This window comes from Bordetella sp. 15P40C-2, from assembly GCF_009763235.1.
In the GTDB taxonomy this organism is placed as follows: domain Bacteria; phylum Pseudomonadota; class Gammaproteobacteria; order Burkholderiales; family Burkholderiaceae_B; genus Bordetella_A.
On sequence record NZ_WSJA01000062.1, the window covers coordinates 1 to 56,217 of the forward strand.

Here is a 56,217-nt window from a genome sequence, read left to right on the forward strand (position 1 = left end):
GAAACGCCTTAGCGCCGATGATAGTGAACATTCGTTTGTGAAAGTAGGTCATCGTCAGGCTCTTATCCTCAAAACCCCATCGGAGATCTCCGGTGGGGTTTTGTTTTTGCGGCGACACTTAGACTCGCCCCGAGACACGGCATCTCCATGCCATAGAACACGCTCCAACACCATATAAAAAGCCCGACGAAACGACTCGTCGGGCTTTTTGTTTGCGGGCCGCGCCAAAACGCTGGGATCGGATGCTGACCATAGGCGCCCTCACGCACGGTCACGCACAGCAGATCCAACAAAGCCCCAAAAATCAGACAAGTCTTAGTGGCCGATCGCGTTTGGCCGGATACGCTGTTCCCAATGCAAATCTTTGCGCGGGTCGAGCGCACCGCGCCCCATCATGAAACGAACCCTGATTTCTCTTTGTTTAGCTGCCGCGTCTCTGGCGCCCGTGCTGGCCACGGCCGATTCGTCAGCGCAACTTCAAGTGACTGGAACCATCAAGCCGGAGGCGTGCAACATCAGCTCGTCGCTCACCCTGGTTGACTTGGGGGAAATCCCGTTTAGTAAATTAAAGCCCAGCGCGAAAACTCGGTTGGACAAAAGCTACCAATTCACCCTCACCCTGACATGCTCAGAAAAAACGCTGGTCGGTTTTAGACCGATCGATAATCGGGCGGGAACGGCTTCGTATCTGGGTTGGCACGCCGTTTCTTACAAGTGGCTATTCGGCTTGGGCAGCGTGGCCGGGGTTCCTTTAGGCTCCTACAGGTACTTCATCTACGCTAATCCCGTGGCCGACGGTGCGAAGGTCTCAATTGGCACCTATGATGAGGAGACCGGCCACAGTTGGCCATCGTTTACTGAGGTTGAGGTTAACAAAGTACATATCCTTATGAAAGATTGGGACAACACAACGCCGCTCTCGTTCAAATCGGCTACGCTAGTTATTCAGCCTGCAGCATACGTAGGCAATTCGGATCTCCTCCCAAAGGGCCGCAGACTAAAACTGGACGGTTCGACGACCTTCGAGCTTGTTTACTTGTAATCGCCCTGTCGACCGCAATTGAAATATGAGCCACTTGCTTCAGCCCAGCGGTTGCATTCGCGGATGGGATTTGAACAGCACGGCTGTCGCTAGCCCGGTCACCACTACAAACGTGCAGAACGTGCTCACGGCCACATTCATCCCCCAATGGTCGGCAATCCAGCCCACGCCTATCATGGGGATCATGCTGCCGATGTAGCCGATCACCAGATACGTCGACAACAAACCAGCACGATTCTCCGACGTTGCGATGCGGTTGATCATGCTCATGCCCGCCAGCATGCACCAGCCGTGGCCAATCGCCGTAAAGAGCACGCCCAGCCCGAACAACACGCTGGATGAGGTCCACAGATTGACCATCAGCAAGGCGTTACTAACAACCAGACTCGTCAAGCCCAGACAGCCGCAGATGTCAGTTCTGATGCGTCGAGACAGAATTTGGGTGGTGGCCGAGGCCAACAAAATGGATGCGATGGCGGTGCCGCTCACGACGGGGCCGTGCCAGGGCACGAGCTCGTTCAGAAACAACGGGGACATCGACGCGTACAGACCGAAGACGCCAAAGGCCAAGAACGGCAGGCAGGTGGTGAGGATGAACGCTTTGACATCCGCTGCCTCGGGCAGTGTTAACTTCGGTAAGACGTCACGCAGCCGCAGCGGCATGCGTTGTTGGGTTTGGGCCGCAGCGGGTAACCGCAGTCGAATGAGTGCAACGACGGCAATCGCGCCCAAGATCAGTGTGGGAATATAAGTCGTCACCAGCGGCGATGGCGCCCATTGCCCCATGATGCCACCGACAAAGGGTCCCAGACCGAAGCCCAGCGCGAGGAGGAAACTGCTCATCACCGCGGCGCGCTGCGTTTGCCCGGGAGGCGCCAGACGCGTCATGCCCGCGTTGGCGCTGGTGGTAACCATGCTCGAAGCCACGCCGACGATGACACGGCCCACGCACAGGCTGCCCAGGTCCCAGGCAAAGAGGCTGATCGCCGTACCTATCAGCGTGAGGATGAGCCCGAGCGTCATCATCGGCCGAAAGCCTACCCGGTCGGACAAACGGCCCAAAAACAATAGCCCGCACATGGCGCCCGCCATGTAGACCACGTATATCAGCGAGATATCGCTGGTCTGCAGTTGCCACGTCTCTTTATACAACGCGTATAGCGGGCTGATGAGCGCCGTGCCCATCACACCGACAATCATGGCGAAACTCAGCCACAGAACAGGGGATAAGCGCAGCTTCATTTCAATGTTGCAAAAAGGGTCAATAAGGTGTGAATAACGAAAAACACAAAAACGTATCCACGCAGCGACTGCAAGAGCGTCGTCGCTGCGGGTAATCAATCATTGCTAACTGCCCAGCGCATCGAAGCGGCGGGCGATCTTTTGCAAACTACGCCGGGTGGTTTCGAGCTCGTCTGGCGTTAAGTCCGCAAGAATCGTATGCTCGATCTCCAGGCTGCGTGACAGAATCAGGGCCGCGGTGTGACGGCCCGAGGTGGTCAACGCAATGCGTTTACTGCGTCGATCTGTCGCATCGACGGTCCAATCAATCAGGTCGGCATCGCGTAGATAAGCGAGCACGCGCACCAATGAGGACGTGTCCAGCAACAAGGCATCCGCGAGATCCTTCTGACGCAAGGGCTCGCCGCGGACATAAAGTTCGATCAGCGGCATACGGGTCGCATCGGATAAACCCAGAGATTTGAAACTCAGATCGACTTGTCGCCGCCATTGCCGATAAACGCGACCCACGAGACTGCCGAATCGGGCACTGGCCCGTCGGGCGTCGGGAGGGGGCGGACTGTCATGGTCCGCAGCAGGGCGCTTTGTTGGCATGCAAAGTATTCTACTACGGGTTTTCCCTGATATCTATGGTTTTCGCAGGGAGATCGGGGGAATGCAGGCAAACGTGGGACGCTCGCCACGTTTTTGCGGGGCTTAACGGTGTTCGCCGTCCAGATATAGCCAGCGCGTATCCACACGCACAAAGCGGCTGACTTCATGTAATCGTGTGGCCCGGCCGGCTTGGCGGTAGCGCGCGACGAATTCGACGGTGGCGTGATCGGGATCTTGCTGGGCGTGCTGTTTGACCTGCAGGCCCAGCCATTTCAGATCGGGTGGGTTTGGCTCTAGCGCAGCAGGGCGCGTCTCGGGGTGCCAAGTGTCCAACAGGTAGTCCAGCTCATCGAGTACGAAGGCGCTATAGCGCGATCGCATCAGTTTTTCCGCGGTGGGCGCTTGCAGGTGCTGCGGCCCGCGATGCCAGGGTGCGCAACATTGGGCGTAGACTAAGCCGCTGCCACACGGACACTTCGATGACATGATTTACGCGACCAGATCCTGGTAGTCGGAGTGACGCGCGATATAGGCGACTGCGTATGAGCACAGCGGTAATACACGCCAGCCACGGGCGCGGGCCGTGTCCAACGCGTAGCGGGTGAGCTGCGCCGCGATGCCGCGACCGCCCACCGCGCCTGGCACGCCGGTGTGCTGAATGATCATGGTGCTATCGCGCAACTGGTAATCCAGCACGCAGGCATGGCCGTCCACTCGGGTTTCAAAACGGCCGTTCGGTTCGTCGTGTTCGATGGAAAGCGTGGTGTCGGTCATGGCGCGATAGTGTCAGGATTCGGGGCGGCCGGCCCTGGCGGTGACTCAACGATACATGAACAGGATAACCCATACGGCGATCATGGCGACCAAGCCTACCCAGCACGAGGCCCAGAATCCTACGATAGGAATCTTGATGCCTAGCGGCACGTCGCGCGGCTCGATATGTTTGAGCTGCTCGTTGGCGTACCGGAATACGCCGAAGTGAAAGCCGGGAAATGCCAACCGGAAAAAATAGTCCTGCAGAATCGACGTCTTGATGACAAGAGGAAACTGCCGGAACGAGCCATGCTTGAGCAAGGGATGCTTCAGCGTGTCGTTGACCTTGTCGGTATAGACAAAGAAGAGCAGCACACCACAGACACAGCAGACCAAAAAGCACAGCGTGACGAGACTAAATGCGTAAGCGAGAACTTGCGACGGCATGGGGTTCCAGAGTGCGATAACGTACTGACAACAGATGACAAACGGGGCTTAGCCGCGGGTTTGGCCTTCGCCCGTCAAGATCCATTTCAGGGTGGTGAGGCCTTCCAAGCCAACGGGGCCGCGTGCGTGCAAGCGATTGGTCGAGATGCCGATTTCAGCGCCCAGGCCATATTCGAATCCGTCCGCGAAGCAGGTCGGCAGATTCACATAGACCGAGCTGGAATCGACTTCGCGCTGGAACCGTTGGGCCACCGAGAAGTTCTCGGTGACGATGGAATCGGTATGGCCCGAGCCCCAGCGGGCGATGTGCTCGACGGCTTGGTCGTAGGTGTCCACGATACGTATGGCCAGGATGGGCGCCAGATATTCTTCGGCCCAGTCGTCCTCGGTGGCGGGTTTCGCGGCGGGGACGAGTTCGCGTGTGCGCTCGCAGCCGCGCAACTCTACTCCATGGGTGATGAGCGCGTCGGCGAGCTTGGGCAGGATGGTGGGGGCGACGCTGGCATCGACCAACAGGGTTTCCATCGCGCCGCAGATACCGTAGCGGTAGGTCTTGGCGTTAAAGGCGATGGTATGCGCTTTTTCCGGATCGGCGTCGGCGTGGATGTACACGTGGCAATTGCCGTCCAGGTGCTTGATCAGCGGGACGCGCGCTTCGCGCGACAGGCGGGCGATCAAACCCTTGCCGCCTCGCGGCACGATGACGTCGATATGCTCGGTCATGGTGATGAGCTTGCCGACGGCGGCGCGATCGGTCGTGCCCACGACTTGGACGGCCTCGGCGGGCAGGCCGGCCGCTTGCAGGCCGATTTGCACGATTTTGCCCAACGCGACATTCGAATGGAATGCCTCGCTGCCGCCACGCAAAATGGTGGCGTTGCCGGACTTCAGGCAAAGCGCGGCCGCATCGATCGTGACGTTAGGGCGCGATTCGTAAATGATACCGATGACGCCGAGCGGGACGCGCATCTGCGCGACGCGCATGCCATTGGGGCGTAGCGTGCTGGCGGTGGTGCTACCGATGGGGTCTGGCAGATTGGCGATCTGGCGCAGGCCTTCGGCCATTTTCGCCAGGGCCTTATCGGATAGGGTCAGTCGGTCGAGCAGTGCCGGTTCCAAACCGTTGGCGCGTGCCGCCTCCAGGTCGCGCGCATTGGCGGCCTGCAAGGTCTCGCGGTGTTCCAGCAAGGCGTCGGCCATGGCGAGCAGGGCCTGATTTTTGGCCGTGCCCGTGGCTTGCATCATGACTCGGGAGGCGCGCCGGGCGTTTTCGCCCAGGGCCAGCATGGCGTCGTCGATATCGGTATGGGACATGATGGTGTATGACATGATTCGGTGGAAGGGCGCTGGTGCGCCCCTCGTAAAGTCTAAGTGTATCGTGCCGCGGGGGATCAGGCGCGGCCGCCAGCGGCAATGCGTAAGGCCAGACGGATCATTTCTTCCCACGGATCCGACAGGCGGCCGGCGACGGGCAGGCCTTTGATCAATCGGTCGACCTCGTGGGCATGCTGCACGGCCATCGGCCAGCTGTTGGCGGGAACGCGCGCCAAGGCCTGCAGCGCGAGCTTTTCATGGGCGCCGAATATACGCAGGCGCCGCATCAGCGCGCCGCTGTCCTGACCAGCGGCGCGGGCTTCGGCCACGCGGGCAAGCAGGCGGATTTCGTCGCCGACTGCCCACAGAACTAGGGGCAAGGCTTCGCCTTCGGCGCGTAAGCCTTCCAGCATGCGCACGGTACGGGCCGCATCGCCCGCGAGCATGGCATCGCGCAAGCCGAATACATCATAGCGGGCGACATTGAGCACGGCGCGTTCGACGTCTTCGGCCGAGAGCTGCCCCTCGGGATAGAGCAGGGCGAGCTTTTGGATTTCCTGATGTGCCGCTAACAGGTTGCCTTCGACTTTGTCGGCCATCCATTGCAGCGTCGCGGAATCCGTGCGCTGCTGCTGGCGGGCCAGACGCGCGCCGATCCACGCGGGCAGCCGCGTGCGGTCGATGGAGGCGATGTCGACCATGATGCCGCCTTGCGCCAGGGCCTGCACCCATTTCGATTCGCGCGTGGCCTTGTCCAGCCGCGGCAGCGAGACGACGATCAGCGTATTCGGGTCTGCTTGTGCGGCGGCTTGGGTGGCGAGTTTGCCGAGCGTCTCGGCACCAGTCTTGCCGGGCTTTCCCGTCGGAAGTTTGATTTCAAGCAGACGTTTGTCGCCAAAAAGCGAGACGCTTTGGGTGGCCGCGAACACCGCGCTCCAGTCGCTGCGCGCATCCATTACCAGGGATGTGCGCTCGGTGTAGCCGGCTTGCCGCGCCGCGTGACGCAGGGCGTCGCCAGCTTCGACCACCAGCAAGGGCTCATCGCCAGACATCGTGTACAACGGTGCCAAGTGTTGTCCGGCTCGTTGCAGATGATCGATCAGTCGGTCAGCGTCTAGCGACTGCCCCATGTCTCACCACGAGCCCGTGCCGGGCGAACCGGGCGTGCGCCAGCTGTCGGGCCGATCGTCTTTGATCTCGACGTTGGGGTCGTAGACGGGCGCGTCGGGGTTGTCTTCGCCGCGTTGAATGGCTTCGTAGCTGGCTTTGACTTCGGGGGCGGTGATGCGTCGGACCACGCGGCCCACCAGCGATTGCTGCATGGACTGGTAGAGGGTCTCCATTTGCACTTCCTTGGCCTGGACGAATTGATCGTCATAGGGCATGTCGCGGTACACAGACAGCGTGGTGTCGGGCAGGATGGTCGCACCCTTGTTGGTGATCAGGCGGAAGGAAAAGTCGATGCCCAGCTCGTATTCCTCCACGCGTCCTTGCGCGGTGAGCGACACTTCGCGCAGAGAACGCTCATTGCCGATCACCTGCAGAATGGCTTCGCCATCGGTCGGTTTGTCGACCAGGCGCGTATCGGGCGAGGCGGCACGGATAGCGCGCCGCAACTCCGCGCCGAAGCGCGTATTGTCTGGCGCGCCGACATACAACGTGTTGAACGGGAGTGGCGTGACGCCACGCAGGGCAAAGCCGCAAGCCGCCAGCAGCATGACGGCCGCCAGGGCGGTGGCGCGCAGCCACCAGCGGGAGCGGAGATGGTGCAGGCGGAATGCGGCGTTTTGCATGCGTGGCCTCTTAACCGACGACGTTGACGAGTTTGCCCGGAACCACGATCACGCGCTTGGGCGGACGGCCTTCCAGGAAGCGAGCGACTTCCTCTTGCGCGGCAGCGATCTGTTCAATCTCTGCCTTGGAGGCCTGGGCGGCGACGCGGATGGAGCCGCGCAGTTTGCCGTTGACCTGCAGCATGAGTTCGACTTCATCGGCGACCAGCGCGGCCTCGTCCACCGTAGGCCATGGAGCGTCCAGCAGGTCACCGAAAGTGCCGGCGTAACCAAGATCGCGCCACAGCAACCAGGTGATGTGCGGGACGACCGGGTATAGCACGCGCAGCAGGATGCTGATCGCTTCGGCGCGGGCGGCGTCGGCGTGATCGCCATCGGGCAGCTCGGCGCCGTCGATCGCGTTCAGCATCTTCATGCTGGCGGACACCACGGTGTTGTACTGGATGCGTTGATAGTCGTAGTCGGCTTGCTTGAGCAGGCCATAGACTTCGCGGCGCAGATCCTTGACGGGAGCGGGGGCGCCGCTCCAGTCGATTTTGAGCGACTGCGCGCGGGCGATGGTTTCGCGTTGCCCATGGCAGAGCGCCCAGAGGCGACGCAGGAAGCGGTTCGCGCCGTCTACGCCGGAATCCGACCATTCGAGCGTTTGCTCGGGGGGGCTGGCGAACATGACAAACAAGCGCGCGGTGTCCGCGCCCAGCGTGTCGATCAGGGCCTGTGGGTCCACGCCGTTGTTCTTCGACTTGGACATGGTGCCCACGCCGCCGTACTGGACGTCGGAACCGTCGGACTTGAGTTTCGCCCCGATGATCGCGCCCTTGGCGTCGTATTGGTTCTCGACTTCTTCGGGCCAGAAATACTCGATGCCGCCCTTGGCGTTCTTGCGCGAGTAGATATGGTTGAGCACCATGCCCTGGCAGAGCAGCTTCGTGAACGGCTCGTCGAATTTAAGCAGGCCCAGATCTCGCATGACACGCGTCCAGAAGCGGGCGTACAACAGGTGCAGGACTGCGTGTTCGATGCCGCCGATGTATTGATCCATCGGCATCCAATAGTCGTTGCGGGCATCGACCATGGCTTGATCGTTGTCCGGCGACGTGTAGCGCATGAAATACCACGAGGAATCCACGAAGGTATCCATCGTGTCGGTTTCGCGACGCGCGGGCTTGCCGCAGCTGGGGCAGTGGCAGGACAGGAAGCCCTCGTGTTTGGCCAGCGGGTTGCCGCTGCCATCCGGGATGAGGTCTTCGGGCAGCACGACCGGCAGGTCTTTCTCGGGCACCGGCACCGGGCCGCAATCGGCGCAGTGGATGATGGGGATCGGGGTGCCCCAGTAACGTTGGCGAGAAATACCCCAGTCGCGCAGGCGCCACGTGGTCTGTTTTTCGCCCAGGCCCTTGGCCGACAGATCGGCGGCGATGGCGTCCACGGCGTCTTTGAAGGACAGGCCGTCGTATTTGCCGGAATTGATGGTGCGGCCGCTTTGCTTGTCCGCGTACCATTCTTGCCAGGCGTCGGTCGAATAGGTCTTGCCTTCGACGGCGACGACCTGCTTGATCGGCAATTGGTATTTCTGGGCGAATGCAAAGTCGCGTTCGTCGTGGGCGGGCACCCCCATCACGGCGCCGTCGCCATAGCTCATCAACACGTAGTTACCGACCCAGATGGCGATTTGTTCGCCGGTCAGGGGGTGTGTGACGGACAGGCCAGTGGGCATGCCCGCTTTTTCGCGAGTGGCGATCTCGGCTTCGGTGGTGCCGCCGAGCTTGCATTGTTCGATGAACGCGGCGAGCTCCGGATTGGTCTTCGCGGCGTGCGCGGCCAGGGGATGCTCGGGAGCGACCGCGCAGAAGGTCACGCCCATGATGGTGTCGCCGCGCGTGGTGAAGACGTAGAGCTTGCCATCCTGGATGAGATTGCCGTCTTCGCCCTTGATCTCGTGCGGGAAGGCAAAGCGCAGGCCCTCGGATTTACCGATCCAGTTGTCCTGCATGAGGCGTACGCGTTCCGGCCAGCCGGGCAAGCCATCACGGACGTGTTCCAGCAGTTCCTCGGCGTAATCGGTGATGCGCAGGTAGTAGCCGGGGATCTCGCGTTTCTCGACGAGCGCGCCCGAACGCCAGCCGCGGCCGTCGATAACTTGTTCGTTGGCCAGTACGGTCTGATCGACCGGGTCCCAGTTCACGACCTGCGTCTTGCGATAGGCGATGCCTTTTTCCAGCATCTTCAGGAACAGCCATTGGTTCCACTTGTAGTATTTCGGATCGCAGGCGCACATTTCGCGCGACCAGTCGATTGCCAGCCCCATCGCCTTCATCTGCTTTTTCATGTAGGCGATGTTGTCGTAGGTCCACTTCGCGGGCGGCACCTTGGACTTGATGGCGGCGTTTTCGGCGGGCATGCCGAAGGCGTCCCAGCCCATGGGCATCAGCACGTTATAGCCGCGCATGCGCAGCTGGCGCGCCATCATGTCGTTGATGGTGTAGTTGCGGACATGGCCCATGTGCAGTTTGCCGCTGGGGTAAGGCAGCATGGAACACGCGTAGAACTTCGGCTTTTCGGAGCCATCGGCATTCACGGCGTGCTCGGTGACACGGTAAGCGTCGCGCGCCTGCCAGTCTTGTTGGGCGGCGGCTTCGACGGCGGTGGGGCTGTAACGTTCCTGCATGGGCTCGTGCACGTATCTCGAAAGAAAAGGGGCCGCGCTGCGATCTACAGCGTCGGTCAAACCGTTGATTATAAAGAGTCCCTAGCGCTCGGGGGCGGTGGGGTGGTTTTCGGGCAGGCGCGCCGATGGTGAGCAAAGGGCGTACACCAGGCCGATGACGCAAACGAGCGCGCCGCCGGCACACACGGCCAGCCAGCCCGCCGCTGCATAAAGCGCGGATGCGGCCATCGACCCGGCGGCGCCACCGAGAAAATACGAAGTCATATAACCGGCGGTCAGACGGCCTCGGGCCTCGGGCTGCAGGCGGTACAGGCTGGTTTGATTGGTGATGTGTACACCCTGAATCATCATGTCGAGCACGACCACGCCGATGGTCAGCGCGGCGAGGTAATGCGCGCCGAGCGCGAGCAGCAGCCAGGAGGCGGCCATTAGCGCCAGACCGAGTCGCGTCGCCAGATTGCCATGGCCCTGATCGCTGAGCCGTCCGAAGCGATTCGCCGCCAGGGCACCCGCCGCGCCCGCGAGGCCGAACAAGCCGATGGTGCCGTCGGAATAGGAATAGGGCGGCGAAGCCAGCAGAAACGTCAACGGTGTCCAGAACATGCTGAACGCGGCGAACGTCAGCGCACCCAGCAGTGAGCGCGCGCGGAACTGAGGCTCGCGCGCGTAGAGCTGAAAAATCGAGGCGAGCAGCCCGGTGTAGCTGAGATGGTTTTGCGGCTTATGTCGCGGCAGAACACGCCATAAGGCGCCCGCGGTGATCACCAATAAGACAAATGCTACCCAATAAACGATCCGCCAGCTGCCCAGATTGCCCAACCCGCCCGCGACCGTGCGAGCGAGCAATATGCCTAGCAGCAGGCCGCTCATGACGGTGCCCACGGCTTTGCCGCGCTGTTCTGGCGCGGCCAGCGTCGCGGCAAAGGGAACGAGTACCTGTGCGACAACCGACAAAATGGCCGTCAATGCTGTGCCGATCAGCAGCATGGGAAAGCTGTTGGCAAAGCCCGAAATCAACAACCCGCACGCGCTCAACAGCGTCATGACGACGATCAGCGAGCGCCGTTCGACCATGTCGCCCAACGGCACCAGCAGCATCAGACCTAGCGCATAGCCGAGTTGCGCGGTCATGACGATGGCGCCGGCTGCGGTCTCGCTCAAGCCGAATTGCTGGCTGATCGTATGAAGCAAGGGCTGCGCGTAGTAATTGCTGGCCACAACGAGTCCCGTCGCGGTGGCCATGAGCAAGACGATGGGCGTGGTCAGTGCCGGCGTGGGCGTTTTTCTCGGTGTGGAAGCAGACATCGGTGGGCCAACTGTCAGAAAAAGAATAGCGCGCGTTGTCCCGCGCGCAAAAGCGGCAAGGCCCGTCGCTTGCGAGACGGGCCTTGCGGTGTAGCGTCAGAACGGCGACAGTTTACTGTGCAGCGTCTTTCAGTTTCTTCAGCGGGCGAACCTTAACCTTGACCGAAGCGGGCTTGGCCGGGAACCAGCGCTCTTCGCCGGTGAAGGGGTCTTTGCCGAAGCGCTTGGCCTTGGCGGGGACCTTTTGCACGGTCACTTTCATCAGGCCGGGCAGCGCGAACTCGCCAGCGCCTTTCTTGTTGACGGAACCCAGGACGGTTTCTTCCAGGCTTGCCAGAACGGCCTTGACCGCCTTGGCTTCGACGCCCGATTGCGCAACCAGGTGAGCAACCAACTGAGACTTGTTCAGCGCTTCTTTGACGACGGGGGTCTTCTTCACTGCAGCGGTCTTAGCGACGGTTGCCTTCTTTGCGGGTGCTTTCTTGGCCGCAGCCTTGGTGGCGGGGGCTTTGGCAGTAGTCTTGCTGACTTTCTTGGCGGGAGCTTTTGCTTTGGTAGCCATGGTCGAAATCCGTATGTTGAGAACACGAGATAGCCGGGTACCGACGGCCGGCACGGGACATCTCGCGGCCGATGATAGCGGAACTTCAGGCCTGTGCGCGCATTTCTTTGCGAAAACCCCTTAAAACATGTTGTTTTCGTGACATAGGTGCCGTTCTATGCCGTGTTTTCAGTACGTTTGATGCGCCGTGATACGATAGTTTTCAGCAGTCGACTCGCGTTACGCTGACGCGTAGGTCATGAGGAGTCGGCCAATACCAATAGGGCCGATCATGGCTATCGATATACCGGGGTATTCGTCACCCGCCGCAGGGCTGGATGCGCCATTGGCGCTGCTGTCAGCCTGTCACGAACGTATGACGCGCCAGTGCGAAACGCTGCTGCGATTGGCGGCGCATGTCGCGCAACACGGATCCGACGAGGTGGCCGAAACGGCCGCGGCGAGCGTGATGCGCTATTTCGATACAGCGGCGCGGCTGCATCATCGGGATGAAGAAGAAGACCTTTTTCCTGCATTGATCGAATCCATGTCGGGCAGCGATGCCCGCTGCATTCACGAGATCGTGGATGCCCTGACACAGGATCATCGCCGGCTGGAACGGCTATGGGACGGCTTACATCCCGCGTTGGAGGCGATCAGCGCCGGCCGTCACGCACAAATCGATAAAGCTCATGCCGAATGCTTCTGCGCGGAATACGCCGCGCATTTACGCCGTGAGGACGAAGAGCTGTTGCCCATGGCGTCGCGTTTGCTGGACGATGTGGCGCTGTCGGATATGAGCGACGCAATGCGCGCACGGCGCGGTGGCGATGCGAGTTGATCGAAGGGATGTGGCAGGTGTGAATAAGATCGCGAGTCGCTTGTTTGGCACGTGGGTTCAGGACGTAACGCCCGCCACATTGCGTGCCGACGTATTGGCGGGATTGTTGGGCGCGTTGCTGGTGCTGCCGCAAGGGGTGGCGTTCGCCACGCTTGCGGGTTTGCCGCCCGAATATGGTTTGTATTCGGCCATCGTGCCCTGTGTGATTGCAGCGTTGTTCGGCTCCAGCCGTCACGTGATGTCGGGGCCTACAAATGCGAATTCGCTGGCTTTGTATGCGGTGTTGGCGCCGCTGGCGATTGCTGGCAGTCCTCAATATATCCAGATGGCGTTGGCCGTCACGATCTTGGTTGGCGTGCTGCAGTGGCTGGTGGGCGCGCTGCGTCTAGGGGCGCTGGCGAACTTTATTTCGCCTTCCGCGTTGTTCGGCTTTACCAGTGGTGCGGCGGTGTTGATCGCGGTGCACGCATTGAAAGATGCGGTGGGGCTGCGCGATGTTCATACACACGGTGCTTTTGGCGTGCTGCGTAGCGTGTTGGGCGGCTGGGCGCAATGGCAGGCGGGTGCGGTGCTGGTGGTGATCGTGACGATGGCGGTGGCGTTGTGGGCGCGGCGCTGGGATCCGCGCAAGCCGCATATGTTGATCGGACTCGTGGCGGGTACGGGCGTGGCCGCGATGCTCAATGCCTGGATCTACGTTGATGCGGAGCAGGGAATCAGCACGCTTGGGGTTTTACCGTCGCCGATACCGCCTTTTCATGTGCCGCGCATCGAGTGGGGCATGTTGCCGGATCTGCTTGGCCTCGCGTTTGCGCTATCGATCGTGGCGCTCGCGCAGTCGATTTCGATTGCCAAAGTCGTGGCGGCGCGATCGGGGCAGATCATCGATGCAAATCGTGAATTTCGGGGTCAAGGTCTGTCGAATATCGTGGGAGGATTTTTTTCTTCCTATCTGTCTTGCGGTTCGTTGAATCGTTCGATTCCGAATTTTGAAGCGGGGGCGCGCACGCCCCTGGCATCGGTGTTTTCGGCGGTGTTGTTGTTGGTGCTGGTCATGGTCAGTGCGCCGCTACTGGCGCGCATTCCGTATGCCGCGATCGCGGGTCTGCTGTTGTTAGTGGCCTGGAATTTGTTTGCGTGGCCACAATGGCGGCGGTTGCTGCGGGTGCAGCGCAACGAGTTTTATATCGCGCTGGCGACCTTGATTGCGACCGTGACGATACGCATGGAAATCGCGATCTTGCTGGGCACCTTGCTGTCGCTGATGGCGTACCTGCATCGAACGTCGCACCCCGCGATGCGCGTCATGGGGTTTCGCGCCAGTGATCCGGATCGGCATTTTGTGGTGTTGGAAGGGCATCCGGACGAGTTGCCCGAGTGTCCGCAATTGAAGTTGCTGCGTATGGAAGGGTCTGTCTATTTCGGCGCCGTGGCGCACGTGGCGGATCGTTTGCAGGCGCTGCGCGCCGAGCCGGATGCGCCCAAGCATTTGCTCGTCATGGCGAAAAGCATGAACTTCATCGATCACGCCGGCGCCATGGTGTGGGAGGTCGAACTGCGCAAGCGGCGTGAAATGGGCGGCGATCTGTATTTCCATCGTCCGCGACCGGCGGTACTGGAGATGTGGCAGCGTACCGGTTTTATCGAGGAATTGGGTGAGGACCATATTTTTCCCGACAAGGCGACGGCCATCGCGAGCATCTACGAACGGTTGGATCCGGGTATCTGCGCGGGCTGTACGGCGCGCACCTTTCGCGAATGTTCGCGCCGCGCTGCGCAGGCCCAGTCAGGGGTTTCGGTGTTGCTGGATCCCGCGCGGTTATCCTCACAATCCCATCGCTGAGCAGAGAGCGGCAATAGGCAAAAAAAACGGCCTCGCAATAGCGAGGCCGCGGTGACTACGGACCACCGGCTGAATTACTTCAGCTTGGTTTCCTTGTAGTCCACATGCTTGCGAGCGACGGGATCAAATTTCTTGATCAGCATCTTCTCAGGCATGTTGCGCTTGTTTTTGGTGGTCGTGTAAAAGTGGCCCGTGCCGGCAGTCGACTCGAGCTTGATCTTTTCGCGGATACCTTTGGCCATGTCTTGCTCCTAGAATGTGATGGGCCGGATCAGGCCACTTCGCCGCGAGCGCGCAGATCGGCCAGGACGGCGTCGATGCCGTTCTTGTCGATGATGCGGATAGCCTTGGCGGAAACACGCAGACGAACCCAGCGGTTCTCGCTTTCAACCCAGAACCGGCGCGATTGCAGGTTGGGCAGGAAGCGACGCTTGGTCTTGTTGTTCGCGTGCGAAACGTTGTTGCCCGTCATCGGGCCTTTGCCAGTTACTTGGCATACGCGTGCCATGGTGTTTACCTCTGTTCTGGCCGCGTATGGCGAAGCTGGGGAAGGAAAGTCAGGTAGATGGGCTAGGTGCCCGTGCTTATACCCGCTACCCGCCGCCCGCTGTACCTATACACGGGGTGCTGGTCGAAAGTGGTAGCTACAAAGCATAGTAGGCTACTCACGGGAAAAACTTCTTGCGAAGCTCGCCATTCTAGTATGAAAAGGGGAAAACAAGCAAGCGTTCCGGCGCGGAGTGTCTCGGGAAAGCCGCTGTGACGTTTCCCTGTGACAGGCGCGTGGGTCTGCTGTAGCACCCGCCTGTCTCTGTTTACACCGGTGTTGGCTCTTATCGCCGGGCAATGCGGCCCGACAACCAGGATAGCGTGGCGCAGAAGGCGAGCACCGTGGTCAGCGGCAACGGCCCGTCGGTCTGCCAGACGCTGACCGCGGCGCCGGCGAGGGCGCCGCAGCTCATCTGCAATGTTCCCAATAACGCGGACGCCGCACCCAGTCGCATGCCTTGTTCGGCCAAGGCGAGGGCGGCCGAATTAGGGTTGACGAAGCCCTGGCTGAACATATACCCGATCAAACACACCATGAGAACAGGCAAAGTCATGGCGCCGGTCAGCGTCCACGCCAAAGCGATCAGACCGGTGCCTGCCAGCGCGTACTGAGCCGCGCGTTGCAGTTCTGCGGGCTTGCGGTTGCGCAGCATGCGCGCGCTGACCTGCGAGCCGACAATCAGGCCGGCGGCGTTGGCTCCAAAGAGAAAGCCATAGTACTGAGGCGCCACACCATAGTGGTCGATGAATACGCGCGGCGAACAAATGATGTAGGCGAACATGCCCGCCGATCCCAGGCCACCCGCGAAGCTATGCGCCATGAATCGCCGGTGCCGTAATAAGGCCAGATAATTGCGCGCGATCGATCGCGCGCTCAATGGCTGCACGCGTGCGGGAGCAAGCGATTCATGCATGATGAAATGTGCCGCGATCAGCATGGCGAGTGATACGGCCGCCATCAGCCAGAACAAGCTGCGCCAGCCCATGAAAGCCAGCAACTGGCCGCCGGCGAGCGGCGCCAGGATTGGCGCCACGCCCATGATCAGCATCAGCATGGACAAGGCGCGCGCGGCGTCTTGGGTTTCGTAATGGTCGCGGATCACCGCACGGGGAATGACGATGCCGGCCGCGCTGCCCATCGCCTGCAGCACGCGGCAAAGGGTGAGCATGTGAATGCTATCGGCCATCGCGCAGCCCACGGACGCGGCGGTATAAACCGCGAGGCCTCCGAGCATGGGCAGCTTGCGGCCATAGCGATCTGCCAGCGGGCCATAAAACACTTGCGCCAGCGCCAACCCGACCAGATAGGATGCGAGGGTTCGTTCGACATCGCCACGAGAGACTTGCAGGCCCTCGGCGATGGCGGGAAAACCGGGCAGATACATGTCCACCGAGAACGGGCCGATGGCCGTGAGCACGCCCATCAATATGAGCCAACCTGGCAGGCGACGCGACAAGGACTGCGATGGCATGAACGAGTAGGGGCGACCAGTGAACGGGGACTGCACGGCACGCGCTGACCTGCATACAGGGGCCGCGCAGCGTGACCAGTCCGAAAACGAGTCAGGGATACTAGCACGCGTCAAGGGCTGGCCGATTGCGATCGTTTTCGGCTAGAGTTGCTGGGTTCGTTTACACAGGGGAGAAGCTGTGAATCCGTTGCTGTCCGTAGTTGAACGCAAGTTGAATGCCTTGCCCGTGACTGTGCAGTTGCAGATGCCCGATGGCGCTATCGTCGGGCCGAACGATGCTCAAGTGCGCTTTGTCGCGCGCGAAAAGTCCGCGCTGGCGCATCTGGCCGAAGGGTCGGTTGGTGTGTTGGGGCAGGACTATGTCGAAGGCCGCATCGACATACAGGGCAATATGCGCGATGTTATGGCCGCCGCGGCGGCGTTATTGCCGGGCTCGCCCGTCGAGGCGGCAAAAGGGGGATGGCTCACCGAACTAGTACGAAAAGTCGCATCGGTGTGGCGTCACTCCATCGAGCGTGATGCCAAGCAGATCGAGTTTCACTACGATCTGTCGGACGATTTCTATGCATTGTGGCTGGACCCGCGCCGGGTCTATTCCTGCGCGTATTATCGGACGCCCGAAATGACGCTGGCGCAGGCGCAGGAAGCCAAACTGGACCACATTTGCCGCAAGCTACGTCTGCAACCCGGCGAGCGCTTCCTGGATGTGGGCGCGGGCTGGGGTGGGCTGCTGCTGTGGGCCGCGGAAAACTACGGTGTGGACGCTACGGGTATCACCTTGTCGCGCAATCAACACGCCTATGTCAACAAGCTCATCCAAGAAAAAGGCTTGTCGGGCCGTGTGCGGATGGAGCTGCTCGATTACCGCAAGCTCGACGAGTCGCAGCCTTTCGACAAGCTGGCGTCGGTGGGTATGTTCGAGCACGTGGGTCGCGCACAATTGCCGGGCTATTTCGCCAAGCTGCGTCGCCTGGTCAAGCCTGGCGGGCTTATCATGAACCACGGGATCACCGCGGCCGGCGTCTATAACAGCGAGCTGGGCAGCGGGATGGGCGAGTTCATCGAAAAATATATCTTTCCCGGCGGCGAGCTGACGCATATCAGCTGCGTGATGGAGGCGATGACCCACGGGGGTCTGGAAGGCGTGGACGTGGAAAACCTGCGTCCCCATTACGCGCGCACCTTGTGGGCCTGGAGCGATGCCTTGGAGGCGCGTCTGGACAAGGCCGCGCAGGTTCTCAAGGGTGAGCAAGGGCAGCGCTCGTTGCGTGCCTATCGCCTGTACCTCGCCGGGTGCGCGATGGCCTTCGAGCATGGCTGGATCGCGCTACATCAGGTGCTGGGCACAAGCCCGGCATTTGGCCGTGCGGACGAACTGGATAATCCGCCGGATCTGGCGTATCCGTGGCGGCGGGCGTACATGTACACGGGCCAGTAAACCGTAACCACGACGTAACTCGTCAGCCCGCCCTCAAGCGCCCGATGCTCGGTTGTTCTTCCGATAGCCGGTCGCCTGAAAGGCGGGCTTTTTGCTGCCAGTACAGTAATGACTACGGTCAAAACGTAACTTTGTGTGTTTGTGACTTATTGCAATGCAGCATAGGTATGCCGGGGCGTTGTCGCTTGGGCGAAGCCGGCGTTGCGCCGAGATCTCATCCTATTTATGACTAAATGTGTCGATCTGGGCTTGGGTGTTTCGGGAAAATCCGTTAAGATGCTGTCTTCTTCATTTAGTTGTGCTCAATTTCTGTCAGCCTGCGCGTGAGATTTTTCACGCACGGGCTCGCTGTCCACAGGGTCGACGTCCGCTTTGACGCACGACCCTGCTGCTAGTGTCGGTTTGTATTGGCGGTTCTGCCCGTCTTCCGCACAACCCCCTTAGCTCCACGGCACCCACGGGCGCTTTGTCCGGCGTGGTGTCCCTGAACCTATGGAGGCAAAAGCCATGCAATTCAATGTTGTGAAAACCCTCTCCGCCGCGGCGGTGTTTCTTGCTTTCGCGGGCTCGGCTCAGGCCGCCGATGCGACTTGCGAGGTGAACCGGCCGGTGAAGTTCGGCGGTATGAACTGGGAGTCCAACCTCGTCTTAGTCGATGTCGAGCGTTTTATCCTGGAAAAAGGCTATGGTTGCGAGACCGAGACGCTGCCCACCGAAACGCTGCCCGCTTTGGCCGCGCTCGAGCGCGGTGATCTCGATGTGAACACGGAGATCTGGCTCAATAGCGTCGCCGAACCGTGGGAGAAGGCCGAGAAGACCGGTAAGGTCAAACGCGTTGGCGAACTCTATCTGGGTGGCGAGTCCTGGTTTATCCCGCGCTATACGGCCGAACGCCTGCCGGAGCTGAAGTCCGCGGCCGATCTGCCGAAGTTCAAGGACGAATTCAAAGATCCGGAAGAGCCCTCGAAAGGCCGTTTTTACGGCTGCCCGGCGGGTTGGGGCTGTGAGGTCACCAGCACGAACCTGTTCCATGCGTTAGGGCTGGACGATACGTATACCTTGTATTCGCCCGGCACGGGTGCAGCGCAGAAAGCGGCGCTGACCTCGGCGTATAAGCGCAAACAGAACGTGGTGTTTTACTACTGGTACCCCACGCCGCTGGTGGGCTCGATGGATCTGGTCAAGCTGGACCTGCCGGCCTATGACGCCGAAACGCACAAGTGCCTGACTTCGCCGGATTGCAAGGATCCCAAGCCTAGCGCCTATCCGGAGAACCCGGTGTTTACAGGCGTGAACACGAAGTTCGCCCAAGAGGCGCCCAAGCTGACCGAGTTCTTCTCCAAGGTGGCCGTGCCGTTGCCCGAGATGGACGCGACGCTGGCGCACATGGAAGAGTCCGGCGATGACGCCGCCGATGTGGCCCAATGGTTCCTCAAGAATAAGGCGGATGTGTGGACCAAGTGGGTGCCTGCCGAGGTGGCAGAGCGGGTGCAGGCCGCGCTGTAAGCGGCATTGATAAGAATGCGGCCGGGCACGCACTGGCCGCGTTGGAAAGCGTTGTCGGGCACCGCGCCGAAAGCGCCGTACGTGGCGATTCGTCTTCATTTGCGGGTATCGCCCCAGCGCTTTCCCTGAATCGTTTTTCGCTGCAGCACACTTTGCATAGCGCCGGAATGCCCGGAACGTTCTGTAGATGTTCGCAGTCGGGCGTGACTAGGGTCATGCGGCTGAATGCTTGTTTCTCGGCCGCATCGCTCTACGGCATGCCGTAAGGAGGTTTTTATGTTTCCAGAGATTATTCCACCACGCGCCGTGCGTGGTGCGATCGACGGGTTTGTCGATCATCTCGTCACGCAGTACGCCGATACCTTGGAGGCGTTATCCAAGCCGTTTCTAAGCGCGTTGGTCTGGCTCGAACAGGTATTGCGTGGCGCGCCTTGGTGGCTGGTCGTGCTGGCTACCATCGCGATTGCGTGGGGCGTAAGCCGGCGCATCGGGCTGAGCATCGCCATGGGGGCGCTGCTGTGTGTGATCGGTGTGTTGGGTCTGTGGGATGCTGGCATGCAGACCTTGGCGCTCATGATCATGGCGGCGGGCCTGTCGGTGATTATCGGCATCCCGGTCGGTATTCTGATGGCGCGGGTGAACTGGCTGCGCGCGGTCATGCTGCCGGTGTTGGACGTCATGCAGACGATGCCGAGTTTTGTGTATCTGATTCCGGTCGTGATGCTGTTTGGGCTGGGCAAGATTCCGGCCATCATCGCGACGGTGATTTACGCGGTGCCGCCGCTGATTCGTTTGACGGATCTGGGCATACGGTTGGTCGATCGCGAGGTGCTGGAAGCCTCGCGCGCCTTTGGCGCGAATGCCCGTCAGCAGTTGTTTGGCGTGCAGCTGCCGCTGGCACTGCCCAACATCATGGCGGGCATTAACCAGACGACGATGATGGCGTTGTCGATGGTGGTGATCGCTTCGATGATTGGCGCACGCGGCCTCGGTTATGAAGTACTGTTAGGTATCAATCGTCTGGAAGTCGGCCGAGGGCTCTTGGCCGGCCTGGGCATCGTGGTGTTGGCGGTGCTGTTTGACCGAATCACGCAATCTTACGGACATCGCGTCCGCCAAGGAGGCCAACGATGAGCAAGATTGAAGTCAAGAATATTTATAAAGTCTTTGGTCCGCATCCGGCAAAATGGCTGTCGGCCGCGCAAGGCGGCATGAGCAAAGAAGAATTGCTCGCCAAGAGCGGTCACACGCTAGGCTTGCGCGACATCAGCCTGTCGATTGAAGAGGGCAGTATCTACGTCATCATGGGCTTGTCGGGCTCGGGGAAATCGACCTTGATCCGGCACTTTAATCGTCTCATCGAGCCCAGCGCCGGGCAGATTCTGGTCGATGGCGTGGACGTGGTGAGTCTGGGCAAGCGCGAACTCGAGACCTTCCGTCAGAAAAAGATGAGCATGGTGTTCCAGCGCTTTGGGCTGTTCCCGCATCGCACGGTGCTTGAAAACGCGGCGTATGGGTTGACCGTGCAGGGCGTGCCTAAAGCGCAACGCGAGGAGCGCGCGCGTCACTGGTTGGATCAGGTGGGGCTCAATGGTTTCGAGGCGCAGTATCCGCATCAACTCTCCGGTGGGATGCAGCAGCGCGTTGGATTGGCGCGAGCGCTGGCCACGGATGCAGAGATTCTATTGATGGACGAGGCGTTTTCCGCGCTGGATCCGCTTATCCGTCGGGAGATGCAGGATCATCTGTTGCAGTTGCAGGCCAAGCTGAACAAAACCATTGTGTTCATCACGCACGATCTGGATGAGGCGCTGCGACTTGGCAACCGGATCGCGATCTTGAAAGATGGCGAGCTGGTGCAGGAGGGCACGCCCGAAGATATCCTGTTGAATCCGTCGAATGACTACGTTCAAGCGTTTTTGCAGGATGTGAACCGCACCAAGGTGCTCAACGCGGCGCATGCCGTGAACCCGACTCGCTTGACGCTGACGATGCGCTCGCGCCCGGCGCATGCGTTGGACCGCCTGCACGCATTGAACTACGAGTATGCGCCTGTTCTGGACGGCAAGCGATTGGCGGGGGTGCTGACGGAAGCCGCGGCGCAGCGCGCCGTGCAGGCTGGCGCGCGCGACGTGTCCGCCTATGTCGAGGACTTGGCATCGATTCCCGCGACTGCCGGGCTGGACGAAGTCCTGGCCCGACTCGTCCATAGCGATCAGCCGGTTGCCGTGACGGGCGAGGACGACGAGTTTCTGGGTATGCTTTCCCGGAAAAAAGTGGTCGATCTCGTCACCCCGGCCTTGCAGGAAGGCAGTACCGAGACGCCCGCGGCGGCGTCAACGCCATCGCCTGAGGCGGGCGCCGCTACAGAGTCTGCCGAGCCGATTTCCCGGCACGCTGCCTGAGCGATTTGATCGATCGCTGCACAGCGCTAACCTGCATCGATCGCGCGCTTTTTTCGCTATGATGACTGATGTTTTTCACCTAAACGCGGAAGTCGTATGCCTATCTTGAAAGTGCAAATCGTGCAGGGCCGCTCGGCCCAGCAGAAGCAAGCGTTGTTGACGAAGGTGTCGCAGGCGGTGGTCGATAGCATTGGCGCGCCCTTGCCGAGCGTGCGTGTGATGTTGACCGAGATCCCGGCCGAAAATGTGATCGTGGCCGGCGAGCTTGGCAAGGATGCGGCGCTGGTCATGGCGATGCTGATCTCTGGCCGCACGGAAGAGAAAAAGGCCGCGCTGATTGCGGCGGTAAGCCGTGCAGTGCATGAAAGCATCGACATTTCCGAGCAAGATGTGCGCGTGATCGTGCGCGATGTACCCAACACGGATATGGGTATGGCGGGCGGCGTCACCGCGAAGTCCGCGGGCCGCTAGCGCCCAGGGCGTAGGCGCGGGTCGCGGACTACGCGCCGCGCGTCGCCCGGCATGGAATACAAAACTGGAGGAACAACATGAATGAAGTCGTCGTTGTCGCGGGCGCCCGTACCGCCATCGGAGATTTTGGAGGCGCGTTAAAGGACGTGCCGCCGGCCGAGCTGGGGGCCACTGTTATCAAGGAAGCGCTGGCCCGCGCCAATGTGGGCGGCGGCGAAGTCGGCCATGTCGCGGTCGGACATGTCATCAATACCGAACCACGCGATATGTACCTGTCGCGCGTGGTCTCCATGAATGCCGGTATCGGCAAGGAAACGCCCGCGTTTAACGTCAACCGCTTATGCGGTTCGGGCTTGCAGGCCATTGTGTCGGCCGCGCAGACCATTATGCTGGGCGATGCGGAGATCGCGATAGGCGCGGGCGTGGAAAGCATGAGCCGCGCCCCGTATATTTCGCCGACCCACCGCTGGGGCGCCCGCATGGGGGACGCGCAGCTCGTGGACATGATGACCGGTGCGTTGTCGGATCCGTTCGAGCGTATCCACATGGGCGTGACGGCGGAGAACGTGGCCGCGAAGTTCGGTATCAGCCGCGAGGACCAAGACGCTCTGGCGGTCGAGTCGCACCGGCGCGCCGCGGCGGCGATCGATGCGGGACACTTCCGGGACCAGATTGTGCCCATCGTGCGCAAGACCCGTAAGGGCGAGGTGGTGTTCGATACGGACGAACATGTGCGCCGCGATGTGACGGCCGATGGGCTGGCGGCGCTGAAGACCGTCTTCAAGAAAGAAAACGGCACCGTGACCGCCGGCAATGCTTCCGGTTTGAACGATGGCGCGGCGGCGGTTGTGTTGATGAACGCCAGCGTCGCGCGCGAACGTGGCGTCAAGCCGCTGGCGCGATTGGTGGCCTATGCCCATGCCGGCGTGGAGCCCTCCATCATGGGGATCGGACCGGTGCCGGCCACGCAAGCCGCCCTAAAGCGTGCCGGCCTGACCGTGGATCAACTGGACGTGATCGAAGCCAACGAGGCCTTCGCCGCCCAGGCGTGTGCGGTGTCACGCGAGCTGGGCTTGGACCCGGCCAAGGTAAACGCCAACGGCAGCGGCATCAGTCTGGGCCACCCCATTGGCGCCACGGGCACGATCATCACGATCAAGGCTTTGTACGAGTTGCAGCGCGTTCAAGGCCGTTACGCGCTGGTGACGATGTGCATTGGTGGCGGTCAGGGCATTGCGGCAGTGTTCGAACGCGTGTGATCTTTGTGCGGCGGCGGTCGCGGCGTTGGACGCCGCTCACTGTCGTGTTGCAGACGTGGCCGGCGGTATCAACCTGCCGCTGCGGGTTTGAGACCCACTTCTCGGGCGACACCTTCCCAAATTGGCCCTTCCTTTTGTAGGAAGTTGCCTAGCTCGACCGTCCCAAATGCTTGCATCGGTACACTGCCGCCCTGAACCAGCATCGACTGAATTGACGGGTCGCGCAAGGCCGTGGCCACTTCCCGAGAAAGACGCGCGACCGCGGCAGGTGACGTCCCGGGCGGTGCGAACAATGCTGTCCATGGCGTCAAAACGTCGTCTACGACGCCGGTTTGCTTGATGGTCGGAACATTGGGTGCGATGGCCAACCGCTGATTTGAACCGACCGCCAGCGCACGGAGACGTCCTTCCCGTACGAAGGGATCCACCGCCACCATGTAATCCGGCATCACATCCACGACCCCGCCCACAAGATCGTTGATTGCGGCAGCGCTGCCTTTGTAATGGACAGGGGTGGTCTTAATACCTGCTTCGGATTGCAACTGCATAAAGGACAAGAAAGCGCCGGTGCCAGCCCCGGGAGACGCGACGTTGACCTTCCCAGGATTCAGGCGGGCGAACTCGATGAGCTCTGCTAGAGTGGAGTACGGCCTGTCTGGATTTGCGACTAATGTGATCGGATTGAGTGATACACCATGCACGGGAAGGAGTGAGGCGACTCCCTGCGTTTGTTCGGGATAAATGATGCGATTGAGGAAAATGGTACCTTGCGTTCCCAAGATCAATGTATGGCCATCACTCGGCAAGCGCGACGCGTACTCCGTTCCAATCGAACCGCTGGCGCCCGCACGGTTTTCCACGATAACTGCCTGGTTTAACTGTTCGCTCAGCTTATGAGCGATTTTTCTGGCCTGAGTATCGGTGATGCCGCCTGGAGGGAACGGCACGACGAGACGCAATGGTTTTGTTGGCGCCCAATGGCCATCGCTGCTCGCCATTCCGGACGCCGCAAAAGCGGCCAATCCGAAGGTCGCTTGCAAAAGCTGTCTGCGCTTGAGAGAGGGTATCCCCCCGCGATTGCTTTGTTGTAAAAATTCCATGGTGTCTCCTGGTACCTGTTTCCCGCGCATTGGTCTAATCATTGGTGCACGGCCACGACAGAGTCACGATCCGCGTGTTTAACGGATAAATCGATTGATGTAGTCTTCACCTAACCCAATTGAGCTGTAGTACTCGCGTGCTTTATCCATCTTCGTAAAGACGTCTTCGTAGCCCAATGCGTTTCCATCGACGTCGACGAAGACGTAGCCCGCCTTTACGTGAAAGAGCGTGACCATTTCGTCAACACCATCCGGCACGTACAGGGTGTGAGTCTCTCCTGGGGGCTCAAATACAAAGCTGCCTTCTTCGGCGACCCAGTCGTGTTCGAGATATTGCCAACGCCCTTTCAAGACAATGGCGTGCACAGTGCCAGAGTGCCGGTGACGCGAGAGGACGCCGCTGCGCTGGACGCGGATCAAATTGATGTAGAGCCCTTCAGATGGGGAGAAAACGACGGGCTTGAAGAAGGAGCCGCTTGGCGTGGGGACCCATAAATTGTCATGCTCGAGCCAATCCGTGGTCACCCTATGGTGGATCAAGTCAGGGATCATGCCTCGGGGCTGCTCGTGTCGGTAAGGCTCCTTTTTCAAGGGCGCACGCACGGGGACAGGGTGTTCATTCATCTCGGCTCTCTTATCCATTTCGTGGATTCGCAATGGCGTTATGTCGGCATACCGGCCAAGCTGCCTGACGGGGAAACGTATATTGCCACTCTTCCTAACGTGCTTTTGCGTTCTCTCACATATTGGACTCCGCAGAAGGCGGCGAATTGGCGCGTGTGACGTGGCTACAATCACGCGATTCTTAACTGACTTTCCTCTGATGCCACCCCGCTCCCGCCCCGCTGCCGCCGACCAACCCACGCTTTCCGAATCTGACGGCATTCGTTATCTGCATTTTGGTACCGAATGGATCCAGGGTGCCATGCGCATCAAGGCGCCAGCCGAGTTGGTGTTGGAATACACGACGCAGATGATGGCGTGGCTGTTGTTCCTGGATCCGCCAAAAGACGAGGCCATTGGCCAGTTGGGTCTCGGGGCCGCATCCATCACGCGTTTTTGCATGAAGCACACGCGTAGTCCATTGACGGTGGTGGAGTGGAACTCGCAGGTCACGGCGGTCTGTCAGATGTTTTTCCGACTGCCGACAAGTTCGCGCTTGACGGTGCATCATGAGGACGCGGGTGCCTGGGTGGCAGATCCCCTCAATGCCGGGCGTTGCCCGGTGCTGATGGTGGACCTCTATGACGCGCAGGCGCGCGGGCCGGTACGCGACTCGGTGGCGTTTTACCGCCATTGCCGTCGTGTGTTGGGCGAGGTCGGCGTGTTGTCGGTGAATCTCTTCGGCCGCCACGAAAGCTTTGAGCCCAATATCGAAAATCTGCGCCAAGCGTTCGACGATCGTATCGTGCTGCTGCCCGAGATCGAAGAGGGCAATCAGATCGTGCTCGCATTCAGCGGCCCGCCCTTGGCGGTCACACCGGCGCAGTTGCTAGAGCGTGCCGAGGTGGTGGAAAGCAAGTATGGCCTGCCGGCCCGGCGCTGGGCACGTGCGTTGACCCGGCACGCGGTTGACGGAATGTTGCACTTTTAGGGTAACCCCTAACCGGGTACCCCCTATCCCGTCGCGCTCGGGATGGCTAAGATGAGGATTCCTATAATTATGAATTACAGGATCCCATTCCGGGCACGCCATGACTGCACCGATCGTCCGTCAAGCGCTGTACCTAGAGGTCGCGGACCGGCTGCGCGGCATGATCAGGTCGCGGGCGCTGGCCAGCGGCGCGTGGATCGACGAGGTGCAACTGACCCGCGTGCTGGGAATTTCGCGCACCCCCTTGCGGGAGGCTTTGAAAGTCCTGGCCACCGAAGGCCTAGTTCGCCTGGAGCCGCGTCGCGGGTGCTTCGTCAACGAGCTATCGCTACAGGATCTGGAAGACATTTTTCCGCTCATGGCGATGCTCGAAGGGCGTTGCGCCCATGAAGCGGCGGTCAAGGCAACGGACGCGGAGCTAGCCGGCCTGGAGGCGCTACACCGCGAGTTGCAACAACATGCGCGGGCGGGCGAGGTGGACGCTTATTACGAGACGAATGCGCGGATTCACGAGGCCCTGCAAGCCCTGGCCAATAATCGTTGGCTGTCAGACATGGTGGGCAATCTGCGGCAGGTCCTGAGTCTTTCCCGGCATAAAAGTTTGACCTTGCCAGGGCGCATTCTGGCGTCTTGTGCGGAACATATGGCGATATTCGCCGCGTTGAAAGCGCGCGACCCAGACGCCGCCGAAGCCCTCGCCCGCGCGCATTTAATGCGCCAGATGGACGCGCTGCGGCGGCTCGCGCGCGCGTCGGAGGCAGAGCAGGCGGCACCGGGTTCCGGCCCTCGCACCGTTTCTTCATCATCCACGACTGAACACGAACACCGGGAGATCAACCATGACAGCCCAAGACTCCAGCGCGCTCGCGCGCCTCGCCCAGTCGCCTGATTCTGACACAGGAGCGGATGATAAGTCAGGCACCGAGAGTGCCGGGCTGATGGCGCGTTTGGGGCGCTTATGGGATCGTGAACGCTTGCCGGGTGTATCCGACATTCTGCCCATGTTCCGCGCGCGTCTGACCGATGTGGCGGCAAACAAGCTGGCGCGCAACTGGTGCTCGGTCTATTGCGCCGCCGATGGCAAGCGACGGCGCGAGATGCTGACGGCGCTTTCTCAAGTCGACGCACAACTACAACCGCGCGGCGACGGCGCGGTGCTGTTTTTCAAGCGACTCAATGCGCTGCCAGACGGGCTGCGATTCCTGGTGGCGTTGCGCGCGGACATGCTGCGCTGGCGCAAACAAGTCGCGGGTCTGCAGGCGCTGGATAAGGATCTGGAAGGACTGTTGTCGGCCTGGTTCGATGTTGGCTTGCTGGAGCTGCGTCCGTTGACCTGGGATTCGCCTGCGTCGCTATTGGAAAAGCTGATTATTTACGAGGCCGTGCACGAGATTCGTTCGTGGGATGACTTGCGCCATCGTGTCGCGCCGGATCGCCGCTGCTACGCGTATTTTCATCCGCAAATGCCGGACGTACCGCTGATTTTTGTCGAAGTGGCGTTCGACACCAAAATGGCCGACAACGTGCAAACCGTGTTGGATACCGATGCGCCGGAGCAGGATCTGGATAAAGCGCGGTGGGCGATTTTCTATTCGATTTCCAATACGCAGCCGGGATTGCGCGGGATCAGTTTTGGCAACTTTTTGCTTAAGCGCGTGATCGAGTGTTTGCTCGATGAACTGCCGAAACTGCGCAATTTCGCGACCTTGTCGCCGATTCCGGGTCTGGTCGATTGGATGTCTCGTCTTAGCGCGGCCGAGGTCGAGGAGATCGTGCGCGAAAAGGGGCGCACGCGTTCGGGTGCGCCTGATGGCGCGCGCTGGGTTGAACGCTTGAGCAAGGCCGCCACGCGCAAGTCTTCTGAGGTCGTGCAGCGGGCCGCGATGAAGCTGGTGGTGCGCTACCTGACCACCATGAAAAACAATCAACCCCTCGATCCCGTCGCGCGTTTTCATCTGGGCAACGGGGCGCGTATCGAACGGATCAATTGGGCGGCGGATACGTCACCCAAAGGATTGGGCCAGTCGTGCGGGATCATGGTCAATTATCTGTATGACCTCGATGACCTGGATGCAAATCTCGAGCAACTGCATCAAGGCAAACCGCGCATCAGTCGCGGCATTGCGCGGATCGCTTCGTGAATGCGTAGAACCCGTTTACCGATATAGCAAAGGGTGTCATGAGCCAGTCAACGTTATCCAGCGCCATCGAGGGAGCCTGTGTGAGCCTTGCGAGGGAAGGCGGCCTGGCGAGGGTGACGCTGTCTAACCCGGGCCGCTTAAATGCGATCACGGTGTCGATGTGGGGACAGTTGCAGCAAGTGTTCGGGGCCTTGTCACGCGATATGAGCGTGCGTTGCGTGATCATCCGTGGCGCGGATGGCAATTTCGCGGCCGGCGCGGATATCCGCGAGTTTCCCGAGCTGCGGGGCGATACGGCGGGGGTGCGGCACTATCACCAGGAGATTCTGGCGCCCGCGCTGCATGCCGTTGCTGAATGCCCGCATCCGGTCGTCGCGCAGATCGAAGGCGTATGCGTGGGCGGCGGGTTGGAAATTGCCTGTCAAGCCGATCTGCGCATTGCCGGTGCTTCGGCGCGCTTCGGCGTGCCGATTAACAAACTCGGTTTTTCCATGGCGCCGGACGAAATGCGCGGATTGCTGGGGTTGGTCGGACGCGCGACCACGCTGGCGATTCTACTCGAAGGGCGCGTGTTTGACGCGGCCGAGGCCTTGTCGTTGGGATTGTTGACGCGCGTGGTGCCCGATGCGAAGGTTGCCGACCAGACACGTGCAAGCGCCGAACGCATCATGCGAGGCGCGCCGTTGGCGGCGCGTATCAACAAGCGGCAATCGCGCCATATGGCCGCTGGCTTGCCGCTGACCGAATCAGATTATCAAGATTTCTTTTCTTATGCCGAAAGTCGCGATCACCGGGAGGGGGTCAGTGCCTTCCTCGCGGGGCGGACGCCGACATTTACTGGAGAATAAATAAGGTGAGCAACGCCAATCTGTATACCGTGTTGAGTAGCGGGTTCCCCGAGGATCGTAAGCAAATCGCATTGGAGACTCCCGATTTGCTCTACACCTGGGAAGACGTCGAGCAGGCCAGCGCCTGCCTGGCGAATTTGTTGGCGTCGTTGAATTTGCCGGAAGGCTCGCGTGTTGCCGTGCAGGTCGAGAAGTCGCCGGAGGCGTTGTTGCTATATCTCGCCACGCTGCGCGCGGGACTGGTGTATTTGCCGTTGAATACGGCGTATCGCGAAGCCGAGATCGCGTACTTTCTCAAGGACGCCGAGCCGGCCGTTGTCGTGTGCTCGAGCAAGAACCTGGAATGGGTGAGCAAGGTCGCCGAAGAAGCCGGCACCCAGCACGTGTTCACGCTGGATGAGGATCGTACCGGCACGCTGCTTTCGGCGGCGGCCCAGCAACCGCGCGAGTTCGAGACGGTGCAGCGCGAGGCGGACGATCTGGCCGCCATTCTTTATACGTCTGGCACGACGGGTCGCAGCAAGGGCGCGATGCTCTCGCACGGCAACCTCGCATCGAATGCGCAAGTGCTGCATACCTACTGGGGTTGGCGCCCGGACGATGTGTTGCTGCACATGCTGCCGATTTTCCATGTGCATGGATTGTTTGTGGCCTCGCACGGTGCATTGCTGGCGGGCGCGCGCATGATCTGGCTGCCCAAGCTCGATGTCGAGCAGGCGCTGCGTTACCTGCCGCGTTGCACGGTCATGATGGGCGTGCCCACGTATTACGTGCGTTTGCTGGCCGAGGAGCGCTTTAACCGCGATGTCTGCGCGCGTATGCGCTTGTTTATTTCGGGGTCGGCGCCGCTCTTGATGGAGACGTTTAACGAGTTCAAGGCGCGCACCGGGCACACCATCCTGGAACGTTATGGCATGAGCGAAACGGTGATGCTGACCTCGAACCCCTACTATCCGGCCGCGGGCGAGCGCTTGGGCGGTACGGTGGGCAAGGCGCTGCCGGGCGTACATGTGCGTGTCGTCGATGATCGCGATGAGGTGCTGCCGGTGGGCGAGATAGGCAATGTGCAGGTGCGCGGGCCGAATGTGTTTTCTGGATATTGGCGCATGCCCGAAAAGACCAAAGAGGAGTTCACGACCGACGGTTGGTTCCGCACGGGCGACGTGGGCCGATTTGGCGGCGAGTCGGGCGGTGCGCAGGTGCCGGCGGATTATCTGTCGATTGTGGGACGCAGCAAGGACCTCATTATCTCGGGTGGCTATAACGTCTATCCCAAGGAGATCGAGCTGATCATCGACGAAATGCCGGGCGTGCTGGAGTCCGCCGTGATCGGCGTGGCACATCCGGATTTTGGGGAAGCGGTGGTGGCGGTGGTCGTGCCGCGGGAAGGCGCGACCATCGATACCGGCGCGATGCAGGCCGAACTGAAGACACGCATCGCGAACTTCAAGGTGCCCAAGCAGTTGCATGTGGTCGATCAGCTGCCGCGCAATACGATGGGCAAGGTACAAAAGAACGTCTTGCGTGAAACGTACAAGACTGCTTGAGTCAGATCGGCCCGCGTGCGTGACTGGGCGGGCCGACAACCCTGAAGAGGAGGGGACGCACGTTTTCTGATGTGTTCTACCGCCCGGCAGCTTGGGCGGCGATAACCGTAATGCATTCATAAGAGCCAATAACAACGCCTGTGGGTGTTGATTCATACGAGGAGACAACATGAAGCATTCCATTCGTGCATTTGGTGCGGCCGCAATATTTGGCGCAAGCATGGCGCTCGCCACGACCGCCGCGATGGCTGACTGGCCCGAACATCCCATTAACCTCATCGTGCCTTTCCCCGCGGGTGGCGGCACGGATACGTTCGCACGGCCGCTTGCGCAACAGCTCGGCACACAGTTGGGGCAAAGCGTGGTGGTCGACAATAAAGGCGGCGCGGGCGGTACGGTAGGGGCTGGAGTGGCGGCCAAGGCCAAGCCTGATGGCTACACCTTCTTCATGGGCGGCGCGCATCACGCCGTGGCGCCATCGCTGTATAAGAATCTGAACTACGACATACAAAAGGACTTTGTGCCGGTGGCTTTGTTAGCGCAGCCGCCGCAGGTCGTGGTGATCAACAAGAACAAGCTGCCCGTCAATACGTTGCAGGAGTTCATTGAGTACGCCCGCGCGCGTCCTGGGGATATCAATTTCGGCACGGCCGGCAAGGGTAGTACGCACCATTTGGCGGGCGAATTGTTCGCCTTGCAAAACGGAATCAAGCTCGTGGATGTGCCGTATCAGGGCGCGGGTCCAATGTTGTCGGCTTTGATCGGCGGGCAGGTGGATCTGGCGTTCGATGGCCTGGGCTCGTCGGCCGGACATATTCGTTCGGGCACCATCAAGCCATTGGCTGTCGCTGCCAAAGAGCGTTCGCCTTCATTCCCGGATGTGCCCACCGCCGCCGAAGCGGGTGTACCCAATTATGAGGTATCGACCTGGTACGCGTTATGGGCGCCGGCCGGTACGCCTAAACCTATCGTCGATAAGATGATCGCGGAAGTGACTAAAGCGCTGAACGCGCCCAAGGTCAAGGAGATCTGGGCGAATAACGGATCGGTCACGCCGAACCTGACGGGCGAGAAATTCGGCGAGTTCGTCAATAGTGAAATCGGTCGCTGGGGTAAGGTCGTGAAAGACTCTGGCGTGACGCTGGATTGATGCGAGTACAGGCGGCAGGCCACAAGTTGGCCTGCCGTTTTTGCTGAAGCAGTGCTCGGGTATAAGAGAGGGGTCAGGGATTACCCGCGCACCTGGATTCGCGCAACACGTTAGACTTCTCCTTCACGGGGGTGGTGAATCGGAGGTGTGGCATATGTTTCGCCACAGTCTCACCCTCAGTTAAACGGTGTAAGGAGTCATCCGATGCTGATCGGAAAAAAACGAATTCTGACCTTGGGAGCGGTCGCGCTCGCTCTGGCTAGCCAGGCCTATCCCGTGATGGCGCAGCAGAAATCCGTCGCGGTCACAGCCATTGTTGAGCACCCGGCGTTGGATGCCGTGCGCGATGGCGTGCTGGACGCGCTGAAGCAGGCCGGCTACGAGCCCGGCAAAAATCTCAAGTGGCAATATCAGAGTGCCCAGGGCAACACCGGCACGGCCGCGCAGATCGCCCGCAAGTTCGTTGGCGAACGCCCCGATGCGATCGTGGCCATCGCCACACCCTCGGCACAATCGGTCGTGGCTGCGACCAAGAATGTGCCCGTGGTGTTCTCGGCCGTGACGGACCCGGTTGCCGCGCAACTGGTGCCCTCCATGGAAGCGTCGGGCACGAACGTGACGGGGGTTTCGGACTTGCTCGCCCTGGACAAGCAAATCGAGCTGATCAAGAAAATCGTGCCCGAGGCCAAGCGCGTCGGCATGGTTTACAACCCCGGTGAGGCGAACTCCGTCGTCGTCGTGAAACAGTTGCAAGAGCTGCTGCCGAAGTCCGGCATGACGCTGGTCGAAGCAGCCGCGCCGCGCACGGTGGACGTGGGTTCCGCCGCGCGCAGTCTGATTGGCAAGGTAGATGTCATCTACACCAACACGGATAACAACGTGGTCTCGGCCTACGAATCGCTGGTGAAAGTCGGTAACGATGCCAAGATTCCGCTGATCGCCTCGGATACCGATAGCGTGAAACGGGGCGCTATCGCCGCGTTGGGCGTCAACTACCGTGACCTTGGCGTGCAGACCGGCAAAATCGTCGTGCGCGTGCTCAAGGGCGAAAAGCCCGGCGACATCCCGACGGAAACCAGTTCGAAGCTCCAGCTCTACGTCAATCCGGGCTCGGCCGCCAAGCAGGGCGTGACCCTTCCCGAGGCATTGGTCAAGTCCGCGGCGGAAGTCATAAAATAAATCGCCGCTAGCCGCCGGCACCGGGCTGGCGGATTGGCTTTGCTCACCGAGCGTTTTTTTACGAGAAATGCCGGCCGTGCAGTGTGCACGGCCGGATAGATTCCATTCATGTCTTTATTCTCTTTGCTTGGCGCGCTGGAAATCGGCCTGATTTTCAGCCTCGTGGCGCTGGGCGTCTTTATTTCGTTCCGGTTGCTGCGCTTTCCGGATCTGACAGTTGACGGTAGTTTTCCGCTGGGTGGCGCGGTGGCGGCCACCTTGATTGCCGGGGGCGTTGATCCGTTCCTGGCGACGGCGGCGGCGACGGCCGCCGGGGCCGTGGCGGGGCTGATTACCGGATGGCTGAACGTGAAGCTGCGCATCATGGATCTGCTGGCCAGTATCCTAATGATGATCGCGTTGTATTCGGTGAATCTGCGCATCATGGGTCGGCCTAACGTGCCGCTCATCATGGAACCGACCGTCTTCACGATCCTGCAGCCCGAGTGGCTGAGCGACTATGTGGCGCGTCCCTTGATTCTGCTGGGTGTGGTGGTGGTGATCAAGGTGCTGCTGGACTGGTATTTCTCGACGCAGTCAGGCCTGGCGATGCGCGCGACCGGCTCTAACGGCCGCATGGCGCGCGCGCAGGGTGTCAATACAGGTGCCATGGTGCTGGGCGGGATGGCCTTGTCCAATGCACTGGTGGGTTTGGCGGGGGCGCTCTTTGCACAGACACAGGGTGGCTCCGATATTTCGATGGGCATAGGCACCATCGTGATCGGCCTGGCGGCGGTCATCATCGGCGAGAGCATTTTGCCGTCGCGCAAGCTGATGTGGGCAACGCTGGCCGTCATCATTGGCGCACTCGTTTATCGGTTCTTTATCGCGCTAGCCTTGAATAGTGACTTTATTGGTTTGCAGGCGCAGGATTTGAATCTGGTCACCGCCGTGTTGGTGACGATCGCGCTGGTGATTCCTCTCTTGAAACGCCGCCTGATCGGCAAAAAAGGAGCTTGATCATGCTGCGAGCGGATAATTTGCAGATCACTTTCAACGCCGGTACACCGATTGAGACTCGGGCTTTGCGCGGGCTGTCGCTGGAAATTCCCAGTGGGCAGTTCGTGACCGTGATCGGCTCCAATGGCGCGGGCAAATCGACTTTTCTGAATGCGGTGTCCGGCGACCTCGCGGTGGACTCCGGTCGCATCGAGATCAACGGCGAGGACGTTACCCGCAAGCCGGTATGGGATCGCGCCACCCGGGTCGCGCGCGTGTTCCAGGACCCGATGGCGGGGACCTGCGAGGACCTGACCATCGAGGAAAACATGGCGCTGGCGCAATCGCGCGGCTTGCGTCGCGGCTTCGGGCGCGCGGTAAAGGCCTCGATGCGCGAAGGGTTTCGCGAGCGGCTCGCCACGTTGGGGCTCGGCCTGGAAAACCGGCTGACCGACCGGATCGGTCTGCTTTCCGGCGGACAGCGGCAGGCGGTCAGTCTGTTGATGGCAGCCTTGCAGCCTTCGCAAATCTTGCTGCTGGACGAGCACACCGCCGCGCTCGACCCGCGCACGGCCGATTTCGTGCTGCGACTGACCGCGCGTATTGTTGCGGAAAGCAAGCTGACGACCATGATGGTGACGCACAGCATGCGGCAGGCGCTGGATGTGGGCGATCGTACGGTGATGCTGCATCAGGGGCAGGTCGTGCTGGATGTCTCGGGCGACGAACGCCGGGGCATGGATGTGGCTAACTTGCTTGCCATGTTTGAGCACGTGCGGGGGGAGAAGCTGTCGGATGATGCTTTGCTTCTAGGCTAGCCGCTGAGGGCGGGGTCTCATTCTGGGTTCCTTGCCTGTGGCCCCGCCTCTGCTATTGGAATGCAGAACGCCGCGCGGCGCCAAGGCGAGGAGGCCGCTAGGACAAGTTCATTTATTCCGTATTGGGCTATCAACGCGAATGAGAGTCTGTTGCATTTTGTCGCGCTTCAAGGCATGATGGCGCGTCCTTCTGCGGAGACTATCGTCATGAAACGCCTTGCTCTCGCCCCTGTGGTGGCCGCCCTTGGACTTTTGTCCGCATGTTCGACCGGGCCGACGATACGCAGTGACTATGATCACAGCGCGAACTTCGCCCAGTATCACAGCTTCGGCTTTATGTCGCCGCTGGGTACGGATAAGGCGGGCTATACCACCTTGTTGACCGAGCGGCTCAAGACCGCCACGCGCAGCCAGATGGAAATGCGCGGCTACGTGTTCACCGAGCAATCGCCGGACCTGCTGGTGAACTTCAACGCGAAGCTGCAGCAGAAAACCGAAGTCACGCCTGGAATGCCGATGCCTATGCCCATGGGCCCGTACTATGGCTATCGCGCAGGTTTTTATGGCGGCTGGCCCGGTTATGGGTGGGGCAACGATGTCTTCCAATACACCGAAGGCACGTTGAACATCGATCTGATCGATGCCCGTCGCAAGCAGCTGGTCTGGGAAGGCGTGAGCACCGGGATGGTGAACAATCCCGCCACGGCAGATTCGTTGCAAAATGTAGCCGAAGAAGTCGCGCAAATCTTTCAGCAATATCCCTTCCGCGCTGGTAGCGACACGCCGCAGAACGCGACGGCCACCAGCGCCGGGCAGGCGAAATAACCAGGGTGCCGGCGTGCTTGCGCCGGCGCATACCGCATTGCCTTCGACGTTTGCGCGTCGATGCGCTACTTTGTCGCAAATTAGAAGCCTGTTTATACCCCGGGTCACTATGTTTGGTTACCGAATGGGGTTACATTAACGGGCTTGCCGAATGTGACTAGGCCATTCGGCGCCGCTGCGTGGTTGGGTGCGCGCGGCTCTACACCGTGAGGAATTCATGCGTTTTTCGCATCATCGTGTCTTGGGATTCGGTGTCGCTACGCTGTTGGCGTTGGCACTGGCTGGTTGCAAAGAGCAGCCTCAAATGAATCCTGGTATGCCGCAAGTCAGCGTCGTTACGGTTCAACCTCAGTCGGCTTCCATCGTCTCGGATCTGCCGGGACGCGTGGATGCGGTGCGCGATGCACAGATTCGCGCGCGCGTCACGGGCATCGTGCAGAAGATCGAGTTCGAGCAGGGTGGCGAGGTCAAGGCGGGTCAGCTGCTGTTCAAGATCGATCCCGCTCAGTATCGCGCCGCGCGCGATCAGGCGGCCGCGCAGGTCAAACAGACTCAGGCTGACTTATATAGTGCGAAGGCGCTGGCCGACCGTTATGCGCCGCTGGTGAAGGCCAACGCAGTTAGCAAGCAAGAATACGATAACGCGGTGGCGGCCTATCGCCAGGCGCAGGCGTCGGTAGCCGCGGCTCAAGCCAATCTGGCAGCAGCCGATATCAATCTGGGCTACACCGATGTGACCTCGCCCATCGATGGTCGTATCGGCAAGGCGATGGTGACCGAGGGCGCGCTGGTCGAGGCGACCTCCGCCACGCAGATGGCTGTCGTGCAGCAGCTCGATCCCGTGTATGTGGATTTCACGCAAAGCACGGCCGAGCTGGCCAAGCTGCGTCAGGCGTTTGCCAAGGGCACTATTGAACGCGCTGGTGATAACGCCGCCCGCGTGCGTGTAGTCCTCGAAGACGGTTCCGAGTATGAGCATCCCGGCAAGCTGCTGTTTACCGGCATTACCGTTGATCCGACGACTGGACAGGTGAATCTGCGGGCCGAGGTGCCGAATCCCGACCATCTGTTGTTGCCCGGCATGTATGTGCGTGTGCGCTTGGATCAAGGCGTAGATCCGAAGGCCTTGCTCGTGCCTCAGCAGGCATTGCAGCGCACGGCTGACGGGCTGCAAAGCCTGATGCTGGTCAAGGACAACAAGATCGATCAAGTCGCCGTCACCACCGGTGGCGCGATTGGCGATCAGTGGCTGGTCACCAGCGGCCTGAAAGCGGGCGACGTGGTCGTGGTCGAGGGATTCCAGAAAATACGTCCGGGTGCACCTGCCCAGACCCGCCCCTGGAATCCGGGCGGCGCGGGCAAGGCGCCGGCGTCCGGACAGGGTCCGCAGGATGGGGCGGGGGCTCCCGCCCAAGGCAAATCCGACGGCGGTGCGCCGCCCGCACAGCCCGCCACGGATCAAAAATCCTAAACGGCACGCGGCGCGAGACGCCGCGTGCCTGTTTCGTGAGCACTTTCCCGGTTAGCCCACAATGCCGCAATTTTTCATCGAACGACCAATCTTTGCCTGGGTAGTTGCCCTGTTCATCCTCATGGCGGGGATGCTGGCGATTCCCAATATGCCGGTCGCGCAATACCCCGACGTGGCGCCTCCGGCGATCACGATTACGGCGACCTATCCTGGTGCTTCGGCCCAAGAGGTCGCGGAATCCGTCACCAGTATCATCGAAGATCAGCTTAACGGCGCCAAGGGCCTGCTGTACTACGAGTCGGTGAGTGACTCCAACGGTCAATCCACGATCACCGCGACCTTTGCGCCCGGCACGGATCCCGATCTCGCGCAGGTGGATGTGCAAAACCGGGTGTCGAATGTGACCGCACAGCTGCCCACGGCAGTGGCGCAGCAAGGCATCCAGTACCAGCAGACCAGCGCGGGCTTTTTGATGATTGTGACGGTGTCGTCGACCGACGGCTCCTTGGGCGAGACCGCGTTGGCCGACTACATCGCGCGCAATATTCAGAACCCGGTTTCGCGGGTGCCTGGCGTGGGGCAGTTCCAGTTGTTCGCGGCGCAGCGCGCCATGCGTGTCTGGATCGATCCGGCCAAACTGGTCGGGTTTAACCTGTCCGCCGCGCAGGTGAATAACGCGATCAGCCAGCAGAACGTGCTGATTTCGGCAGGTAGCCTGGGTGCGCCGCCGAACCCGGCAAGCCAGCGTTTCACCGCGACCGTGGTGGTCAATGGTCAGCTTTCCACCGTCGAGGCATTCGGCGACATCGTGTTGCGCGCCAATCCCGATGGGTCCTCGGTGCGTCTGAAGGACGTCGCCCGCATCGAAGTGGGCGCCGACAATTATCAGTTCGGCGCGCGCCTCAACGGCAAGCCTACGGCGGCATTCGCGATCGTGCTGTCGCCGGACGCCAACGCGCTTCAGACCGCGCAAGGCGTGCGCGATCAGATGGAGAGCCTGTCGAAGTATTTCCCAGGCAATATCACGTACGAAATTCCGTATGACACGGCTCCCTATGTGAAGGTGTCGATCGAGCAGGTGATCCATACCCTGGTGGAAGCCATGGTGCTGGTGTTCCTGGTGATGTTCCTGTTCCTGCAGAACGTGCGCTATACCCTGATTCCGGCGCTGGTGGTGCCGGTGGCGATGATGGGGGCGTTCGCGGTGATGCTGGCGCTGGGCTTTTCGATCAACGTCCTGACCATGTTCGCCATGGTGCTCGCCATCGGCATTCTGGTCGATGACGCGATCGTGGTGGTGGAGAACGTCGAGCGGATCATGGCTAGCGAGGGCTTGTCACCCAAGGAGGCGACCAAGAAAGCCATGCCGCAGATCAGCAGCGCCATTGTGGGGATCACGCTGGTGCTGGTGGCGGTGTTCCTGCCGCTGGCATTCATGAGCGGCTCCGTCGGTGTGATCTATCGCCAGTTCTCGGTGGCGATGGCCGTGTCGATTTTCTTCTCGGCGTTCTTGGCTTTGAGCTTTACGCCGGCCCTGTGTGCCACGCTGCTCAAGCCTATCCCCAAAGGCCATCACGAAGAGAAAAAAGGCTTCTTCGGTTGGTTTAACCGCAAATTCGACTCGACCACGCATCGCTATCAGAGCTGGGTCGCCCGCATTTTGCATCGCGGTGGCCGGATGATGTTTGTGTTCTTCCTGTTCGTGGTGCTGCTGGGTTGGCTGTATATGCGCCTGCCGTCGTCGTTCCTGCCCGAGGAAGATCAGGGCTATGTGGTCAGTAACATCGAGCTGCCCACGGGCGCGACCGCCAACCGTACGGTGGAGGTGCTGGAGCAGGTCGAAAACTACTTTATGAACCTGCCCACGACCGACAACGTAATTACCGTGCAGGGCTATAGCTTCAACGGTAACGGTCTGAATGCGGCAATTGCCTTCACGACGCTCAAGCCGTTTGACGAGCGCAAGGCGGCCCAGGATTCCGCGGGCGCGATTGCATTCACGGCATTCCAGAAGTTGCTGATGGGCATCCCCGACGCCCTGGTGTACACCGTCGTGCCCCCGGCGATCTCGTCTTTGGGTAACGCGACCGGCTTTGACTTGCGTCTGCAGGATCGCGGCAATATGGGGCCAGCGGCGCTGGCTCAGGCCACCGCGCAGCTGATGGAAATGGCCAGCAAGAGTCCGATCCTGTCGCAGGTGCGCATCACCGGCCTGCAGCCCGGCCCGCAGCTGAACTTGCAGGTCGACCGGGATAAGGCCGCCGCGCTGGGAGTGGATTTCCAATCGGTCGCGACCTTGATTTCGACGGCAGTGGGTTCGAGCTACATCGACAAGTTCCCCAATATGGGACGCATGCAGAACATCTGGGTGCAAGCGGAGCCGAATTACCGCATGCAGGCCGACGACATCTTGCAGATGAACGTGGCCAATAACCAAGGCCAGATGGTGCCGCTGTCGAGCTTCGTGACCTATCGCTGGACACAAGGGCCGGTACAGGTGATCCGTTACAACAGCTACGACTCCGTCCGTCTGGGCGGCGACGCCGCGCCGGGGTATTCCACCGGTGAGGCCATGGCCGAAATGGAGCGTCTGGTGGGCGAGTTGCCGCCGGGCTTTGGCTACGAATGGAACGGTTTGTCCTACCAGGAACGGCAGGCGGGCAATCAGGCGCCCATCCTGCTGGGGCTGGCGTTGCTGGTCGTGTTCCTCGTGCTGGCCGCCTTGTACGAAAGCTGGGCGATTCCTTTGTCGGTCATGCTGGTCGTGCCGCTGGGGATGTTGGGCGCGGTAGGCTTGGTCTCGGCGCTGGGAATGTCCAACGATGTGTACTTCCAAGTCGGTATGGTGACCGTGATCGGCTTGGCGGCGAAAAACGCCATTCTGATCGTGGAATTCGCCAAGGATCAGTACGCACGGGGCATGGGCCTGTACGAGGCCACGGTTGAGGCCGCGCGTCTGCGTTTCCGTCCGATTCTGATGACGTCGCTGGCTTTCATCCTGGGCGTGCTGCCGTTGGCGATGGCCACCGGCGCGGGCGCGGCCAGCCAGAAGGCGGTGGGCATAGGCGTGCTGGGCGGGATGTTGGCCGCGACGCCGTTTGCCGTGATCTTCGTGCCGACGTTCTTTGTCGTGATGCTCAGTATTTTTAAAACCAAGCCCCGCCTGTTGGGTAGCGAACTGAAGGCCTGGGAGGCTGAACAAGCCGAGAAGCGCGCACGTGAAGCCGCCCAGTCGGCGCTGCCTGGACAAGAGCCCAAGCCGTCTACCGGCGCAGGCGAGGAGGGCAAGCAATGAGAGCCCTGATGGTTAAACGAACCGCGCTTTCTGTATGTGTGGCGAGCTTTTTGGCAGGCTGCTCGCTCGCGCCGGACTATCATCGTCCGGAATCGCCGGTGCCGCTGGATTGGCCGGCGCAGCCCAAAGTGCAATTCAACAAAGCGACGGGCGATATTTCGCTTTCCGGGCAGTCGGCGCAGACGGTGGCTCCGGCCTCGACTGTGCCGGCCGCGGATATAGGATGGCGGGAATTTTTCCGCGATCCACGCCTGCAGGCCTTGATCGAGCTGGCGCTGGTGAACAACCGCGACCTGCGCGTGGCGGTCGAGAGCGTGGAAGAAGCGCGTGCGCAGTACGGCATTCAGCGTGGCGCGCAGTGGCCCACAATCGGCGCAGGCGTCGAAGGGACGCGTCAGCGCATGCCGGCGAATATGCGCGTCGGCGGCGAGGCAGCGCCTTCGGTCTCGAATAGTTTCCAGGGCGGCCTGGCGATGACCTCGTTCGAGATCGATTTGTTTGGCCGTTTGCGTAATCTCTCCGAGGCGGCGTACCAGTCGTATCTGGCCAGCGAACAGGCACAGCGTAGCGTGCACATCACACTGGTTGGCGCGGTCGCGCAGTCGTACTTCAATCTGCGTGCCGCAGAAGTCCAGCTCGAGCTGACGCGCCAGACCTTGGCATCGCGTCAGGAATCGTTCAATCTGGTCAAACGTCGGTTCGAGGGCGGCGTGGCTTCCGAAATGGAGCTGAACCAGTCCAAGAGCCTGCTCGATTCGGCCTCCGCTGATCTGGCGCAGTTGGCGCGGCTACGCGCGCAGTCCATCAATGCGTTGACGGTGTTGATCGGCGTGCCCATGCCTACCGATCTGCCGCCGCCGGCGGAGTTTGGTCGGGATCAACTGTTGGCGACGGTTCCTGCCGGCCTGCCTTCGGATTTGCTTGAGCGTCGGCCTGACATCATGGCGGCGGAAAATAATCTCCGTGCCGCCAATGCGAATATCGGCGCGGCTCGGGCGGCGTTTTTCCCCTCGATCTCGCTGACCGGCATGCTGGGTTTCGCGAGTCCGACGCTTGGATCTTTGTTTGAAGGCAGCCAGCGGGCCTGGAGTTTCTCGCCGTCCATCACGACGCCGATTTTCTCGGGCGGCAGTATTCGCGAGGGTCTGAACCTGGCGAAGGCGCGCAACAACATTGCCGTCGCGCAGTACGAGCAAACGATTCAACAGGCCTTTCAGGAAGTCTCCGACGCGCTGGCGGGCGAGGCGACCTTTGGCGCGCAGTTAGACGCATTGCGTTCGTTGCAGGCATCGACGGCGCGCACGTTGGAACTGTCTAATCTGCGCTATGTGAACGGGATCGACAGCTATCTGCAAGTGCAGTCCGCACAGGTCGATTTCTACAGCGCGCAGCTGAGTCTGGTTCAGGCCGGATTGGCCGCGCTGAATAACCGCGTGGCACTGTATAAGGCGCTGGGTGGCGGCTGGGAGGATGAGACGGTCCCCGCGACTGACGCGCAGGCAGGTACGCCCGTGCCGACCGGGGCGGAGCCTTTGCCTTCCATCGAGCCGGTGAACGCGAAAACCAACTGATCGGGTGGGGCAGTCGGCACACGACATCGCATGGCGATTCGCCGCACTGCCTGTTTTCGCTAAACCACCGCGTTGCTCGGGCGAGTAGGGCTACACTTATGGAAGCCGGCGGGTTCCTGATGATGGGAGCCCGTCGCCGCCCCTCTTGTTTCATGCGTAAAGGCATCATGATAGAACTCGGTGTCAACATTGATCACGTGGCGACGCTGCGTCAGCAACGCCACACGGCTTATCCCGATCCGGTACAAGCGGCGTTGCGCGCGGAAGACGCAGGCGCTGACTTGATTACCCTGCATTTGCGCGAGGATCGCCGGCATATCCAGGACGCCGACGTCCACGCCATCCGCCCGCTGCTGCGCACGCGGATGAACCTGGAATGCGCCATCACCCCGGAAATGCTGGACATCGCCTGCGCGGTGCGGCCTAGCGATGTCTGCCTCGTGCCCGAAAAACGCGCTGAGCTGACGACAGAAGGCGGCTTGGATGTGGCGGGCGCATTGCCGGCCATCACCCGTGCCGTGCAGCAATTGCAGCAAGCCGGTATCCGCGTGTCCTTGTTTATCGATCCGGATCCGGTGCAGATCCAGGCGGCCGTTCAAGCCGGCGCGCCGGTCATTGAATTGCATACCGGCGCCTACGCCGAGGCCGAGGGCGAAGAAGCCGACCGCGAGCTCGAGCGTGTAGACGCTGCCGTGGCTGAAGGCCTACGTCATGGCTTGCGCGTGAATGCCGGGCACGGGCTGCACTATGGCAATGTCGCCCGCGTCGCGGCCATTGACGGCATCGCGGAGCTGAATATCGGCCATGCGATTGTGGCGCAAGCCGTGTTCGATGGCTGGGATAAAGCCGTGCGCGATATGAAAGCCCTGATGGTGCAAGCGCGCGTGCAAGCCGTGCGCGGCCGTTGAACCCAGTACAAGCTAACCCGCGGCGTTGATGCTGAATGATGACTCCGACTCCCGCTGATTCGCCGCCGTCCGCCCCGCCACCCGCGCCGGGCGCGATTGCGGGCATAGGCATGGACTTGCTGCATGTGGACCGGATCGAGCGGGCGCTGGCCCGTCATGGCGATCGATTCGCGGAGAAAATTCTGGGTCCGGAGGAACTGCTGAAGTTTCGCGCTCGCCGTGCTCGCGATCCCGCGCGTGGCATCCGTTTTCTGGCGACGCGATTTGCCGCCAAGGAGGCGTTTTCCAAGGCGATTGGCTTGGGCATGCGCATGCCAATGACTTGGACGCGCGTGCAGACGCTCAATGCGCCAGGTGGTCGTCCGATCCTTGTTATTGCGCCGAGTCTGCTGCCTTGGTATTCGGAGCGCTTTGGCGCGGCGCATGTGTCGATCACGGATGAATCCAACCTCGCGGCTGCCTATGTCATCGTCGAGCGCAAAGCCTGAGCACCTGGGCTTCGGGTCGCTTGCACCAACCGTTATCCGATTAGATAGGACAAAGCCGTATGGCTGAAAAAATCAAAACGTCATTGCCCCCCGGCCCCGTCATGGTCGATGTGGCGGGCACAACGCTCACGCGCGCTGAGCGCGCGCGATTGAAACACCCGCTGGTTGGCGGCGTGATTCTGTTCACCCGTAATTTCGAAAGCCGCGAGCAGCTGTGCGAGTTGACCCGGCAGATCCATCGCGTGCGCCAGGAACCCCTGCTGATTGCCGTGGATCACGAGGGCGGGCGCGTACAGCGTTTCCGCGAGGACGGTTTTACCGTGCTGCCCGCCATGCGCGATTTGGGCGTGGTCTGGGATCGTGATCCGCTCAAAGCCATGCGGCTGGCGACCGAGGCGGGCTATGTACTGGCGGCGGAGTTGCGCGCTTGTGGCGTCGACCTGAGTTTTACCCCGGTGCTGGATCTGGATTATGGGGTATCGAAGGTCATCGGTACGCGCGCTTTTCATCGGGATGCCCGTGTGGTGACGATGCTGGCCCGCGCGGTCGCGCAGGGACTGGCGCAAGCCGGTATGTCCGCGTGCGGCAAGCATTTCCCGGGCCATGGTTTCGTCGAGGCTGACTCGCATCTCGAGATTCCGGTCGATCGTCGTCCGCTCAAGCGCATTCTCGAGGAAGACGCCGCGCCCTACGCGTGGCTGGGTGACGCCGTGCTGCCCGCCGTGATGCCGGCTCACGTGATTTATCCGAAGGTGGATAAACAGCCTGCCGGGTTTTCGCGCCGCTGGGTGCAGGAAATCTTGCGCCAGCGCCTCGGATACGACGGCGTGGTGTTCTCCGACGATCTGACCATGGAAGGCGCCACCGTCGCGGGTGATATCCTGGCTCGTGCGCAAGCCGCGTTGGGCGCGGGATGCGATATGGTGTTGGTATGCAACCGGCCGGACCTGGCCGATGACTTGCTGTCGCGTCTGGATGTGACGCATGCGCCGGAATCGGTCGCGCGGATTCGCCGATTGATGCCCCGTTACGCCGCGCCCGACTGGAACACTCTGCAGGCCGAGACCCGTTATCAGAATGCCCGACGACTTCAATCTCAAATCGTTTCTGGCTGACCTGCCGCATCTGCCCGGCGTCTATCGACATTTAGACGCCGAGGGTGTGGTGATGTATGTAGGCAAGGCGCGTGATCTGAAAAGGCGCGTCTCCTCGTACTTTCAGAAGAACCTGACCAGCCCGCGCATCGCGCAGATGGTTTCCAAGGTTGCGCGCGTCGAGGTCACGGTGACCCGGTCAGAGGCCGAAGCGCTGCTCTTGGAAAACAATCTGATCAAGAGCCTGCGTCCGCGATACAACATCCTGTTTCGCGACGACAAGTCGTATCCTTATTTGATGCTTTCCGGGCACGAGTGGCCGCGCGTGGCGTATTACCGGGGTTCGACGAATAAGCGTGGGCAGTTTTTCGGCCCCTTCCCGAATGCGTGGGCGGTGCGCGAGACGATCCAGATCCTGCAAAAGGTTTTTCGCCTGCGCAGTTGCGAGGATACGGTGTTCGCCAACCGTTCGCGGCCGTGCTTGCTGAACCAGATCGGACGCTGTTCGGCGCCGTGTGTGGAGGCGATTTCAAAAGAGGCCTACGCCAGCGATGTGAACCGCGCGGCACGTTTCTTGAACGGCGAGGCGCGCGAAGTCATGGGCGAGATCGAGCAGCGCATGCTGCAAGCCTCGACCGAACTGCGGTTCGAAGAAGCCGCCGCGCTGCGCGATCAAATGGGATCGCTGGCGCGCGTGTTGCATCAGCAGACCATGGAAGACGTGGGTGGCGAGGACACCGATGTGATCGTCGTCGCGTCGGCGGGCGGCAAGGTCTGCGTGAATCTGGCCATGGTGCGAGCCGGACGTCATCTGGGGGACAAGCCGTTTTTCCCGGTGCATGTCGATGGTCAGGATGCACCACAGGTTCTGGAGGCGTTTATCGCGCAGCACTATACCGACAGCCCGATGCCGCCTGTGCTGGTCTGTTCGCATGCGTTGCCCGACAACGACCTGATGGCGCTATTGGCCGAGCAGAACCAGGCTCGCCCCGCGCGCGTGCTGACGCGCCCGCATGGCGTGCGTCGGTCATGGCTGGAGCAGGCCACCAAGAATGCGGAAATGGCGCTGGCGCGGGCGCTGACTGAATCAGGCGCGCGTGCCGCGCGCACGCTGGCGTTGGCCGAGGCGTTGGATCTGGATAGCGACGAGACCGCGCTCGATGAATTGCGCATCGAATGTTTCGATATCAGCCATACCGCGGGCGAGGCCACGCAGGCCTCGTGCGTGGTCTATCTGCATCATGACATGCAGCCGTCGCTCTACCGCCGGTACAACATCGCGGGCATTACGCCGGGCGATGATTACGCGGCGATGCGCCAGGTGCTCACGCGCCGGTTCGGCAAGGTTGCCGATGGCGAGGCCCCGATGCCAGGGTTGGTATTGATCGATGGCGGCAAAGGCCAGGTAGAGGTCGCGCGGCAAGTGTTTGCCGAGCTGGGTTTGGATATCCAGACCCTGGTGGGCGTCGCCAAAGGCGAGGGGCGCAAGGTAGGACTAGAAACGCTGGCCTTCGCGGATGGCCGTCCGCCGGTGGCGCTGGGCGGAGAGTCCGCTGCATTGATGCTGATCGCGCAGGTGCGCGACGAAGCACACCGTTTCGCGATCACCGGCATGCGCGCTCGCCGCGCCAAGGCGCGTAATGTCTCGCGTCTGGAGGAGATCGAAGGCGTGGGCGCGCGCAGGCGTCAACGTTTGCTCGCCCGCTTTGGCGGGTTTTCCGGGGTGGCTTCGGCCAGTATCGAAGACCTCGCGTCGGTCGACGGGATCTCGCACGAGCTGGCTGAACGCATCTACGAGGCGCTGCGGGGGTGACCGCAAGTGTGAGCGTCGCGGGATTAGGTGGCGTCTCGTATGTGGCGCCGCCAGCTCGGCCGCGCACGGCCGACATAACCCACGCTGTGCTATTTGATGATGCCCCCGGCGAGAGTTTTTCACGCCGGTGATGTAGCATACGGACATTATGCCAATCAATGTGCCGATTATCCTGACGTGGCTGCGCATCGCCATGATCCCGCTGGTGGTGGGGCTCTTCTATATCCCCGCCAGCTGGATGGCTGAGCCGACGAGAGACACCCTGGCCGCTTGCGCCTTTATCCTGGCCGCGCTGACCGACTGGTTTGACGGTTGGCTGGCGCGTCGGTGGAACCAGACCTCCGCCTTCGGCGCCTTTCTGGATCCCGTGGCGGACAAGCTCATGGTGTGCGCGGCGTTGATCGTATTGCTGGATCTGGGGCGCGTCGATGCGTTTATCTCGCTCATCATCATTGGCCGCGAAATCACGATCTCGGCGCTGCGTGAATGGATGGCGAAGATCGGCGCCAGCGCCAGCGTCGCGGTGCATCGTTTGGGCAAATTCAAGACGGCTGCTCAGATGGTCGCGATTCCTTGTCTGCTTTACGATCAACCGCTGGCAGGGTTGTCCAGCCGCTGGATGGGCAATATCTTGATCCTGGTCGCTGCGGTGCTGACCGTGTGGTCCATGCTGTATTACCTGCAGCGCGCTTGGCCGGCGATACGCGAGAAATCTCAGTAGTCGCGGTCACCGGGAGGGGTCGAGAAACCGGGCGAGGGCGCCTTCGCTAACAGCCCGCGACGATCCGATTCTCGACGATGTGCTTGACGTCAGGGCGTGACGCATAACGCGCCCGGCGAGGAGATGAGTTTTGACAGCTACGCAGTCCGCCGCGCCCGCGGCACCCATGGATTCCCCCGAGTTGCGTCGCCGCGACTGGCTGACGATTCTGTTGATCGGTATCGTTCATGCGTCGTCGCATTTCTTTCAGCTGGTGTTGCCCTCGTTGTATGTGTCCTTGGGCGCGGCGTTCAATCTGGACTTTGCCCGCCTAGGCTTGCTGGTGTCGGTGTTCTACGTCGTCTCCGGTTTCGGACAGGCGTCCTCCGGGTTCATCGTGGATCGCATCGGGGCACGGCCGGTGTTGTGGTTCGGGCTTGCATGCTTTGTGCTCTCGGGCGTGTTGATTGGCGCGGCTAATGGATATGCGATGTTGTTCGTGGCGGCCGTGATCGGCGGCATAGGCAACTCCGTTTTCCACCCGGCTGATTATTCGATCATGAATCATCGCATCAGTCCCGCCCGGCTCGGGCATGCGTTTAGTACGCATGGGCTCACGGGTAATCTGGGCTGGGCGTTGACACCGGTGTTCATTACCACGATAACCTTGCTGAGCAACTGGCGAGTGGCGGCGTTCAGTGCGGCGGGCTTAGTGGCGCTGGTGTTGCTGTTGACGCTGATTGGCCGTGATTTGCTCGGTGGCAAATTGCCGGTGCCTTCGGAATCCGAGCGTGAACCCGACGCGCGGCAGACGCCGGCCGCGCCCGCCCCGGCCGAGGGTGTGTGGGCCACGCTGACGGCTTTGCTCTCCCGGCCCGCGTTGTGGGGCGCGTTCCTGTTTTTTGGATTTTCCTCGATTGCATTGTCGGCGGTGCAGAACTACACGATCCCGTTGTTGGGAGAGTTGTATGACCTGTCGCGTGTCGTCGCCAGCTCGGCGTTGTCCGGGTATATGGTCGCATCCGCAGTGGGGATGGCGGCAGGGGGCTTTTTAGTGTCCGCCACGCCACGTACCGAATACACGGTGACCGTGGCCTTGCTGATGGCTGGCGCCACACTGGTGGTGCTAGCGTTGGGCTTGGTGCCTCCGGGCTGGGCGGCTTTGGTTGTGGGCCTGGCTGGGTTCTGCTCCGGCGTTGCCGCGCCCTCGCGCGATATGCTGGTGCGGCGCGTGACGCCCAAGGGGGCGACGGGGTCCGTCTATGGCCTGGTGTACTCCGGCATGGATGTGGGCTCGGCGTTAGGGCCGTTGAGCTTTGGCATTTTGCTGGATGCCGGGATGAATCACGGTCCCTGGATCGGCGCGGGGGCGGCGTTCGCGCTCGCGGCCGTGCTCGCGCAGTGGATCGCAGTGCAGGCGCGCAAGACGACGCGCCCGTTGGCGGTGGCCTGAGCGCGGCCGGGCGATGTTTATTGCCTCGCGGTACGTATATCCAGCGGCATCGTTGCGTCGGTATTGCTACGCCACGGGTTGATGTCCAGGCCGCCGCGACGGGTGTAGCGCGCATATACGGTCAGCTGTTCCGGCTGGCAGGCGGCCATGATGTCGGTGTAGATGCGTTCCACGCAATGCTCGTGGAATTCCGCATGGTCTCGGAACGACACGATATAGCGCAGCAGCGCCGCGCGGTCGATGGGGCGGCCACGATACCGGATTTGCACGCTCGCCCAATCGGGCTGGCCGGTGACCGGGCAGTTCGATTTCAAGAGGCGCGAAGCCAAGGTTTCCGTTACTACGTCGCCAGACTGGCATCGCAGCAGGCTGGCGTCTGGCGTATAGGCGGTGACCTCGACATCGAGCTCATCGATATCGTCTCCCTCCAGCTCGTCGATCCGCTGGCGCGCGAAATCGGCGGGCAGAATCAGGTGCACGCCGACGTTGCCCCCGGCAGCGGCGGACAGATCGCGCACCAGATGATTGCGCAGCTCGTCGGCGCCCGCCAGTCGTGTTTGGTTGAAGGAGTTCAGATAAAGCTTGAACGACTTCGACTCGATGATGTTGGGACTGTCGGCCGGAATCGTGAAGGTCGCCATGGCGACTTCGGGCTTGCCCTTGGCATTGAGCCAGGACAGTTCATACGCGTTCCAGATGTCGGCGCCGCGAAACGGAAGCTCGCCCGCCAATCCGAGCCCGGCCCGGTTGTGCGCTCGCGCGATGGGAAAGAGTAGACCCGCATCGTATTGCGAGGGATAGGCAACGTGTTGGCCCAAAGGTGCGTTGGTCAAAGACATAATCGACACGATCGAAAAACAAGCATTGAAGCCTGCATTGTAGGCCGAGGCGCAGCGCGTATTTTTTGAATGATGAAATTCGATTCTCGCCATATGGAAGACGATGCTGCAAAGCAGCGTGAGTCTATTTCACGGCGTGCTAGTACCGCGCCATAATGCGAAACGAGGCTCGTAAGTCATTGAACTAGAAAGAAAATAATTTATTGATGTCTACGGTCGTTGATTGACCTTGCTCTGCAGCATAACTCTAGACTTTAAGCCATCCAGACACGGCAAACGGCACACGCCGCAGCGCCTTCGGTCACCGGCTTTCCCAACGTTGTTATGTCTATTCAGGAGCATGTCATGAACTCTCGCGAGACCGAAATCAATCGACTTCAGCAGGATTGGGCAGCAAACCCTCGTTGGCAGGGCATCGAGCGTGGCTATCGCGCCGAGGATGTGGTGCGTTTGCGCGGCTCGGTGCAGGTGGAACATACACTGGCCCATCGCGGCGCCACGCGTTTGTGGGAGCTGCTGCACAGTGAACCGTTCGTGAATTCCTTGGGCGCGATGACCGGCAATCAGGCGATGCAGCAGGTCAAGGCCGGCTTGAAAGCCGTATACCTGTCGGGCTGGCAGGTCGCGGGCGACGCCAATCTGGCCGGGGAGATGTATCCGGACCAATCGCTTTATCCCATCAACTCCGTGCCGCAGGTAGTGCGACGCATCAACAACGCGTTGTCGCGCTGCGATCAGATTCAATGGATGGAAGGCAAGCAACCGGGTGACGAAGGCTATATCGACTACTTCGCGCCCATCGTGGCCGATGCCGAGGCGGGTTTTGGCGGCGTGCTCAATGCGTTCGAGTTGATGAAGGCGATGATCGACGCGGGCGCGGCCGGCGTGCATTTCGAGGATCAGCTGGCCTCGGTGAAAAAGTGCGGCCACATGGGCGGCAAGGTGCTGGTGCCCACGCGGGAGGCGGTGTCTAAACTGATCTCCGCGCGTCTGGCCGCAGACGTCATGGGCACGCCTACTGTGCTGCTCGCACGCACCGATGCCGATGCGGCTGATCTGGTGACCAGCGATGTGGATGAAAACGATCGTCCCTTCATCACGGGCGAACGCACGGTGGAAGGCTTTTTCCGCACGCGTGCCGGGATTGAGCAAGCCATATCGCGCGGCCTGGCCTATGCACGCTATGCCGATCTGATCTGGTGCGAAACGTCCACCCCGAATCTGGAGTATGCGCGCCGCTTTGCCGAAGCGATTCATCGTGAGTTCCCGGGCAAACTGCTGGCCTATAACTGCTCGCCCTCGTTTAACTGGAAAAAGAACCTGGACGATGCGACGGTGGCGAAGTTCCAGCGCGAATTGGGCGCCATGGGCTACAAGTTCCAGTTCATCACGCTGGCTGGCTTTCATGCCTTGAATTACGGCATGTTCGAGCTGGCCCACGGCTACGCCCGTCGTCAGATGAGCGCCTTCGTGGAACTGCAGCAGAAAGAATTCGCGGCGGCCGACCTGGGATTTACCGCGGTCAAACATCAGCGCGAAGTGGGTACGGGCTACTTCGATGCGGTCACGCAGACCATCGAGGGCGGCAAGTCTTCCACGACGGCGTTGACGGGCTCCACGGAAGAGGCGCAGTTCGATCATCACGAGCCGGCCTTGCACGTGGCGTGATGGCTGCCGGGCTTTAAGGTTTTTTTGTCGTAGTTAGCTGTAGTAGGGTGATTTAGGGATGCCTCATGGGCATCCCTCTTTTTTTAGGCGGTCGGCAGGGTTGCCAGCACGATTCAACACCACCCCGTAGAATGATCCGGTCTATCGCTTAATCGTTGAGGCTTGCGTGTCACCGATCATCTCTGTGCAAGACCTGTCCAAGACTTATGCCTCCGGGCATCAGGCGCTGAAACACATTAATCTGGAAATACGCCGGGGCGAAATATTTGCCTTGCTGGGGCCGAATGGCGCGGGCAAGACGACGTTGATCAGCATTCTGTGCGGCATCGTGAATCCAGGCGAGGGCCGCGTTCACGCCGATGGCTATGACATCGTGACGCAATTCCGCGAGGCGCGTTCTCGTATCGGGCTCGTGCCGCAGGAGATTTCGACGGATGCGTTCGAGACGGTGTGGAATACGGTGACCTTTAGCCGTGGCCTGTTCGGCAAGCCCGCGAATCCCGCCTATATCGAAAAAATCCTGCGCGATCTGTCGTTGTGGGAAAAGAAGGACAGCCGCATCATGGCGCTGTCCGGTGGCATGAAGCGGCGCGTGATGATCGCCAAGGCGCTCTCGCATGAGCCGGACATCCTGTTTCTCGATGAGCCTACCGCCGGTGTGGATGTGGAATTGCGCCGGGGCATGTGGGATATGGTGCGGCAGTTGCGCGCCCGTGGCGTCACCATCATCCTGACCACGCACTATATCGAGGAAGCGCAGGAGATGGCCGACCGCGTGGGCGTGATCCGCAAGGGCGAAATCATCCTGGTCGAGGAAACCAAAGCGCTTATGAAAAAACTGGGCAAGCGCGAACTGACCTTGACGCTAAAGACGCCGTTGAGCGAGGTGCCCGCGTTGCTCTTGCCCTATGGTCTGCAACTGGCCCAGGACGGTTATCAACTCGTCTACACCTACGATAACCAGGAGGGCGGTGGTGAGATTGCCCGGCTCTTGCGTCAACTGGACGAATCGGGGATCGAGTTCACCGATTTGCGCTCAAAAGAAAGTTCACTCGAAGACATCTTCGTTAGCCTGGTGAGTGCCTGATATGAATTTCTATGCGATTCGCGCCATCTATTTGTTCGAAATGGCCCGTGCCCGTCGCACGCTCATGCAAAGCGTGGCCTCGCCTGTCGTCTCGACGGCCTTGTACTTCGTGGTGTTTGGTTCGGCCATCGGCTCGCACATGGTGCAAATCGAGGGCGTGAGCTATGGCGCCTTTATTGTGCCGGGCATGATCATGCTGTCGCTGCTCACGCAAAGCGTGGCAAACGCGTCGTTCGGCATCTATATGCCCAGGTTCAGCGGCACGATCTATGAGATTCATTCGGCGCCTATCTCTTATATCGAGATCGTCACGGGGTATGTGGGCGCGGCGGCGAGCAAGTCGGTGATACTCGGGCTGATCACGCTGGCGGTGGCGCGCTTGTTCGTGGATTTCGAGATCCTGCATCCGTTCTGGATGATAGGCTTTCTGGTGCTGACTTCTGTGACGTTCAGTTTGTTTGGCTTCATCATCGGCGTGTGGGCCGATGGCTTTGAGAAACTGCAAATCATTCCCTTGATGATCATCACGCCGCTGACGTTCTTGGGCGGTACGTTTTATTCCATCGAGATGTTGCCGCCATTCTGGCAAACCGCGACCTTGTTAAACCCGGTGGTGTATCTGGTCAGCGGGTTCAGGTGGAGTTTCTATGGCGTCTCGGATGTCAGTGTCGCGATCAGTCTGGGGATGACGCTGGCGTTCTTGGTCGTGTGTCTGATCGCGGTGCGTTGGATCTTCAAGACGGGCTATCGGTTAAAGACCTGATCGCGGACGATCTCGCAGAGATCGTCCGTTGAAGCCGAATGCGGGCAAATCAGATCAGGGCGCCGGATTTGGATGCTTTTTGTGGATGGCGTTCACGGCCTGCACGAGTTCATCCGACAGCGTCACGTCCACGGTGTCGATGTCTTCCTTCAATTGCGCAAGCGTCGTGGCGCCGATGAGGTTACTGGCAACGAAGCGCTGTTGATTGACCCAAGCCAGCGCCAACTGAGTGGGCGACAAACCGTGGTCGCGCGCGAGCTGCACGTATTGCTTGGTAGCGGCTTGCGCTTGCGGGTTGCTATAGCGATCGAAGCGCGTAAACAGTGTGAGCCGGGCGCCTTCAGGCCGCGCGCCATTCAAATACTTGCCGGACAACACACCCATGGCGAGCGGCGAATAGGCCAGCAAGCTGACTTGTTCACGATGACTGAATTCCGACAAGCCAGCCTCGTAGGTGCGATTGAGCAGGCTGTAGGGATTCTGGATCGTCGCGATGCGCGGCAGGCCCTTGATCTCGGCATATTTCAGGAACTGCGCGACACCCCACGGCGTTTCGTTGGACACACCGATGTGACGCACTTTGCCCGCGCGCACGAAGTCTTGCAGGACTTCCAGCGTCTCTTCGATGGGCACGGTGTAGTCATCATCGATCCATTTGTAATCAGCCCCGAATGTCGCCGTGGTGCGATCGGGCCAGTGCAGCTGATACAGATCCAGATAGTCCGTTTGCAGGCGCTTGAGGCTCGCGTCCAGCGCGGCGGTGAGGTTCTTGCGATCCAGGAAGGTCTTGCCATCGCGGATATGGCCGGGGCGCTTCGGATCGCGCGCGGGGCCCGCTACCTTGCTGGCCAGGACGATCTCTTGACGGCGACCGGTCTTGGCAAGCCACGTGCCGATATACGATTCGGTGCGTCCTTGCGTTTCCGCTTTGGGCGGCACGGGGTACATTTCGGCGGTGTCGACCAGATTCACGCCACGAGACAGGGCATAATCCAGCTGTTCATGGGCCTCGGCTTCGCTGTTCTGCTCGCCCCAGGTCATGGTGCCCAGTCCGATCAAACTGACCTCGATATCGGTGTGACCAAGTTTGCGTGTTTTCAAGAGTCGCTCCTGCAAGGAAGGTAAGCTAGCGATCTTACTGCGACTGGCTCCATTGGGGAGCGAAATGCACGCAGCTGCTCGAATAAGGGAAAGCCCCCGGGCATGGGCGAGGAACTTGGGCCACCCGTTCGAACACTAAATTGCTTATTTCGCGGGGTGGTCGCCACGTTTCGACAACCCGCCTACTGATTCGCAGGAGCTAAGCCTATGTGTCGTTGGATGGCCTATTCAGGCAACCCCATGCAGTTGGATACGGTGATCTTCAAGGCCCAGCATTCGCTGATCGATCAAAGCCTGCACTCCCGTCTTGGAGCAACGACGACCAACGGCGATGGGTTTGGCGTCGGCTGGTATGGTCCCGATCCTGACGAGGCGCCGTTTCGCTATCGCAGTATCCATCCCGCGTGGAACGATCGCAATCTGCGCGAGGCCGCACGGGCGATTCGTGCTTCGATGTTTGTGGCGCATATCCGTGCGGCGACCGATACGCCCGCACAGGAAACGAACTGTCATCCCTTCCGGCACGAGAACTGGCTGTTCGTGCACAACGGCTTGATTCGGGAATATCCGCTGTTGCGGCGCGAACTATTGATGCAGGTGGATCCGCGTTATTTCTTGTCGCTCGAGGGCTCCACGGATTCGGAGGTGATGTTCCTGCTGGCCCTCACGTTTGGCTTGAATCAGGACCCTTTGCCCGCGTTGGAAAAAATGGCGGCAACGGTTGAGGACGCGGGCCGGCGTCATGGCGTGGAGTTTCCGCTGAACATGACCATCTGCGCCCAGGATGGAGAACGCATGATCGCGGTGCGCTATTCCAGCGAACGCAGTTCCCGCACGCTGTTTCACAACGATGATGTACGGCATCTGAAACAACTCTATCCTGACGAGCCGCGTATCGCCGCGTTGGGGGACGATAGTTATATGCTGCTATCCGAGCCGCTGAGCGAACTGCCAGGCGTATGGCAAGAGGTGCCCGAGGCCACGGCGGTTATCGCGCATAGAGGCGATGTGCGGTACTTTCCTTTTGTGCCGGGCGGCTTGTAGTCTGCAGGGGATAGCTGTTTTCCGCTGGACGTGGATGCGTTGCCTGCCGAGCGGCGTTGGTCCAAGGTATGTGTACTTCTAACGGGAGGAATGACTATGTTCGTAGTGGTGGTGCAGTTCGAAGTAAAGCCTGACCATGCGCAGGACTTTTTATCGGCGCTGAAAGAGAATGCGCGCCTGTCCGTCGAGGGGGAACCCGGCTGCCAGCAGTTTGACGTTTGCATGACGCCGGGTAAGCCTGAATCCATCTTCTTGTACGAGGTCTACGACAGCGAGGACGCGTTCAAAGCGCATCTGGCGACGGAACACTTCTTGCATTTCGACCGCGAGACCGCGAGCTGGGTGGCGAGCAAAGAGGGAAAGACCCTGTCCCGGGTCTTTCCCTCCGTGGCCGCTTAGCGGCCGTCTTAATCGACGCTGGCGCCCGACTTTTTCACCACCTCGGCCCAGCGCGGAATCTCGCTGGCCATCAGGTCGCGCAGCTGCTCGGGCGTGCTGCCCACCAGCTCCATGCCCATGGTTTTACCGAGCTTCTCCTGCACATCCGGATCCTTCAGAATCTGCGCGATTTCTTGGGAAAGGCGGTCAACGATGGGCTTGGGCGTGCCTTTGGGTGCGTACACGGCCTGCCAGGATGCCATCTGGAATCCCTTTACGCCGGCTTCTTCCATGGTGGGTGTATCGGGCGCGAGCGCGATGCGATTGGGCGTGGTGACGGCGATCAGTTTAAGTTTGCCGTTTTGCAACAGCGGCAGGGCGGCCGTCATTTGATCGAACATGAAGGTCACCGCACCCGATGACACATCGACCATGGCGGGCGGTGTGCCCTTGTAGGGCACGTGCGTGAGAGGCACGCCTATGGTTTCGGCGAAGAGCTCTCCGGCCAGATGGGTCGAGGTCCCTTGGCCCGAGGATGCAAAGGTGCGCTTGCTCGGATCGCGCTTGAGGACTTCAATCAGCTCGGCGACGTTATTGACCCCGAGATTGGGATCGACGAGCAGGACGTTCGGCAAGGTCGCGATCAACGAAACCGGTTCGAAATCGTTGACCGGGTCGTAGCGCAGGTTCTTGTACAGACTGGCGTTGATCGCGTGTGTGCTGATCGTCCCGCCAAACAAGGTGTAGCCATCTGCGGGCGCTTTGGCTACATAGGTCGTCGCGCCGATGCCGCCAGCCGCGCCGGGCTTGTTTTCGACGACCACGTTTTGCTTGAGGCGCTCGCTGAGCTTTTGGGCGAGCGTGCGGCCGACGACGTCGGT

Annotated in this window: 52 protein-coding genes; 33 read left to right on the forward strand and 19 right to left on the reverse strand. The window is 60.7% G+C overall.

Features of this window, described 5'->3' with window-relative positions; genetic code table 11:
• Positions 1–394: 394 nt before the first annotated feature.
• Positions 395–1,042 (forward strand): DUF1120 domain-containing protein, encoded by a 648-nt coding sequence (locus tag GOQ25_RS19100; protein ID WP_160352059.1) that lies wholly within the window; start codon positions 395–397, stop codon positions 1,040–1,042.
• Between the two features lie 39 nt (positions 1,043–1,081).
• Here GOQ25_RS19100 and GOQ25_RS19105 read toward each other — a convergent pair whose 3' ends face one another.
• The 11 genes from GOQ25_RS19105 to GOQ25_RS19155 form a co-directional block, all read right to left on the reverse strand.
• Positions 1,082–2,284: an MFS transporter gene (locus GOQ25_RS19105; protein ID WP_160352060.1), complete on the reverse strand. Its 1,203-nt coding sequence runs from the start codon at positions 2,282–2,284 to the stop codon at positions 1,082–1,084.
• Positions 2,285–2,389: 105 nt separating this feature from the next.
• The gene (locus tag GOQ25_RS19110) at positions 2,390–2,794 is read right to left on the reverse strand and encodes a MarR family winged helix-turn-helix transcriptional regulator (RefSeq protein WP_370519999.1); all 405 of its coding nucleotides are present in this window, start codon (positions 2,792–2,794) and stop codon (positions 2,390–2,392) included.
• A 186-nt stretch (positions 2,795–2,980) separates the two neighbouring features.
• A complete protein-coding gene (locus GOQ25_RS19115) occupies positions 2,981–3,364 on the reverse strand; it encodes a YchJ family protein (RefSeq protein WP_160352062.1) in 384 nt (127 codons plus the stop codon).
• Between the two features lie 3 nt (positions 3,365–3,367).
• Positions 3,368–3,652 (reverse strand): GNAT family N-acetyltransferase, encoded by a 285-nt coding sequence (locus tag GOQ25_RS19120; RefSeq protein WP_160352063.1) that lies wholly within the window; start codon positions 3,650–3,652, stop codon positions 3,368–3,370.
• A gap of 45 nt (positions 3,653–3,697) precedes the next feature.
• Entirely contained in the window at positions 3,698–4,078 is a 381-nt protein-coding gene (locus GOQ25_RS19125; RefSeq protein WP_160352064.1) for a hypothetical protein, read from the reverse strand.
• Positions 4,079–4,126: 48 nt separating this feature from the next.
• Positions 4,127–5,407: a glutamate-5-semialdehyde dehydrogenase gene (locus GOQ25_RS19130; RefSeq protein ID WP_160352065.1), complete on the reverse strand. Its 1,281-nt coding sequence runs from the start codon at positions 5,405–5,407 to the stop codon at positions 4,127–4,129.
• 62 nt (positions 5,408–5,469) lie between these two features.
• Positions 5,470–6,522, reverse strand: coding sequence for a DNA polymerase III subunit delta (holA, locus tag GOQ25_RS19135; protein ID WP_160352066.1), 1,053 nt, complete (start codon positions 6,520–6,522; stop codon positions 5,470–5,472).
• A gap of 3 nt (positions 6,523–6,525) precedes the next feature.
• Positions 6,526–7,185, reverse strand: coding sequence for an LPS assembly lipoprotein LptE (gene lptE, locus GOQ25_RS19140; protein ID WP_160352067.1), 660 nt, complete (start codon positions 7,183–7,185; stop codon positions 6,526–6,528).
• Positions 7,186–7,195: 10 nt separating this feature from the next.
• Complete coding sequence (gene leuS / locus GOQ25_RS19145) at positions 7,196–9,853, reverse strand: leucine--tRNA ligase (protein ID WP_160352068.1); 2,658 nt, start codon at positions 9,851–9,853, stop codon at positions 7,196–7,198.
• 81 nt (positions 9,854–9,934) lie between these two features.
• Positions 9,935–11,158 (reverse strand): MFS transporter, encoded by a 1,224-nt coding sequence (locus GOQ25_RS19150; RefSeq protein ID WP_160352069.1) that lies wholly within the window; start codon positions 11,156–11,158, stop codon positions 9,935–9,937.
• 112 nt (positions 11,159–11,270) lie between these two features.
• Positions 11,271–11,720 (reverse strand): HU family DNA-binding protein, encoded by a 450-nt coding sequence (locus GOQ25_RS19155; protein WP_160352070.1) that lies wholly within the window; start codon positions 11,718–11,720, stop codon positions 11,271–11,273.
• 271 nt (positions 11,721–11,991) lie between these two features.
• Here GOQ25_RS19155 and GOQ25_RS19160 point away from each other — a divergent pair, with 271 nt between their 5' ends.
• Both GOQ25_RS19160 and GOQ25_RS19165 read left to right on the forward strand, forming a co-directional pair.
• On the forward strand, positions 11,992–12,540 hold the full coding sequence (locus GOQ25_RS19160; RefSeq protein WP_160352071.1) for a hemerythrin domain-containing protein: 549 nt from the start codon (positions 11,992–11,994) through the stop codon (positions 12,538–12,540).
• Positions 12,541–12,559: 19 nt separating this feature from the next.
• Positions 12,560–14,383 carry a SulP family inorganic anion transporter gene (locus GOQ25_RS19165; RefSeq protein WP_370519997.1) on the forward strand — a complete coding sequence of 608 codons (1,824 nt, stop codon included), beginning with the start codon at positions 12,560–12,562 and terminating at the stop codon, positions 14,381–14,383.
• Positions 14,384–14,457: 74 nt separating this feature from the next.
• Here GOQ25_RS19165 and rpmG read toward each other — a convergent pair whose 3' ends face one another.
• The 3 genes from rpmG to GOQ25_RS19180 all read right to left on the reverse strand — a co-directional run bounded on the left by rpmG (position 14,458) and on the right by GOQ25_RS19180 (position 16,404).
• Complete coding sequence (gene rpmG, locus GOQ25_RS19170; RefSeq protein WP_003810296.1) at positions 14,458–14,625, reverse strand: 50S ribosomal protein L33; 168 nt, start codon at positions 14,623–14,625, stop codon at positions 14,458–14,460.
• 29 nt (positions 14,626–14,654) lie between these two features.
• The gene (gene rpmB / locus GOQ25_RS19175) at positions 14,655–14,891 is read right to left on the reverse strand and encodes a 50S ribosomal protein L28 (RefSeq protein ID WP_028354123.1); all 237 of its coding nucleotides are present in this window, start codon (positions 14,889–14,891) and stop codon (positions 14,655–14,657) included.
• A 325-nt stretch (positions 14,892–15,216) separates the two neighbouring features.
• The gene (locus GOQ25_RS19180) at positions 15,217–16,404 is read right to left on the reverse strand and encodes a multidrug effflux MFS transporter (protein WP_202109550.1); all 1,188 of its coding nucleotides are present in this window, start codon (positions 16,402–16,404) and stop codon (positions 15,217–15,219) included.
• A gap of 178 nt (positions 16,405–16,582) precedes the next feature.
• On the opposite strand from GOQ25_RS19180, the gene GOQ25_RS19185 reads away from it, so the two are divergent.
• From GOQ25_RS19185 to bktB, 6 genes are all read left to right on the forward strand, one after another.
• The gene (locus GOQ25_RS19185; RefSeq protein WP_370519998.1) at positions 16,583–17,842 is read left to right on the forward strand and encodes a class I SAM-dependent methyltransferase; all 1,260 of its coding nucleotides are present in this window, start codon (positions 16,583–16,585) and stop codon (positions 17,840–17,842) included.
• Between the two features lie 507 nt (positions 17,843–18,349).
• On the forward strand, positions 18,350–19,348 hold the full coding sequence (locus GOQ25_RS19190) for an ABC transporter substrate-binding protein (protein WP_160352073.1): 999 nt from the start codon (positions 18,350–18,352) through the stop codon (positions 19,346–19,348).
• A 276-nt stretch (positions 19,349–19,624) separates the two neighbouring features.
• On the forward strand, positions 19,625–20,482 hold the full coding sequence (locus GOQ25_RS19195) for a proline/glycine betaine ABC transporter permease (protein WP_160352074.1): 858 nt from the start codon (positions 19,625–19,627) through the stop codon (positions 20,480–20,482).
• Entirely contained in the window at positions 20,479–21,753 is a 1,275-nt protein-coding gene (locus tag GOQ25_RS19200) for a glycine betaine/L-proline ABC transporter ATP-binding protein (protein WP_160352075.1), read from the forward strand. Before GOQ25_RS19195 ends, GOQ25_RS19200 begins: the two co-directional genes overlap by 4 nt.
• A 96-nt stretch (positions 21,754–21,849) precedes the next feature.
• Positions 21,850–22,224 carry a 2-hydroxymuconate tautomerase family protein gene (locus tag GOQ25_RS19205; RefSeq protein WP_160352076.1) on the forward strand — a complete coding sequence of 125 codons (375 nt, stop codon included), beginning with the start codon at positions 21,850–21,852 and terminating at the stop codon, positions 22,222–22,224.
• A gap of 77 nt (positions 22,225–22,301) precedes the next feature.
• Positions 22,302–23,483 (forward strand): beta-ketothiolase BktB, encoded by a 1,182-nt coding sequence (gene bktB / locus GOQ25_RS19210; protein WP_160352077.1) that lies wholly within the window; start codon positions 22,302–22,304, stop codon positions 23,481–23,483.
• A 68-nt stretch (positions 23,484–23,551) separates the two neighbouring features.
• On the opposite strand, the gene GOQ25_RS19215 is transcribed toward bktB, so the two are convergent.
• Positions 23,552–24,583 carry a tripartite tricarboxylate transporter substrate binding protein gene (locus GOQ25_RS19215; RefSeq protein WP_160352078.1) on the reverse strand — a complete coding sequence of 344 codons (1,032 nt, stop codon included), beginning with the start codon at positions 24,581–24,583 and terminating at the stop codon, positions 23,552–23,554.
• A 78-nt stretch (positions 24,584–24,661) separates the two neighbouring features.
• Entirely contained in the window at positions 24,662–25,207 is a 546-nt protein-coding gene (locus GOQ25_RS19220; RefSeq protein ID WP_202109548.1) for a 2,4'-dihydroxyacetophenone dioxygenase family protein, read from the reverse strand.
• 199 nt (positions 25,208–25,406) lie between these two features.
• Here GOQ25_RS19220 and GOQ25_RS19225 point away from each other — a divergent pair, with 199 nt between their 5' ends.
• The 19 genes from GOQ25_RS19225 (at position 25,407) to GOQ25_RS19315 (ending at position 48,456) form a co-directional block, all read left to right on the forward strand.
• The gene (locus GOQ25_RS19225) at positions 25,407–26,177 is read left to right on the forward strand and encodes a spermidine synthase (RefSeq protein ID WP_160352079.1); all 771 of its coding nucleotides are present in this window, start codon (positions 25,407–25,409) and stop codon (positions 26,175–26,177) included.
• Between the two features lie 100 nt (positions 26,178–26,277).
• Positions 26,278–27,066, forward strand: coding sequence for a GntR family transcriptional regulator (locus tag GOQ25_RS19230; protein ID WP_160352080.1), 789 nt, complete (start codon positions 26,278–26,280; stop codon positions 27,064–27,066).
• Complete coding sequence (locus GOQ25_RS19235) at positions 27,017–28,318, forward strand: malonyl-CoA decarboxylase domain-containing protein (RefSeq protein ID WP_160352081.1); 1,302 nt, start codon at positions 27,017–27,019, stop codon at positions 28,316–28,318. The genes GOQ25_RS19230 and GOQ25_RS19235 overlap by 50 nt, the downstream gene beginning before the upstream one ends.
• Positions 28,319–28,356: 38 nt before the next feature.
• Positions 28,357–29,166 (forward strand): enoyl-CoA hydratase/isomerase family protein, encoded by an 810-nt coding sequence (locus GOQ25_RS19240; RefSeq protein ID WP_160352082.1) that lies wholly within the window; start codon positions 28,357–28,359, stop codon positions 29,164–29,166.
• Between the two features lie 5 nt (positions 29,167–29,171).
• Positions 29,172–30,713, forward strand: coding sequence for a malonyl-CoA synthase (locus GOQ25_RS19245; protein WP_160352083.1), 1,542 nt, complete (start codon positions 29,172–29,174; stop codon positions 30,711–30,713).
• 169 nt (positions 30,714–30,882) lie between these two features.
• Entirely contained in the window at positions 30,883–31,863 is a 981-nt protein-coding gene (locus GOQ25_RS19250) for a tripartite tricarboxylate transporter substrate binding protein (protein ID WP_160352084.1), read from the forward strand.
• A gap of 204 nt (positions 31,864–32,067) precedes the next feature.
• Positions 32,068–33,042 (forward strand): ABC transporter substrate-binding protein, encoded by a 975-nt coding sequence (locus tag GOQ25_RS19255; protein WP_160352085.1) that lies wholly within the window; start codon positions 32,068–32,070, stop codon positions 33,040–33,042.
• Between the two features lie 108 nt (positions 33,043–33,150).
• The gene (locus tag GOQ25_RS19260; RefSeq protein WP_160352086.1) at positions 33,151–34,041 is read left to right on the forward strand and encodes an ABC transporter permease; all 891 of its coding nucleotides are present in this window, start codon (positions 33,151–33,153) and stop codon (positions 34,039–34,041) included.
• 2 nt (positions 34,042–34,043) lie between these two features.
• Complete coding sequence (locus GOQ25_RS19265) at positions 34,044–34,838, forward strand: ABC transporter ATP-binding protein (protein WP_160352087.1); 795 nt, start codon at positions 34,044–34,046, stop codon at positions 34,836–34,838.
• A 207-nt stretch (positions 34,839–35,045) separates the two neighbouring features.
• Positions 35,046–35,663: a DUF4136 domain-containing protein gene (locus tag GOQ25_RS19270; RefSeq protein ID WP_160352088.1), complete on the forward strand. Its 618-nt coding sequence runs from the start codon at positions 35,046–35,048 to the stop codon at positions 35,661–35,663.
• Positions 35,664–35,880: 217 nt separating this feature from the next.
• The gene (locus GOQ25_RS19275) at positions 35,881–37,134 is read left to right on the forward strand and encodes an efflux RND transporter periplasmic adaptor subunit (RefSeq protein WP_160352089.1); all 1,254 of its coding nucleotides are present in this window, start codon (positions 35,881–35,883) and stop codon (positions 37,132–37,134) included.
• Positions 37,135–37,195: 61 nt separating this feature from the next.
• Complete coding sequence (locus GOQ25_RS19280) at positions 37,196–40,429, forward strand: efflux RND transporter permease subunit (protein ID WP_160352090.1); 3,234 nt, start codon at positions 37,196–37,198, stop codon at positions 40,427–40,429.
• Positions 40,426–42,000 carry an efflux transporter outer membrane subunit gene (locus GOQ25_RS19285; RefSeq protein WP_160352091.1) on the forward strand — a complete coding sequence of 525 codons (1,575 nt, stop codon included), beginning with the start codon at positions 40,426–40,428 and terminating at the stop codon, positions 41,998–42,000. The genes GOQ25_RS19280 and GOQ25_RS19285 overlap by 4 nt, the downstream gene beginning before the upstream one ends.
• Before the next feature lie 167 nt (positions 42,001–42,167).
• Positions 42,168–42,908, forward strand: a complete 741-nt coding sequence (gene pdxJ, locus GOQ25_RS19290) for a pyridoxine 5'-phosphate synthase (RefSeq protein WP_160352092.1) — start codon at positions 42,168–42,170, stop codon at positions 42,906–42,908.
• Between the two features lie 38 nt (positions 42,909–42,946).
• Positions 42,947–43,396 carry a holo-ACP synthase gene (gene acpS, locus GOQ25_RS19295; RefSeq protein WP_160352106.1) on the forward strand — a complete coding sequence of 150 codons (450 nt, stop codon included), beginning with the start codon at positions 42,947–42,949 and terminating at the stop codon, positions 43,394–43,396.
• Between the two features lie 59 nt (positions 43,397–43,455).
• On the forward strand, positions 43,456–44,511 hold the full coding sequence (nagZ, locus tag GOQ25_RS19300; protein ID WP_160352093.1) for a beta-N-acetylhexosaminidase: 1,056 nt from the start codon (positions 43,456–43,458) through the stop codon (positions 44,509–44,511).
• Entirely contained in the window at positions 44,474–46,303 is a 1,830-nt protein-coding gene (gene uvrC / locus GOQ25_RS19305; RefSeq protein WP_160352094.1) for an excinuclease ABC subunit UvrC, read from the forward strand. The genes nagZ and uvrC overlap by 38 nt, the downstream gene beginning before the upstream one ends.
• A gap of 148 nt (positions 46,304–46,451) precedes the next feature.
• Positions 46,452–47,024: a CDP-diacylglycerol--glycerol-3-phosphate 3-phosphatidyltransferase gene (pgsA, locus tag GOQ25_RS19310; RefSeq protein ID WP_160352095.1), complete on the forward strand. Its 573-nt coding sequence runs from the start codon at positions 46,452–46,454 to the stop codon at positions 47,022–47,024.
• A gap of 166 nt (positions 47,025–47,190) precedes the next feature.
• On the forward strand, positions 47,191–48,456 hold the full coding sequence (locus GOQ25_RS19315; RefSeq protein ID WP_160352107.1) for an MFS transporter: 1,266 nt from the start codon (positions 47,191–47,193) through the stop codon (positions 48,454–48,456).
• Between the two features lie 17 nt (positions 48,457–48,473).
• Here GOQ25_RS19315 and queF read toward each other — a convergent pair whose 3' ends face one another.
• Complete coding sequence (queF, locus tag GOQ25_RS19320; protein WP_160352096.1) at positions 48,474–49,295, reverse strand: NADPH-dependent 7-cyano-7-deazaguanine reductase QueF; 822 nt, start codon at positions 49,293–49,295, stop codon at positions 48,474–48,476.
• 345 nt (positions 49,296–49,640) lie between these two features.
• On the opposite strand from queF, the gene aceA reads away from it, so the two are divergent.
• The 3 genes from aceA (at position 49,641) to GOQ25_RS19335 (ending at position 52,813) form a co-directional block, all read left to right on the forward strand.
• Positions 49,641–50,963 carry an isocitrate lyase gene (gene aceA, locus GOQ25_RS19325; protein WP_160352097.1) on the forward strand — a complete coding sequence of 441 codons (1,323 nt, stop codon included), beginning with the start codon at positions 49,641–49,643 and terminating at the stop codon, positions 50,961–50,963.
• Positions 50,964–51,129: 166 nt separating this feature from the next.
• Positions 51,130–52,050 (forward strand): ABC transporter ATP-binding protein, encoded by a 921-nt coding sequence (locus GOQ25_RS19330; RefSeq protein WP_160352098.1) that lies wholly within the window; start codon positions 51,130–51,132, stop codon positions 52,048–52,050.
• Position 52,051: 1 nt separating this feature from the next.
• A complete protein-coding gene (locus GOQ25_RS19335) occupies positions 52,052–52,813 on the forward strand; it encodes an ABC transporter permease (protein ID WP_160352099.1) in 762 nt (253 codons plus the stop codon).
• Between the two features lie 54 nt (positions 52,814–52,867).
• Here GOQ25_RS19335 and GOQ25_RS19340 read toward each other — a convergent pair whose 3' ends face one another.
• Complete coding sequence (locus tag GOQ25_RS19340; RefSeq protein WP_160352100.1) at positions 52,868–53,914, reverse strand: NADP(H)-dependent aldo-keto reductase; 1,047 nt, start codon at positions 53,912–53,914, stop codon at positions 52,868–52,870.
• Between the two features lie 207 nt (positions 53,915–54,121).
• Between GOQ25_RS19340 and GOQ25_RS19345 the strand changes: the two genes are divergently transcribed.
• Positions 54,122–54,958, forward strand: coding sequence for a class II glutamine amidotransferase (locus tag GOQ25_RS19345; protein ID WP_160352101.1), 837 nt, complete (start codon positions 54,122–54,124; stop codon positions 54,956–54,958).
• 90 nt (positions 54,959–55,048) lie between these two features.
• Entirely contained in the window at positions 55,049–55,357 is a 309-nt protein-coding gene (locus tag GOQ25_RS19350; protein WP_202109549.1) for a putative quinol monooxygenase, read from the forward strand.
• Between the two features lie 8 nt (positions 55,358–55,365).
• Here the strand turns inward: GOQ25_RS19350 and GOQ25_RS19355 are convergent.
• The coding region (locus GOQ25_RS19355) for a tripartite tricarboxylate transporter substrate binding protein (protein ID WP_160352102.1) at positions 55,366–56,217 on the reverse strand (852 nt) is incomplete at its 5' end.

Coding starts and splice junctions, on each gene's coding strand:
- GOQ25_RS19335 (WP_160352099.1), top strand. CDS start 52,052: ATGAATTTCTATGCGATTCGCGCCATCTATTTGTTCGAAATGGCCCGT.
- GOQ25_RS19205 (WP_160352076.1), top strand. CDS start 21,850: ATGCCTATCTTGAAAGTGCAAATCGTGCAGGGCCGCTCGGCCCAGCAG.
- bktB (WP_160352077.1), top strand. CDS start 22,302: ATGAATGAAGTCGTCGTTGTCGCGGGCGCCCGTACCGCCATCGGAGAT.
- pgsA (WP_160352095.1), top strand. CDS start 46,452: ATGCCAATCAATGTGCCGATTATCCTGACGTGGCTGCGCATCGCCATG.
- GOQ25_RS19180 (WP_202109550.1), bottom strand. CDS start 16,404: ATGCCATCGCAGTCCTTGTCGCGTCGCCTGCCAGGTTGGCTCATATTG.
- aceA (WP_160352097.1), top strand. CDS start 49,641: ATGAACTCTCGCGAGACCGAAATCAATCGACTTCAGCAGGATTGGGCA.
- lptE (WP_160352067.1), bottom strand. CDS start 7,185: ATGCAAAACGCCGCATTCCGCCTGCACCATCTCCGCTCCCGCTGGTGG.
- acpS (WP_160352106.1), top strand. CDS start 42,947: ATGACTCCGACTCCCGCTGATTCGCCGCCGTCCGCCCCGCCACCCGCG.
- GOQ25_RS19350 (WP_202109549.1), top strand. CDS start 55,049: ATGACTATGTTCGTAGTGGTGGTGCAGTTCGAAGTAAAGCCTGACCAT.
- GOQ25_RS19230 (WP_160352080.1), top strand. CDS start 26,278: ATGACTGCACCGATCGTCCGTCAAGCGCTGTACCTAGAGGTCGCGGAC.
- GOQ25_RS19240 (WP_160352082.1), top strand. CDS start 28,357: ATGAGCCAGTCAACGTTATCCAGCGCCATCGAGGGAGCCTGTGTGAGC.
- GOQ25_RS19285 (WP_160352091.1), top strand. CDS start 40,426: ATGAGAGCCCTGATGGTTAAACGAACCGCGCTTTCTGTATGTGTGGCG.
- queF (WP_160352096.1), bottom strand. CDS start 49,295: ATGTCTTTGACCAACGCACCTTTGGGCCAACACGTTGCCTATCCCTCG.
- GOQ25_RS19130 (WP_160352065.1), bottom strand. CDS start 5,407: ATGTCATACACCATCATGTCCCATACCGATATCGACGACGCCATGCTG.
- GOQ25_RS19220 (WP_202109548.1), bottom strand. CDS start 25,207: ATGAATGAACACCCTGTCCCCGTGCGTGCGCCCTTGAAAAAGGAGCCT.
- rpmG (WP_003810296.1), bottom strand. CDS start 14,625: ATGGCCAAAGGTATCCGCGAAAAGATCAAGCTCGAGTCGACTGCCGGC.
- GOQ25_RS19315 (WP_160352107.1), top strand. CDS start 47,191: ATGGATTCCCCCGAGTTGCGTCGCCGCGACTGGCTGACGATTCTGTTG.
- GOQ25_RS19150 (WP_160352069.1), bottom strand. CDS start 11,158: ATGTCTGCTTCCACACCGAGAAAAACGCCCACGCCGGCACTGACCACG.
- GOQ25_RS19345 (WP_160352101.1), top strand. CDS start 54,122: ATGTGTCGTTGGATGGCCTATTCAGGCAACCCCATGCAGTTGGATACG.
- GOQ25_RS19120 (WP_160352063.1), bottom strand. CDS start 3,652: ATGACCGACACCACGCTTTCCATCGAACACGACGAACCGAACGGCCGT.
- GOQ25_RS19155 (WP_160352070.1), bottom strand. CDS start 11,720: ATGGCTACCAAAGCAAAAGCTCCCGCCAAGAAAGTCAGCAAGACTACT.
- GOQ25_RS19270 (WP_160352088.1), top strand. CDS start 35,046: ATGAAACGCCTTGCTCTCGCCCCTGTGGTGGCCGCCCTTGGACTTTTG.
- GOQ25_RS19235 (WP_160352081.1), top strand. CDS start 27,017: ATGACAGCCCAAGACTCCAGCGCGCTCGCGCGCCTCGCCCAGTCGCCT.
- GOQ25_RS19255 (WP_160352085.1), top strand. CDS start 32,068: ATGCTGATCGGAAAAAAACGAATTCTGACCTTGGGAGCGGTCGCGCTC.
- GOQ25_RS19115 (WP_160352062.1), bottom strand. CDS start 3,364: ATGTCATCGAAGTGTCCGTGTGGCAGCGGCTTAGTCTACGCCCAATGT.
- GOQ25_RS19225 (WP_160352079.1), top strand. CDS start 25,407: ATGCCACCCCGCTCCCGCCCCGCTGCCGCCGACCAACCCACGCTTTCC.
- GOQ25_RS19195 (WP_160352074.1), top strand. CDS start 19,625: ATGTTTCCAGAGATTATTCCACCACGCGCCGTGCGTGGTGCGATCGAC.
- GOQ25_RS19280 (WP_160352090.1), top strand. CDS start 37,196: ATGCCGCAATTTTTCATCGAACGACCAATCTTTGCCTGGGTAGTTGCC.
- GOQ25_RS19160 (WP_160352071.1), top strand. CDS start 11,992: ATGGCTATCGATATACCGGGGTATTCGTCACCCGCCGCAGGGCTGGAT.
- GOQ25_RS19200 (WP_160352075.1), top strand. CDS start 20,479: ATGAGCAAGATTGAAGTCAAGAATATTTATAAAGTCTTTGGTCCGCAT.
- GOQ25_RS19260 (WP_160352086.1), top strand. CDS start 33,151: ATGTCTTTATTCTCTTTGCTTGGCGCGCTGGAAATCGGCCTGATTTTC.
- GOQ25_RS19215 (WP_160352078.1), bottom strand. CDS start 24,583: ATGGAATTTTTACAACAAAGCAATCGCGGGGGGATACCCTCTCTCAAG.
- leuS (WP_160352068.1), bottom strand. CDS start 9,853: ATGCAGGAACGTTACAGCCCCACCGCCGTCGAAGCCGCCGCCCAACAA.
- nagZ (WP_160352093.1), top strand. CDS start 43,456: ATGGCTGAAAAAATCAAAACGTCATTGCCCCCCGGCCCCGTCATGGTC.
- holA (WP_160352066.1), bottom strand. CDS start 6,522: ATGGGGCAGTCGCTAGACGCTGACCGACTGATCGATCATCTGCAACGA.
- GOQ25_RS19275 (WP_160352089.1), top strand. CDS start 35,881: ATGCGTTTTTCGCATCATCGTGTCTTGGGATTCGGTGTCGCTACGCTG.
- GOQ25_RS19265 (WP_160352087.1), top strand. CDS start 34,044: ATGCTGCGAGCGGATAATTTGCAGATCACTTTCAACGCCGGTACACCG.
- uvrC (WP_160352094.1), top strand. CDS start 44,474: ATGCCCGACGACTTCAATCTCAAATCGTTTCTGGCTGACCTGCCGCAT.
- rpmB (WP_028354123.1), bottom strand. CDS start 14,891: ATGGCACGCGTATGCCAAGTAACTGGCAAAGGCCCGATGACGGGCAAC.
- pdxJ (WP_160352092.1), top strand. CDS start 42,168: ATGATAGAACTCGGTGTCAACATTGATCACGTGGCGACGCTGCGTCAG.
- GOQ25_RS19105 (WP_160352060.1), bottom strand. CDS start 2,284: ATGAAGCTGCGCTTATCCCCTGTTCTGTGGCTGAGTTTCGCCATGATT.
- GOQ25_RS19190 (WP_160352073.1), top strand. CDS start 18,350: ATGCAATTCAATGTTGTGAAAACCCTCTCCGCCGCGGCGGTGTTTCTT.
- GOQ25_RS19125 (WP_160352064.1), bottom strand. CDS start 4,078: ATGCCGTCGCAAGTTCTCGCTTACGCATTTAGTCTCGTCACGCTGTGC.
- GOQ25_RS19250 (WP_160352084.1), top strand. CDS start 30,883: ATGAAGCATTCCATTCGTGCATTTGGTGCGGCCGCAATATTTGGCGCA.
- GOQ25_RS19100 (WP_160352059.1), top strand. CDS start 395: ATGAAACGAACCCTGATTTCTCTTTGTTTAGCTGCCGCGTCTCTGGCG.